This is a genomic window from Streptomyces sp. RKAG337, from assembly GCF_023701715.1.
Taxonomy (GTDB): Bacteria; Actinomycetota; Actinomycetes; order Streptomycetales; family Streptomycetaceae; genus Actinacidiphila.
On the sequence record NZ_JAJOZA010000001.1, the window covers coordinates 1371196 to 1428343 of the forward strand.

At 71.0% G+C, this 57148-nt stretch carries 52 protein-coding genes and 1 pseudogene (1 of these 53 cut by a window edge); 26 read left to right on the forward strand and 27 right to left on the reverse strand.

Translation table 11 applies throughout. From position 1 onward, the window contains the following. Positions 1-1451, forward strand: partial view of a LuxR C-terminal-related transcriptional regulator gene (locus LNW73_RS06035; protein WP_441349473.1) — the 3' portion only. It extends 925 nt beyond the left edge of the window; the window shows 1451 of its 2376 coding nt (coding positions 926-2376); its start codon lies beyond the left edge, outside the window; it ends in the stop codon at positions 1449-1451. A 154-nt stretch (positions 1452-1605) separates the two neighbouring features. Continuing rightward, entirely contained in the window at positions 1606-3786 is a 2181-nt protein-coding gene (locus LNW73_RS06040) for an eCIS core domain-containing protein (RefSeq protein WP_250989222.1), read from the forward strand. Positions 3787-3847: 61 nt separating this feature from the next. On the opposite strand, the gene LNW73_RS06045 is transcribed toward LNW73_RS06040, so the two are convergent. From LNW73_RS06045 to LNW73_RS06075, 7 genes are all read right to left on the reverse strand, one after another. Then, the gene (locus tag LNW73_RS06045) at positions 3848-4393 is read right to left on the reverse strand and encodes a hypothetical protein (protein ID WP_250978345.1); all 546 of its coding nucleotides are present in this window, start codon (positions 4391-4393) and stop codon (positions 3848-3850) included. Further along, positions 4390-5526, reverse strand: a complete 1137-nt coding sequence (locus LNW73_RS06050) for an ROK family glucokinase (RefSeq protein ID WP_250978344.1) — start codon at positions 5524-5526, stop codon at positions 4390-4392. The genes LNW73_RS06045 and LNW73_RS06050 overlap by 4 nt, the downstream gene beginning before the upstream one ends. Before the next feature lie 75 nt (positions 5527-5601). After that, positions 5602-6378: an ATP-binding cassette domain-containing protein gene (locus tag LNW73_RS06055; protein ID WP_250978343.1), complete on the reverse strand. Its 777-nt coding sequence runs from the start codon at positions 6376-6378 to the stop codon at positions 5602-5604. Further along, on the reverse strand, positions 6375-7349 hold the full coding sequence (locus LNW73_RS06060; protein WP_250992818.1) for an ABC transporter permease: 975 nt from the start codon (positions 7347-7349) through the stop codon (positions 6375-6377). The genes LNW73_RS06055 and LNW73_RS06060 overlap by 4 nt, the downstream gene beginning before the upstream one ends. Before the next feature lie 104 nt (positions 7350-7453). Next, entirely contained in the window at positions 7454-8464 is a 1011-nt protein-coding gene (locus LNW73_RS06065; protein ID WP_441349474.1) for a sugar ABC transporter substrate-binding protein, read from the reverse strand. Positions 8465-8559: 95 nt separating this feature from the next. After that, positions 8560-9558: a sugar ABC transporter substrate-binding protein gene (locus tag LNW73_RS06070; protein WP_250978341.1), complete on the reverse strand. Its 999-nt coding sequence runs from the start codon at positions 9556-9558 to the stop codon at positions 8560-8562. Positions 9559-9677: 119 nt separating this feature from the next. Further along, positions 9678-10460, reverse strand: coding sequence for a GntR family transcriptional regulator (locus tag LNW73_RS06075; RefSeq protein WP_374117360.1), 783 nt, complete (start codon positions 10458-10460; stop codon positions 9678-9680). A gap of 159 nt (positions 10461-10619) precedes the next feature. Between LNW73_RS06075 and LNW73_RS06080 the strand changes: the two genes are divergently transcribed. The 8 genes from LNW73_RS06080 to LNW73_RS06115 all read left to right on the forward strand — a co-directional run bounded on the left by LNW73_RS06080 (position 10620) and on the right by LNW73_RS06115 (position 19548). Continuing rightward, positions 10620-11672, forward strand: a complete 1053-nt coding sequence (locus tag LNW73_RS06080) for a Gfo/Idh/MocA family protein (RefSeq protein ID WP_250989224.1) — start codon at positions 10620-10622, stop codon at positions 11670-11672. Further along, positions 11669-12517, forward strand: a complete 849-nt coding sequence (locus LNW73_RS06085; RefSeq protein WP_250989225.1) for a TIM barrel protein — start codon at positions 11669-11671, stop codon at positions 12515-12517. The genes LNW73_RS06080 and LNW73_RS06085 overlap by 4 nt, the downstream gene beginning before the upstream one ends. Next, positions 12514-13527 carry a 5-dehydro-2-deoxygluconokinase gene (iolC, locus tag LNW73_RS06090; protein WP_308407641.1) on the forward strand — a complete coding sequence of 338 codons (1014 nt, stop codon included), beginning with the start codon at positions 12514-12516 and terminating at the stop codon, positions 13525-13527. The genes LNW73_RS06085 and iolC overlap by 4 nt, the downstream gene beginning before the upstream one ends. Next, positions 13524-14510, forward strand: a complete 987-nt coding sequence (locus tag LNW73_RS06095) for a Cgl0159 family (beta/alpha)8-fold protein (protein WP_250989227.1) — start codon at positions 13524-13526, stop codon at positions 14508-14510. The genes iolC and LNW73_RS06095 overlap by 4 nt, the downstream gene beginning before the upstream one ends. Beyond that, positions 14507-15424, forward strand: coding sequence for a 5-deoxy-glucuronate isomerase (gene iolB, locus LNW73_RS06100; RefSeq protein WP_250989228.1), 918 nt, complete (start codon positions 14507-14509; stop codon positions 15422-15424). The genes LNW73_RS06095 and iolB overlap by 4 nt, the downstream gene beginning before the upstream one ends. Continuing rightward, the gene (iolD, locus tag LNW73_RS06105; RefSeq protein ID WP_250989229.1) at positions 15421-17292 is read left to right on the forward strand and encodes a 3D-(3,5/4)-trihydroxycyclohexane-1,2-dione acylhydrolase (decyclizing); all 1872 of its coding nucleotides are present in this window, start codon (positions 15421-15423) and stop codon (positions 17290-17292) included. Before iolB ends, iolD begins: the two co-directional genes overlap by 4 nt. A 55-nt stretch (positions 17293-17347) precedes the next feature. Beyond that, positions 17348-18133: an arylamine N-acetyltransferase family protein gene (locus LNW73_RS06110; RefSeq protein ID WP_250989230.1), complete on the forward strand. Its 786-nt coding sequence runs from the start codon at positions 17348-17350 to the stop codon at positions 18131-18133. Positions 18134-18378: 245 nt separating this feature from the next. After that, positions 18379-19548 carry an amidohydrolase gene (locus tag LNW73_RS06115; RefSeq protein WP_250978332.1) on the forward strand — a complete coding sequence of 390 codons (1170 nt, stop codon included), beginning with the start codon at positions 18379-18381 and terminating at the stop codon, positions 19546-19548. Positions 19549-19598: 50 nt separating this feature from the next. On the opposite strand, the gene aroA is transcribed toward LNW73_RS06115, so the two are convergent. The 6 genes from aroA to LNW73_RS06145 form a co-directional block, all read right to left on the reverse strand. Continuing rightward, the gene (aroA, locus tag LNW73_RS06120; protein WP_250989231.1) at positions 19599-20834 is read right to left on the reverse strand and encodes a 3-phosphoshikimate 1-carboxyvinyltransferase; all 1236 of its coding nucleotides are present in this window, start codon (positions 20832-20834) and stop codon (positions 19599-19601) included. A gap of 133 nt (positions 20835-20967) precedes the next feature. Then, the gene (locus tag LNW73_RS06125) at positions 20968-22146 is read right to left on the reverse strand and encodes a cytochrome P450 family protein (RefSeq protein WP_250989232.1); all 1179 of its coding nucleotides are present in this window, start codon (positions 22144-22146) and stop codon (positions 20968-20970) included. Between the two features lie 151 nt (positions 22147-22297). Next, the gene (locus tag LNW73_RS06130) at positions 22298-22921 is read right to left on the reverse strand and encodes a bifunctional 4-hydroxy-2-oxoglutarate aldolase/2-dehydro-3-deoxy-phosphogluconate aldolase (RefSeq protein ID WP_250978329.1); all 624 of its coding nucleotides are present in this window, start codon (positions 22919-22921) and stop codon (positions 22298-22300) included. A gap of 273 nt (positions 22922-23194) precedes the next feature. After that, complete coding sequence (locus LNW73_RS06135) at positions 23195-23629, reverse strand: ribonuclease domain-containing protein (protein WP_250989233.1); 435 nt, start codon at positions 23627-23629, stop codon at positions 23195-23197. A 135-nt stretch (positions 23630-23764) separates the two neighbouring features. Next, complete coding sequence (locus LNW73_RS06140; protein WP_250978327.1) at positions 23765-24601, reverse strand: AIM24 family protein; 837 nt, start codon at positions 24599-24601, stop codon at positions 23765-23767. Positions 24602-24663: 62 nt separating this feature from the next. Then, positions 24664-25983, reverse strand: a complete 1320-nt coding sequence (locus LNW73_RS06145) for an ROK family transcriptional regulator (RefSeq protein WP_250989234.1) — start codon at positions 25981-25983, stop codon at positions 24664-24666. 241 nt (positions 25984-26224) lie between these two features. On the opposite strand from LNW73_RS06145, the gene LNW73_RS06150 reads away from it, so the two are divergent. The 4 genes and pseudogenes from LNW73_RS06150 (at position 26225) to LNW73_RS06165 (ending at position 30696) form a co-directional block, all read left to right on the forward strand. Further along, entirely contained in the window at positions 26225-27547 is a 1323-nt protein-coding gene (locus LNW73_RS06150; protein WP_250978325.1) for an ABC transporter substrate-binding protein, read from the forward strand. Positions 27548-27552: 5 nt separating this feature from the next. Then, a pseudogene (locus LNW73_RS06155) lies at positions 27553-28461 on the forward strand (carbohydrate ABC transporter permease); the annotation flags it as partial. Then, positions 28454-29320 (forward strand): carbohydrate ABC transporter permease, encoded by an 867-nt coding sequence (locus LNW73_RS06160; RefSeq protein WP_250978324.1) that lies wholly within the window; start codon positions 28454-28456, stop codon positions 29318-29320. The pseudogene LNW73_RS06155 and the gene LNW73_RS06160, both read left to right, overlap by 8 nt. Before the next feature lie 20 nt (positions 29321-29340). Beyond that, positions 29341-30696 carry a GH1 family beta-glucosidase gene (locus LNW73_RS06165; RefSeq protein ID WP_250992819.1) on the forward strand — a complete coding sequence of 452 codons (1356 nt, stop codon included), beginning with the start codon at positions 29341-29343 and terminating at the stop codon, positions 30694-30696. Between the two features lie 60 nt (positions 30697-30756). Here the strand turns inward: LNW73_RS06165 and LNW73_RS06170 are convergent, their stop codons facing one another. Continuing rightward, the gene (locus LNW73_RS06170; protein WP_250989235.1) at positions 30757-31206 is read right to left on the reverse strand and encodes an ATP-binding protein; all 450 of its coding nucleotides are present in this window, start codon (positions 31204-31206) and stop codon (positions 30757-30759) included. Positions 31207-31393: 187 nt separating this feature from the next. On the opposite strand from LNW73_RS06170, the gene LNW73_RS06175 reads away from it, so the two are divergent. Further along, a complete protein-coding gene (locus tag LNW73_RS06175; RefSeq protein ID WP_250989236.1) occupies positions 31394-32260 on the forward strand; it encodes a helix-turn-helix domain-containing protein in 867 nt (288 codons plus the stop codon). Then, positions 32257-32478: a DUF397 domain-containing protein gene (locus LNW73_RS06180; protein ID WP_250989237.1), complete on the forward strand. Its 222-nt coding sequence runs from the start codon at positions 32257-32259 to the stop codon at positions 32476-32478. Before LNW73_RS06175 ends, LNW73_RS06180 begins: the two co-directional genes overlap by 4 nt. A 415-nt stretch (positions 32479-32893) precedes the next feature. Here LNW73_RS06180 and LNW73_RS06185 read toward each other — a convergent pair whose 3' ends face one another. The 4 genes from LNW73_RS06185 to allB all read right to left on the reverse strand — a co-directional run bounded on the left by LNW73_RS06185 (position 32894) and on the right by allB (position 36689). Next, positions 32894-33364: an SMI1/KNR4 family protein gene (locus tag LNW73_RS06185; protein ID WP_250989238.1), complete on the reverse strand. Its 471-nt coding sequence runs from the start codon at positions 33362-33364 to the stop codon at positions 32894-32896. 439 nt (positions 33365-33803) lie between these two features. Next, on the reverse strand, positions 33804-34127 hold the full coding sequence (locus tag LNW73_RS06190) for a hypothetical protein (RefSeq protein WP_250989239.1): 324 nt from the start codon (positions 34125-34127) through the stop codon (positions 33804-33806). A gap of 124 nt (positions 34128-34251) precedes the next feature. Continuing rightward, positions 34252-35358 carry an allantoicase gene (gene alc, locus LNW73_RS06195; protein WP_250989240.1) on the reverse strand — a complete coding sequence of 369 codons (1107 nt, stop codon included), beginning with the start codon at positions 35356-35358 and terminating at the stop codon, positions 34252-34254. Next, a complete protein-coding gene (gene allB / locus LNW73_RS06200; RefSeq protein ID WP_250992820.1) occupies positions 35355-36689 on the reverse strand; it encodes an allantoinase AllB in 1335 nt (444 codons plus the stop codon). Before allB ends, alc begins: the two co-directional genes overlap by 4 nt. Positions 36690-36917: 228 nt before the next feature. Between allB and LNW73_RS06205 the strand changes: the two genes are divergently transcribed. Beyond that, positions 36918-37691, forward strand: coding sequence for an IclR family transcriptional regulator (locus tag LNW73_RS06205; RefSeq protein WP_250978316.1), 774 nt, complete (start codon positions 36918-36920; stop codon positions 37689-37691). Here the strand turns inward: LNW73_RS06205 and LNW73_RS06210 are convergent. Both LNW73_RS06210 and LNW73_RS06215 read right to left on the reverse strand, forming a co-directional pair. After that, entirely contained in the window at positions 37650-38018 is a 369-nt protein-coding gene (locus LNW73_RS06210) for a DUF5955 family protein (RefSeq protein WP_308402056.1), read from the reverse strand. The two genes, LNW73_RS06205 and LNW73_RS06210, sit on opposite strands and share 42 nt — an antisense overlap. A gap of 188 nt (positions 38019-38206) precedes the next feature. Continuing rightward, positions 38207-40087, reverse strand: a complete 1881-nt coding sequence (locus tag LNW73_RS06215) for a serine/threonine-protein kinase (RefSeq protein WP_308407642.1) — start codon at positions 40085-40087, stop codon at positions 38207-38209. Positions 40088-40225: 138 nt separating this feature from the next. On the opposite strand from LNW73_RS06215, the gene LNW73_RS06220 reads away from it, so the two are divergent. The 9 genes from LNW73_RS06220 to LNW73_RS06260 all read left to right on the forward strand — a co-directional run bounded on the left by LNW73_RS06220 (position 40226) and on the right by LNW73_RS06260 (position 50484). Further along, a complete protein-coding gene (locus LNW73_RS06220; RefSeq protein ID WP_250989241.1) occupies positions 40226-40906 on the forward strand; it encodes a nucleotidyltransferase family protein in 681 nt (226 codons plus the stop codon). Between the two features lie 128 nt (positions 40907-41034). Then, a complete protein-coding gene (gene aceB / locus LNW73_RS06225) occupies positions 41035-42654 on the forward strand; it encodes a malate synthase A (protein ID WP_250989242.1) in 1620 nt (539 codons plus the stop codon). A 149-nt stretch (positions 42655-42803) separates the two neighbouring features. Next, a complete protein-coding gene (locus tag LNW73_RS06230; RefSeq protein ID WP_285392493.1) occupies positions 42804-43103 on the forward strand; it encodes an SCO5918 family protein in 300 nt (99 codons plus the stop codon). 160 nt (positions 43104-43263) lie between these two features. Next, on the forward strand, positions 43264-44724 hold the full coding sequence (locus LNW73_RS06235; RefSeq protein WP_250989243.1) for a hypothetical protein: 1461 nt from the start codon (positions 43264-43266) through the stop codon (positions 44722-44724). After that, positions 44721-46712 (forward strand): phosphocholine-specific phospholipase C, encoded by a 1992-nt coding sequence (locus LNW73_RS06240; protein WP_250989244.1) that lies wholly within the window; start codon positions 44721-44723, stop codon positions 46710-46712. Before LNW73_RS06235 ends, LNW73_RS06240 begins: the two co-directional genes overlap by 4 nt. 96 nt (positions 46713-46808) lie before the next feature. Next, a complete protein-coding gene (locus LNW73_RS06245) occupies positions 46809-47297 on the forward strand; it encodes a GNAT family N-acetyltransferase (protein WP_250989245.1) in 489 nt (162 codons plus the stop codon). A gap of 2 nt (positions 47298-47299) precedes the next feature. Then, the gene (locus tag LNW73_RS06250) at positions 47300-48115 is read left to right on the forward strand and encodes a GNAT family N-acetyltransferase (protein WP_250989246.1); all 816 of its coding nucleotides are present in this window, start codon (positions 47300-47302) and stop codon (positions 48113-48115) included. Between the two features lie 106 nt (positions 48116-48221). Next, positions 48222-49718 carry a peptide MFS transporter gene (locus LNW73_RS06255; protein ID WP_250989247.1) on the forward strand — a complete coding sequence of 499 codons (1497 nt, stop codon included), beginning with the start codon at positions 48222-48224 and terminating at the stop codon, positions 49716-49718. 187 nt (positions 49719-49905) lie between these two features. After that, positions 49906-50484: a hypothetical protein gene (locus LNW73_RS06260; RefSeq protein WP_250989248.1), complete on the forward strand. Its 579-nt coding sequence runs from the start codon at positions 49906-49908 to the stop codon at positions 50482-50484. Between the two features lie 83 nt (positions 50485-50567). On the opposite strand, the gene LNW73_RS06265 is transcribed toward LNW73_RS06260, so the two are convergent. The 7 genes from LNW73_RS06265 to uraD all read right to left on the reverse strand — a co-directional run bounded on the left by LNW73_RS06265 (position 50568) and on the right by uraD (position 57053). Continuing rightward, the gene (locus tag LNW73_RS06265) at positions 50568-51122 is read right to left on the reverse strand and encodes a potassium channel family protein (RefSeq protein ID WP_250989249.1); all 555 of its coding nucleotides are present in this window, start codon (positions 51120-51122) and stop codon (positions 50568-50570) included. Between the two features lie 161 nt (positions 51123-51283). Continuing rightward, entirely contained in the window at positions 51284-51916 is a 633-nt protein-coding gene (locus LNW73_RS06270; protein WP_250989250.1) for a TMEM175 family protein, read from the reverse strand. Between the two features lie 90 nt (positions 51917-52006). Further along, positions 52007-53431: a nucleobase:cation symporter-2 family protein gene (locus tag LNW73_RS06275; RefSeq protein WP_250989251.1), complete on the reverse strand. Its 1425-nt coding sequence runs from the start codon at positions 53429-53431 to the stop codon at positions 52007-52009. Positions 53432-53689: 258 nt separating this feature from the next. Then, the gene (locus LNW73_RS06280) at positions 53690-55063 is read right to left on the reverse strand and encodes an 8-oxoguanine deaminase (RefSeq protein WP_250978306.1); all 1374 of its coding nucleotides are present in this window, start codon (positions 55061-55063) and stop codon (positions 53690-53692) included. A gap of 169 nt (positions 55064-55232) precedes the next feature. Next, positions 55233-56156: a factor-independent urate hydroxylase gene (gene pucL, locus LNW73_RS06285; protein ID WP_250978305.1), complete on the reverse strand. Its 924-nt coding sequence runs from the start codon at positions 56154-56156 to the stop codon at positions 55233-55235. 7 nt (positions 56157-56163) lie between these two features. Then, positions 56164-56550: a hydroxyisourate hydrolase gene (gene uraH / locus LNW73_RS06290; RefSeq protein WP_250989252.1), complete on the reverse strand. Its 387-nt coding sequence runs from the start codon at positions 56548-56550 to the stop codon at positions 56164-56166. Beyond that, positions 56547-57053, reverse strand: a complete 507-nt coding sequence (gene uraD / locus LNW73_RS06295) for a 2-oxo-4-hydroxy-4-carboxy-5-ureidoimidazoline decarboxylase (protein ID WP_250978303.1) — start codon at positions 57051-57053, stop codon at positions 56547-56549. Before uraD ends, uraH begins: the two co-directional genes overlap by 4 nt. Between the last annotated feature and the right edge of the window lie 95 nt (positions 57054-57148).

A 57148-nucleotide genomic window follows, 5' to 3' on the forward strand; every position in this document is an offset into this window, starting at 1 on the left:
GCCTCCAGGAGCGGCCCAGGGACCGGGTGCTCGCCGCGGTCAGCCTGGGCAACGCCCTGGCCAACCGGGGCAGGCCGCACGCCGCGCTCGACGTCATGCGCGAGCTGGGCCCGCTGGACGCGGAACCCGTCCTGGCGCGTACGGTCCAGACCGCGTCGGCGTTCTTCTCCGACCACGACCCGGAGATCCGGCGGGCCGTCTACACCCGCCTGCACGAGCGCGCCGAGCACTCCCCGGAAGGGATCAGCCCGGCCCAGCACGCCCTCCTGATCCGGTACAGGGTGACGGCCGGGCTGCTGTCCGCGGAGTCGGCCGTGCGGCAGATCCGGCGGCTGCTGACGGCCCCGGAAGATCCGCTGCTGGTGCCGTACCTGCTGGCGGTGGCCGCCGCCGTGACCCAGTGGGCCGACGTACCGGACGAGGCCGAACGACTGATCAGGACCGGGCTGACCGAGCACCGGCTGACACCGCTGCACCCCGTCCACCGGTCGCTGCTCAACACGTGGGTGGACACCGCCGCCGCACGCGGCCACTACCGGCGGGTGCTGGAGGAGACCGCCGACCGGCTGCGGACGCCGGACGACGCGGCCCGTACCGGTGCGAGCAACTTTCTGGCCCATCGGGTCCTCGCACTCGTCGAGTGCGACCGCTCCGCCGAGGCCGAGCGGCTCATCGCCGGTGTCAACGTCGATGAGACGCATGACAGTTGGGAGCCGAACCGGTTTCTCTACGCGCGTGGCGCCCTGCGTGCGTCCGTCGGCGATCCGGCCGGGGCCCTGGCCGACTTCCGGGAGTGCGGCAGGCGCCAGCTCGGCCGGGACGTGGTCGGCATCGTCGTGACACCGTGGCGCTCGGCTGCCGTCGAATGTCATCTCCTTCTGGGGGAAGCACCGCAGGCCCTCGCGCTGGCCGAGGAGGAGAGCCGGTACGCCGCCGTATGGGGCACGCCCCGGGTCCAGGGCCGCGCGCTGCGCGTCCTGGGCGCGGCCACCGGCGGACGACGCGGTCTCGAACTCACCGCCCAGGCCGTCGACGTCCTGCGCGGCACCTCGCTCGACGCCGAGCTGATCTCCGCGCTCGTCACCCACGGACTCCAGCTCACGGCGTCCGGGCAGCCCCGCCAGGCCCGTCCGCTGCTCAGGGAGGCCGCGGCGGCGGCCGAACGGCTCGGCGCCGTGCGGCTGTCGGGCACCGCGGAACGGGCCCTGCGCGCCAGCGGTACCCGCCGCTGGAACGCCACTCTCACGGGCCCGGGTGCACTGACGGCCGGCGAACGCCGGATCGCCGCACTGGCCGCGGACGGCCGGACGAACGCCGAGATCTCCGAGCTCCTGCACCTGGCACTGCGTACCGTGGAGACCCATCTGACCAGCACCTACCGCAAGCTCGGCATCCGGCGGAGGGGGGACCTTCCGGCCGTGCTGAACAGCGCTGCGGACGAGCCCGCGTGACCGAACCGGTGGACCCGCGCAGAGCGACGGCCACGTTGCCCTCGCGGCCCTTCCACCGACCCGCTCCGGCCGGGATTCTGCCCTCGCGGCCCTCCCGCTGCCGGTGCGGGCCGAGGGACGATGTCCGATCAGGCGTTGAGTGGCGAGGAGTACCGTGCGCGCGTACAAGACCCAGGTCAAGCAGGCCGGTGGCCCGGCGAGCAGCAGCCGCGCCGAGGGACCGCGCACGGTGGCGCAGCGCGTCCTGGCTCTCCAGCGCTCGGCGGGCAACGCGGTGGTGGCCCGCGCCGTCGAGGAGGAACTGCACGAGCACGGCACCGGATGCGGTCACGAGCGGCCCGACGCCGAGCAGCCGGTCACCGACCACTCGTCGGTCCAGGCGTCGTCCGTGCTCAACGCCGTGCGCTCCCCGGGGCGTCCGCTGGACTCACGTCTCCTGGAGCGGGCGGAACAGGGCTACGGCATGTCCTTCCGCCATGTGCGCGTCCACAGCGACCCGGTCGCGCAGCGCTCGGCGGCCGCGCTCGGCGCCCGCGCCTACACCACGGGCAGTGACATCGTCGTCGGCCCGCAGGGCACGGACGACGAGACGATGTTCCACGAGCTCGACCACGTCCGCCAGCAGTCGCTGGGCTCCGTCGCGGGGACCGACAACGGGGCGGGAGTGAAACTCTCCCACCAGGACGACCCCTTCGAGCGCTCTGCCTCGGCGAACGGCCGCAGGATGGCCCAGGGATCCCTGCCCGACCTGTCGGGACCCGGCTCCGGCGGCCCCGCGCAGACCGCCGCGCCCGCGCAGACCGGCGGCGGTATCGCAGTGGCCCGCGCGCCGGGCGGCGAGGGCAGGAAGATGTACCCGGGTGACAGGAACCAGCTGTTCGAGATCCTCGGCGAGGGCGATCCGATCATCGGCAAGTACGTCGGGGCCTCCTCGGACGGCAGGAAGCACATCTTCGACACCACCACGCACGGGCGCATCCGAGTGCGCTCCAGTCAGATCGGTCCCGTCCGGGCCTCTGTGGGCGGCCTGCACCCGCCGGGCCAGGTCCGCCCGCCCGAGGAGAACCTGCGCGGCCGCGACCAGATCCGCTTGTCCGAGGCCGACTTGTCCGGGGTGCGGGCACGGGTACGCCAACGCCCCGAGGACGCGGACCGGTACGCGGCCACCACGTACGAGGACCAACCCCAGTATCAGCAGTACGAAACCAACCGCGAAGATCTGCGGCGCATGGGTGTCCCCGTCATCAACAACGTCGACGTCCGTCAGCCCGAGACGGCCGGTCTCTTCCGCAATGTCGCGCCGAACGCCAACCTGCACCTCCAGATGCCGCGCACGGGACGGGAGAAGGGCTACTCCACCAAGAGGCTCGTCAGGGACACCAACAAGCTGCCCCAGCTCGCCGGGCGTGCGGATGTGACGACCAGTCATACCGTGCCGCATCCGACCATGTACAAGAAGCCGGGGACACACAACGGCTTCTACGGAGTGGAGAACGGAACGGCCGTGCCGGAGGGTGTGCGGCTCGTCGGCGCCTACTCCGACGACGATGCGGACCAGGAGGAGTACGGGTACGGTCACCGGCAGAGCGGGAAGGACGAAGGGGCCGCCGTGTCGGCACGCCGGAAGACCTACCGGTTCGCTTCGGACCGGCGCAGCAACAGCCCCGAGGACGACGCGCCGCGTTCGCACCGCAGCAGGAGCAAGAGCCGGAGCCGCGTCGCCGAGACGCCCGCCCCCACCCGCCGGCGCAGGTCGAGCCGGCCGCCGGTGAGCAGGACCGGGCGCCCGCCCGCCCCGGCCCCGGTCAACTACGCCGCGGTGGACGACGAGGACGACTACCCCGTCACCAGTCAGATGTCCCGCAGCCGCAGCCGGTCGCGCCGCCCCGCCTTCTCGTACGAGACCGGCGGCCCCTCCCAGCCCGCACCCGAGCGGGAGCGCGGGCGCCGTCGCGAGTCGAGCCAGGCACCCTCCCGCAGGTCCAGCAGCCGCCCTGTCGACATGGGGGACGGCTTCTCCTACGGCGCCGGCCCCATCGAAGCCGCACCCGAGCGGGAGCGCGGGCGTCGGCGCCAGTCGAGCCGGGCGCCCTCCCGCGGGCCCGGCAGCCGCCCCGTCGACGTGGGGGACGGCTTCTCCTACGGCGCCGGCCCCATCGAGCCGGAGCGGGAGCGCAGGCGCAGCCGCCGGCCCTCGTCCAGCCAGCTGCCGATCATCACCGACAGCGGCCGGCGCACCTTCGCCCCCAGCAGCTATGCGGAGCCCGAATGGGACGATGATGTCGAATTCGTTCCCGCGCCGCCGCGCAGGCGCAGCCGCAGCCGGCGGAGGTGAGTGGGAGCCCCACAGCGGGAGCTCCCACTCGCGCCCCCGTCAGTGCCCCTGCCCGCCCCCGTCAGAAGTTGATCGTGGAGACGATGTACACGACGGGGTGGTCCGGATCGCTGAGGTCGACGGTGATGTCGTGGTCCGGCTTGTCACCGTGCTGGGTGGTCGACACTCCGGCCCAGTCGTGGGCCGGCCGGAAGAGCCAGCCGGGCACCTTCGCCTGGTCGGGGGTGATCGTGACGTCGCCCGGCTTCAGCGCGGAGCGGCTGGTGCCCAGCTGCGCGAGGAAGGTGTCGAGGCCGCCCGCGGTGGACGTGAACTGGACGTAGAGCACGCTCGTGCTCCAGTCGTTCGTCTCCATGTAGGCGATGTTGCGGGTCCAGTCCAGCGGGACCGGTACCTGGTATATCCGGCGCTGCACCTGGGTGGGCCAGTCCCACGTCAGGTGTTTGGCGGCCGCCGACTCCGCCTTGTCCTGGCCGCTGTTGCGGCTCTGTTCCGCGGAGACGATCACATAGCCGACGGGTACCAGGATCAGCAGCGGGACGACGGTCCACTGGACCCAGCGGGGTACCTGGCGCAGCGGTCTGCTGTGCGGGCGGTCGACGCTCATCGGCCCGCCGCCCGGACGAAGCGCTCGTAGCGCTCGACACGGCGCCGGTTGGCGCGGCGGAACCGCCGGGCGACCAGCCGGGCGAGGTCGGCGGCGCCGACCAGCCCGGCCTCGTTGCCCAGCTCGGCCTGCACGATGCGGGCCTCGGGACGGTAGCCGCGCCCGGTGAGGTTGCGGCGGAAGGCGTCCCGGGCCGGACCGATGAGCAGGTCGTCGGCGGCGCTGACGCCACCGCCGATGACGAAGCAGGACGGGTCGAGCGCGGCGGCGAGGTTGGCGATGCCGACACCGAGCCACTGGCCGATGTCCTGGAGCAGCTCGACACACATGGCGTCGCCCTCCCGGGCCAGCTGCGTGATCAGCGGACCGGTGATGTCGCCGATGTTGCCGCCGACCCGGTCGATGATCCCGTACGCGACGGGCGACTCGGCGGCCGCCATCTCGCGGGCCTCGCGGACCAGGGCGTTGCCCGAGCTGTACTGCTCCCAGCAGCCGCGGTTGCCGCAGGGGCAGCGGTGGCCGCCGGGGACGACCTGCATATGGCCGAACTCGCCGGCCACGCCGTACCGGCCGCGCTTGACGTGGCCGTCCTCCAGGATGGCGCCGCCGATGCCGGTGCCGAGGGTGATCATGACGAGGTCGTCCTGGCCGCGGCCGGCGCCGAAGCGCCATTCGGCCCAGGCCGCGGTGTTGGCGTCGTTGTCGACCATGACCGGGACCAGCAGCCGTTCCTCCAGCCGGTCGCGCAGCGGTTCGTCGCGCCAGGACAGGTGGGGGGCGAAGAGCACCCGGGAGCGGTCGGCGTCGACCCAGCCGGCGGCGCCGATGCCGACCGCGTGCACGTCGTGCCGCTCCGACAGGTCCAGCACCAGCTCGACGATGGTGTCCTCGACGACCTTGGGGCTCTTGCTCCGGTCCGGTGTCTCGGTCCTGAGCTGCTCCAGGATGTTGCCGTCCGGGTCCACGACCCCGGCCGCCACCTTGGTGCCGCCGATGTCGATGCCGACCGTCGGCACCCTCGGTGCCGTCAGATGGGAGCGGCGCTCCCGGCGGCCGACGGTCTGCAGCACCGTCGCACGGGCGGCGCCCTTGCGCTGGAATGCTGATCGGTCGCTGCGTGACGCTGCTGGCAAGGGTCGTCTCCGGATCGGTGGCTGTCGTGCCGATTGTGCCGCACCGGGGACGTCCCCCGTGCAGCACGGGCTGGGTCAGCCCTCGCGGGCGAGCTCGTGGCTGAGCTGCTCCAGCTCGCTGCCGCCCGCCATCTGGCGGGTCAGCTCTTCCAGCGTAATGCCCGTTTTGGGATAGCTCCCGGCCATCGCGCCGCGCTTCAGCAGGACGAACCGGTCGCCGACGAGGAACGCGTGGTGCGGGTTGTGGGTGATCAGGACCACACCGAGTCCGGCATCGCGCGCCGCGGCGACGTACTTGAGGACGACGCCGGACTGCTTGACGCCGAGCGCCGCCGTCGGCTCGTCGAGGACCAGCACCTTCGCGCCGAAGTAGACCGCGCGGGCGATGGCGACACACTGCCGTTCACCGCCGGACAGGGTACCGATGGGCTGGTCCACGTCGCGCAGGTCGATGCCCATCCGCAGCAGCTCGCCGCGGGTGGTCTCGCGCATCGTCCGCACATCGAGCCGGCGGAGCGGTCCGCGGCCCTTGGTGGGCTCGGAGCCGAGGAAGAAGTTCCGCCACACCGGCATCAGCGGCACCACCGCGAGGTCCTGGTAGACGGTCGCGATGCCGTGGTCGAGGGCCTCGCGCGGCGAGCTGTGCCGCACCGGCTCGCCGTCGACCTCGTAGGTGCCCGCGTCGTGCTGGTGCAGACCCGAGATGATCTTGATGAGGGTGGACTTGCCCGCCCCGTTGTCCCCCAGGACGCAGGTGATCTCACCGGCGTGCACTTCGAGGGAGACCCCTTCCAGGGCCTTGATGTTGCCGTAGTACTTGCTCACGTCGGTGAGCTTCACCAGCGCGCTCATGCGGTCGCCTCCGCCCGCTTGCGGACCCATGCGTTCAGCAGCGTGGCCAGCAGCAGCATGGCCCCGAGGAAGAACTTGAACCAGTCAGGATTCCACTGGGCGTACACGATGCCCTTGCTCGTCATGCCGAAGATGAACGCGCCGACCGCGGAGCCGATCGCCGACCCGTAGCCGCCGGTCATCAGACAGCCGCCGATGACGGCCGCGATGATGTAGAGGAACTCGTTGCCGACGCCCTCGCCCGACTGCACCACGTCGAACGAGAAGAGCAGGTGCTGGCCGGAGATCCAGGCGCAGAACGCGACCGCCATGTACAGGCCGATCTTGGTGCGGGCCACCGGGACGCCGACCGCGCGGGCGGCGTCCGCGCCGCCGCCGGCGGCGAAGATCCAGTTGCCGGCCCGGGTGCGCAGCAGCACCCAGGTGGCGACGGCGACCAGGGCCGCCCACCACAGGATGGTGACCTTCAGATCGATGTCACCGATGGTGAGGTGCGAGGCGAAGAGCACCCGCGCCGAGTCGAACCCCTCCATGTCGGCGATGGACTTGGTGCTGACCGTGCCGCTGATGAGCTTGGTGAAGCCCAGGTTCAGCCCGGTGAGCATCAGAAACGTGCCGAGGGTGATGATGAAGCTGGGCAGCTTGGTGCGGGTCAGCAGGAACCCGTTGAAGAAGCCGATGGCCAGCATGACCAGCAGCGACACCGCGACGCCCGCCCAGACGTTCGCCGTCATCTGGTAGCTGAACATCGAGGCGACCAGCGCGGAGCTGGTGACCATCACACCGGCGGACAGGTCGAACTCGCCGCCGATCATCAGCAGGGCGACGGGCACCGCCATGATGCCGATGGTCGAGGCGGCGTACAGCACGGTCCCGAAGCTGGACCACTGCAGGAACGAGTCGGCGGCGACCGAGAAGAAGATGAAGACGGCCACGGCGCCGACGACCGAGCCCAGCTCGGGGCGGCCCATCAGCCGGCGCGCCAGCGAGCGGTGCACCAGCCGGGTGTCCGCGACCTTGCCGCCGGGGTCGGGACCGTCCTGGCCTGCGGGCTTCTCCAGTGTGGTGGCCGGTGTCATCGCGTCCCCCGTTCGGTGTACTTCGCCAGCGCGGCGGCGTCCTTCTGGGTCAGGATCTGCGGGCCGGTGAGCACCGGCTTCCCGCCGCCCAGGACGTCGGCGTTGTAGCGGTAGAGCCAGATCAGGTCCACGGCCTCGTAGCCCTGCAGATAGGGCTGCTGGTCGACGGCGAAGCCAATCGTGCCGGCGGCCAGCGCCGTGGCGACCTGCGCGTTGAGGTCGAAGGTGTCGACCTCGGCGGGGCTCGACGCCTGCTGCTTGGCCTTGACGGCGGTGGCCGCGAACGGCGCGCCGAGGGTGACGACCGCGTCGATGGACTTGTCGGCCTGGAGCTTGGCCTGGATCGTGGACTGCACGTCGGGCATGTTGGTGCCGTCGACGTAGAGGTTGTCCATCGTCCCGGCGAAGGTCTCCTTCGCCCCGGCGCAGCGCTCCTCGTGGCCGACGTTGCCCTGCTCGTGCAGCACGCAGATGGCGTGCTTCTTCCCGCGCTTGTCCAGCTCGTCGCCGACGGCCTGGCCGGCGATCTTCTCGTCCTGGCCGATGTGGCCGATCGCCCCGAAGGCCTTGGACTGGTCGGAGCCGGAGTTGATGGTGATGACGGGGATGCCGGCCTTCACCGCCTTGGCGACGACGTCCTTCATCGCGTCGGGCTTGGCGAGGGTGACCACCAGGCCGTCGACGTGCTGGTCGATGGCGGCCTGGACGAGCTGCGCCTGCTCGTTCGCCTGGTTGCTGCTGGAGTAGACGAACTTGATGTTGTCCTTGCGGGCGGCCTGCTTGGCGCCGTTCTGGACGATGTCCCAGAAGGTGTCGCCGGCGCCCGAGTGGGTGACCATGGCCACCGTCCATTTGGGCGTGTCGACGCCCGAGCCGCCGCCCGCGGACTGCGCGGCACGTTCCTCGGCGCGCTTGCCGCCGGTGCTGCTGCACCCCGCCAGCGAAGCTCCGAGCACCGCCGCCAGCAGTGCGCCGATCGCGCGCGTCCCCGTCTTAGCCATCGCCACGAAGCCTTGCCCTTCCCTGCGGATCCCGGTGCCGCCGGGGGCTCGATGATCAGCCCCGGCGGCCCAAGTATCTGTCAAGGGGAACGTGGCCGCTGTCATCGGGTACCGCGCTGGGTGTACTTCTCCAGCTGCGGCACGTCCTTGTCGGTGACGAGGGCGGGGCCGGTCAGCACCGGTCGGCCGCCGCCGATGACGTCGCCGTTGGTCTTGTAGAGCCACAGCTCGTCCACCGCGAGGTAGCCCTGGAGGTAGGGCTGCTGGTCGACGGCGAAGCCGACCTCCTTGCTCTTGAGCTGCTTGACCACGGCCGCGTTGAGGTCGAAGGTGTCGACCTCGACCTTGGCCTTGGTCTGCTGGACGGCCTGCACGGAGGTGGCGGCGAAGGGCGCGCCCAGGGTCAGGATGGCGTCGATGGACTTGTCCGCCTGGAGCTTGGAGGTGACGGAGGAGAGCACGTCGGGCATGTTCGTGCCGGTGACGTAGAGCTTCTGCATCGAGCCCTTGAAGGTCTTCGCGGCGCCGTCGCAGCGCTGTTCAAGAGAAACGTTTCCCTGCTCGTGGATGACGCAGAGCGCCTTCTTCAGGCCCCGCTTGGTCATCTCGTCGCCGACCGCCTCGCCGGCCACCGCCTCGTCCTGGCCGATGTGGCTCAGCGCGCCGTAGGCGGCGGAGAACTGCGAGCCGGAGTTGATGCTGATGACGGGGATGCCGGCCTGGACGGCCTTCTGCAGCACCGCCTTGAGCGCGTCGGGCTTGGCCAGCGTCACGATGATGCCGTCGACCTTCTGGTCGATCGCGGTCTGGACGAGCTGGGCCTGCTCGTTCCCCTCCTTGTTGTTGGAGTAGAGGAACTTCACGTTGTCCTTCGCCGCGGCCTGCTTCGCGCCCTTCTGGACGATGTCCCAGAACGTGTCGCCCTCACCCGAATGGGTGACCATGGCGATGGTGAGTTGCGGGGTGCCCGCCCCGTTCACCGCGCCCGTGGCGTCCTTCTCCTCGGTCTTCTTGCCCCCGGAGCTGCTGCATCCGGCGGCGGCGAGCGATATCGCCAGGGCGAGTGCCGCCGCGGACAGAGCCGTACGCCTGCGTGCCATCGTGGGTCCGCCTTTTCCTCCGGCCGCCCGGGTCCGGTCCGGTGTACGGCACGGGGTGGTTTCTAATCGGGGCCGGGGTGCAGCGTCAAGACTTTGTACAGACATTCTTACGTTCTCGGCTAGGTACGGACCAGCAGCCGGAACTCGAACGCGTAGCGCGAAGCCCGGTAGATGTGCGATCCGAACTCCACCGCCCGCCCCTTGGCGTCGTACGTGGTGCGTTGCATCGTCAGCAGCGGAGCGCCCTCCGGCTCGGCCAGCAGCCGGCCCTCCTCGGCGGTCGCGGCCCGCGCGCCGACCGTCTGCTGGGCGCTGTGCAGGGTGATGCCCGCGCCGCGCATCAGCCGGTACAGGCCGGTGGCCTCCAGGTCGGCGGTGCTCAGCGGCAGCAGATCGGGCGGCAGGTGGTTGGTCAGGTGTGCCATGGGCTCGCCGTGGGCCAGCCGCAGCCGCTCCACCACCACAACCTCGCTGCCCTCCGGCACCCCGAGCGCGGCCGCGGCCTGCGGGGAGGCGGGCGCGACGGAGTTGCGCAGCACCCGGGTGGCGGGACGCTGGCCCGCGGCGAGCAGGTCGTCGTAGAGGCTGCTCAGCTCCAGCGGGCGCTTGACCTGGCTGTGCACCACCTGGGTGCCGACCCCGCGGCGGCGCACCATCAGTCCCTTGTCGACGAGGGACTGGATCGCCTGGCGCACGGTGGGCCGGGACAGGCCGAGCCGGCCGGCCAGCTCGATCTCGTTCCCCAGCAGGCTGCCGGGGGCCAGCCCACCGGTCTCGATGGCGCTCTCCAGTTGCTGGGCAAGCTGGAAGTACAGCGGGACCGGGCTCGAGCGGTCGACGCTGAGACGGAGCGGAGCGGGGTCGGGACTGGGCACGATGGGAGCGTATCGGCAGGTTGCCATGACGGGAAGTCCGTATGTCCGGACAAACTATTGACAGGCGGTGACGGCTCGCGGGAGGTTGGTCCCGCAGGGCACGCAAGCCGTATCAGCCGGAGGTGCCGAGTCCGTTTCGGCGGCGGCCTCCGGAAGATCACCTTCCTGGAAGGGGCAGGGCCAGGTATGCGAATGGGACTTCTCGGGGCCGGTCGGATCGGGGCCTTCCACGCCGTAGCGCTACGGGCACATCCGGACGTCGGTGAACTGCTCGTCGCGGACGCCGACCCCGGCCGGGCCGCCGAGGTCGCCGCCCGGACCGGCGCCACCGCCGCGGACTCGGTGGACGCCGTCTTCAGTTCCGGGGTCGACGCGGTGGTGATCGCCTCCGCCACCGCGGCGCACGCCACCCTCATCGAACGGGCCGCACGGGCGGGCCTGCCGGTCTTCTGCGAGAAGCCGATCGCCCTGGACCTGGCCGGCACCGTGGCCGCGCTGCGCTCGGTCGAGGCGGCCGGCACGACGCTGCAGATGGGCTTCCAGCGGCGCTTCGACGCCGGATACCTGGCGGCACGCGAGGCCGTACGGTCCGGCCGGCTCGGACGGCTGCACACCGTGCGGGCCGTCACCTCCGACCCGGCCCCGCCGCCCGCCGACTACATCCCGCTCTCCGGCGGCCTGTACCGCGACTGCCTGATCCACGACTTCGACATCCTGCGCTGGGTCACCGGCCGCGAGATCCTGGAGGTGTACGCGGCCGGCGCCAACGGCGGTGCGGACTTCTTCCGCGCCGCGGGCGACGCCGACACCGCGGCGACCCTGCTCACCCTGGAGGGCGGAGTGCTCGCCACCGCCACCGCGACCCGCTACAACGGCGCCGGCTACGACGTACGGATGGAACTGGCCGGCACCGACGACCAGATCGCCGTCGGTGTGGACGCCCGCACCCCCGTCACCTCCGTCGAGCCCGGCGCCGCGAGCAGCGTCCCCGCTCCGTGGCCCGGCTTCCTGGAGCGCTTCGCCCCCGCCTACCGCGCCGAGCTGGACACCTTCGTCCGGGTGGCCCGCGGCGAGAGCGCCAACCCCTGCCCGGGACGCGAGGCGCTGCGCGCCCTGCTCGTCGCCGAGGCGTGCGAGGTGTCGCGGCGCGAGCGGCGGCCGGTCGCGGTCGCCGAGATCGCGGCCCGCGCCGAACTGCTCGCCGGCACCACGGCACGCACCGCGGAGGTCAGCGCATGAGGCTGGACCGGGTGGCCGCGGCGCCGATCTCCTGGGGCGTGTGCGAAGTGCCGGGCTGGGGACACCAGTTGACGCCCGAACGGGTACTGGGCGAGATGGCGGCGCTCGGGCTGACCGCGACCGAGTTCGGACCCGACGGCTTTCTGCCGGGCCCGCTGCTGGCGGCGCGCGGGATGACGGCCGTCGGCGGCTTCGTCCCGGTCGTGCTGCACGATCCGGCGACCGACCCGCTGCCGGCGGTGCGCACCGCGCTGGACGCCTTCACCGCGGCGGGCGCCGGGACCCTGGTGCTCGCCGCCGCGACCGGCCAGGACGGCTACGACGCCCGCCCCGAGCTGGACGCGCTCGGCTGGAAGACCCTGCTGGCCAACCTCGACCGGATCGCGGCCCTCGCCGCGGCCGCCGGGATCACCGCCGCGCTGCATCCGCACGTCGGCACCATGGTCGAGACCCCCGACGACGTGGACCGGGTGCTGGAAGGCAGCTGGACCGGGCTGTGCCTGGACACCGGGCATCTGCTCGTCGGCGGCACCGACCCGGTGGCGCTCGCCCGCCGGGCGGCCGGCCGGGTGGTGCACGTCCACCTCAAGGACGTGGACGAGGGCGCCGCCGCGGCCGTGCGCGAGGGGCGCACGAGCTACACCGAGGCGGTGGACCGCGACCTCTACCAGCCGCTGGGCCAGGGCGACATCGACGTGGCCGCCCTCATCGGCACGCTGGAGGGCGCGGGGTACCAGGGCTGGTACGTCATGGAGCAGGACGCCGTGCTCACCGCGGAACCGCCGCCCGGCGCCGGCCCCGTCGACGACGTACGGGCCTCGCTGGACTGGCTGGCCGCGCTGTGACCGCCCCGGACGCGTCGGGGGCTCCGTACGACGTGATCACCGTCGGCCGGGTGGGCGTTGACCTGTACCCCGAGCAGACCGGCGTCGGCCTCGCCGACGTCCGCACCTTCGCCAAGTACCTCGGCGGCACCGCGACCAACGTCGCGGTGGCCGCGGCGCGTTACGGGCTGCGGACCGCCGTCCTCACCGGCGTCGGGGACGATCCGTTCGGCGGGTACGTCCGCGGCGCGCTGCGCGGCTTCGGGGTGGACGACGCACTGGTGACGACGGTGCCGGGACTGCAGACCCCCGTCGTGTTCTGCGAGATCTTCCCGCCCGACGACTTCCCGCTCTACTTCTACCGGCGGCCCGTCGCCCCGGATCAGTGCCTGGAGCCGGCGCTGCTGGACCGCGCTGCGATCCGCGACGCGCGGGTGCTGTGGATCACCGGCTCGGCGCTCGCCGTCGAACCGACCCGCTCCACCCTCTTCGCGGCGCTCGAGGAACGGGCGGGCCGCGAGGTGTACTTCGACCTCGACTGGCGGCCCGGCTTCTGGGCCGATCCGGCCGAGGCGCCGGAGCTGTACGCACGGGCCCTGCGCTACGCGACGGTCGCGGTCGGCAACCGCGAGGAAGCGCAGGTCGCGGTGGGCACCGGCGATCCGGACCGGGCCGCGGAACTGCTGCTGGACCGCGGGGTGCGCCTCGCCGTCATCAAACAGGGACCGGACGGGGTGCTGGCCCGCACCGCCGCCGAGAGCGTCTCCTTCCCGCCGGTGCCGGTCGAGGTGGTCAACGGCCTCGGCGCCGGTGACGCCTTCGGCGGCGCCCTGTGCGCCGGCCTGCTGGCCGGCCGGCCGCTGTCCCGTGTGATCAGCACCGCCAACGCGGCGGGCGCGCTGGTCGCCTCGCGGCACGCGTGCGCCGACGCCATGCCGACCCTCTCCGAGGTGGAGGAGCTGCTCGCGCGACAGGCGCGGCGAGCGGCCCCCACGGCCATCGATGCCGAAACGAAGAGGTCCCCCGTATGACCGCGAACTCCCGCCCCGTCCGGCCCTGCGCCCCCGTTCCCGGGACCCAGGCGCTCGCGGCCGCCCGGCGCCCCGCGCCGCTCGCGTCCTCGGTCGACGAGATCACCCGGCTGCGGGCCTCCGCGCCGGACGCGATCCGGCTGGCCTGCGCGCAGCGCACGCCCTTCGATTCGGCCCGGCTGGCCAGCCCGCTGTTCGTGCTGGCCGCCGACCACCCGGCGCGCGGCGCGGTCGCGGCGGGCGGCGACCCGACGGCGATGGGCGACCGGCACGAGCTGCTGGCGCGCTGCGTCGAGGCGCTGGCGCGCCCCGGGGTGGACGGCTTCCTCGGCACCGCCGACCTCGTCGAGGACCTGATGCTGCTCGGCGCCCTCGACGGCAAGCTCGTCCTGGGGTCGATGAACCGCGGCGGGCTGCCCGGCGCCTCCTTCGAGCTCGACGACCGTTTCACCGGCTACGACGCGCCCGGTATCGCCGCGGCCGGCCTGGACGGCGGCAAGGTGCTGCTGCGCATCGACCCGGAGGACCCCGGCACGGCCGACACGCTGGCCGGCTGCTCGCACGCCGTGCACACGCTCGCCGCGCGCCGGCTGCTGGCGCTCGTCGAACCGTTCCGCACCCACCGGGTGGCCGGGCGGGTCGTCAACATCCTGGAGCCCGACGCGCAGATCTACGTCAACAACATCGCCCAGGGCCTGGGCAGCACGTCCGCGTACACCTGGCTGAAGGTCCCGGTCGTCGACGAGATGGAACGCATGATGGCCTCGACGACCCTGCCCACCCTGCTGCTCGGCGGCGAGGGCACCGGCGGACCGGACGAGCGGTACGCGGCCTGGCAGAAGGCGCTGCGGATACCGCAGGTGCGCGGTCTGATCCTCGGCCGCACGATGCTGTTCCCGGACGACGGCGACGTGGCGGCGGCCGTCGACACCGCCGTGTCGCTGGTCGACCGCAGCCCGTCCGCGCCGGAGAGCGCCCGATGACGCCGGGCGGCGGCCCCGCGCGGCTGGCCGGGCACGTGCCGGCCGCGAGCGCCGCCCGCGACGGCTACGACCTGTGGGTGGACCCGGCGGGCGCCGGGTGGGGCTACAGCTCGCTGCGGGTGCTGACGCTGGCGCCCGGCGAAGCGCGCACCCTGGACAGCGGTGACAGCGAGTGGATCGTGCTGCCGCTGGCGGGCGGCTGCTCGGTCGCCGTCGACGACGAGGTCTTCGAACTGCGCGGCAGGCGCGATGTGTTCAGCGGCGTCAGCGACTTCGCGTATGTGCCGCGGGACGCGCGCACGGTGCTCACCAGCCGGGCCGGCGGCCGCTTCGCGCTCACCGGGGCCCGCTGCGAGCGGCGGCTCGCGGCCCGTTACGGGCCCGCCTCCGGCGTGCCGGTGGAGCTGCGCGGCGCGGGCGGCGCGAGCCGTCAGGTCAACAACTTCGCGGCGGCCGGGGTCTTCGCGTGCGACCGGCTCATCGCGGTCGAGGTGCTCACGCCCGGCGGCAACTGGTCGTCCTTCCCGCCGCACAAGCACGACGAGGCGAGCGCCACGGAGTCCGAGCTGGAGGAGATCTACTACTTCGAGCTGGCGGGCGGTCCGGAGGCGATGGGCTACCAGCGGGTCTACCCCTCCGGCGCCGGGCGGACCGACGTGCTCGCCGAAGTGCGCGGCGGCGACGCCGTACTGATCCCCGACGGCTGGCACGGCCCGAGCATGGCCGTCCCCGGCTACGACATGTACTACCTGAACGTGATGGCCGGGCCCGGCGCCGACCGGGCCTGGCTGATCTGTGACGACCCCGCGCACGCCTGGGTGCGCGGCAGCTGGGCCGCACAGTCCGTGGACCCGCGACTGCCGCTGTACACCGCGCATGTGGAGACCGCATCACTGGAGGAACCGCGCCCATGACGACCACCGTCAGGCTCACCGTCGCCCAGGCCCTCGTCCGCTTCCTCACCGTCCAGCACACCGAGCGGGACGGCGTACGCCGCCGGCTGATCGCCGGGACCTGGGGCATCTTCGGCCACGGCAACGTCGCCGGGGTCGGCCAGGCCCTGCTGCAGACCGGCCACGACGTCATGCCGTACTACCAGGGCCGCAACGAGCAGGCGATGGTGCACGCCTCGGTCGGCTTCGCCCGGATGAACAACCGGCTGTCCACGATGGCCTGCACCACCTCCATCGGGCCCGGCGCCACCAACCTCGTCACCGGCGCGGCACTGGCCACCATCAACCGCGTGCCGGTGCTGCTGCTGCCGGGCGACGTGTTCGCGACCCGCCCCGCCGATCCGGTGCTGCAGCAGCTGGAGGTGCCGTGGGCGTACGACATGTCCGTCAACGACACGCTGCGGCCGGTCTCCCGCTACTTCGACCGGATCTGGCGCCCGGAGATGCTCGCACCCTCCCTGCTGCAGGCGATGCGGGTCCTGACCGATCCGGTGGACACCGGGGCGGTCACCCTGGCGCTGCCCCAGGACGTCCAGGCCGAGGCGTACGACTGGCCGGCCGAGCTGTTCGAGCAGCGGATCTGGCACGTACGCCGTCCGCAGCCCGACGCGGCGGCGCTGCAGGAGGCCGCGGAGCTGCTGCGCTCCGCCGAACGCCCGCTGATCGTGGCGGGCGGCGGTGTGATCGGCTCCGAGGCCACCGACGCGCTGCGCGAGTTCGCCGCCGCCACCGGGATCCCGGTGGCCGAGACGCAGGCGGGGAAGGGCGCGCTGCGCTTCGACCACCCGCAGGCGCTCGGCGGGATCGGCCACACCGGCACCGCGCCGGCCAACGCGGCCGCCCGGGAAGCCGATGTCGTCCTCGGCATCGGCACCCGCTGGACGGACTTCACCACCGCGTCGAACTCGCTGTTCGCCCACCCGGACGTACGCTTCGTCAACCTCAACATCACCGCGTTCGACGCGCACAAGATGGCGGGCACCGCCCTGGTCGCCGACGCCCGGTCCGGGATCGAGGCGCTCACCGCCGCTCTCGCCGGCCACCGGGCGGACCTGTCCCGGCACGACCGGGGCGTCGCGGAGTGGCAGCGCGCCACCGACGCCGTCTTCCGGCCGGGCGGCGACGCGGGCGACAGCCTCCCCTCGCAGACCCAGGTGCTGGGCGCCCTGGAGGAGGTGCTCCAGGACCGCGACGTGGTCATCAACGCGGCCGGCTCGCTCCCCGGCGACCTGCACAAGTTCTGGCGGTCCCGGGACCCGAAGCAGTACCACGTCGAATACGGCTACTCCTGCATGGGCTACGAGATCCCCGCCGCGATCGGGGTGAAGCTCGCCGCACCCGACCGCGAGGTGTTCGCCCTCGTCGGGGACGGCACGTATCTGATGCTGCCCACCGAGATCGTCACCGCGGTCCAGGAGGGCGTCAACATCAACCTCGTGATCGTGCAGAACCACGGCTACGCCTCCATCGGCGGACTGTCGGACGCGGTCGGCGCCGAGCGCTACGGCACCGCCTACCGGTTCCGGGCCCCGGACGGCACGTTCACCGGCGATCCGCTCCCCGTCGACCTGGCCGCCAACGCCGCCAGCCTCGGCCTGGACGTACTGACCGCCCGCACCGTCAAGGAGCTGCGCGAGGCGCTGGCCACGGCCCGCGCCTCGGACCGCGCGACGGCCGTGTACGTCGAGACCGGGCCGGGCACGGGCGGCGAACCGGCCTCCGGCGCCTGGTGGGACGTGGCCGTCGCCGAGGTCTCCGACCGGCCGCCGGCCCGCCGGGCGCGCGCGGAGTACGAGCGGGCGAAGCGCGGCCAGCGGCACCACCTGTGACCGGCCGTCCGGGTTCCGTTTGGCGCTCGGCGGAGCACTGAGGCATAACTGCGTCATGGACGCTTCACGGGCCGACGCCTACCTCTCGCGCATCGGGGCCGAGCGCCCCGCGGTCCCCGACGCCGCCGCACTGCGCGAACTGCAGTTTCGCCATCTCCTCGCCGTGCCGTTCGAGAACCTCTCGATCCACCTCGGCGAGGAGATCGTGCTGACGCAGGAGGCGCTCCTCGCCAAGGTCGTCGGGGCCCGGCGAGGCGGTTTCTGCTACGAACTCAACGGTCTGTTCGGTGCGCTGCTGACGGAGCTCGGCTACCCGGTGAGCCTGTTCGCCGCCCGGGTCTTCGGCAAGGACGGCGTCCCCGGGCCGCCCTTCGACCATCTGGCGCTGCGCGTCGAGGCCGCCGGCCCCTGGCTGGTGGACGTCGGCTTCGGCCGGTTCACCCAGCACCCGATCCGGCTGGACCGCCGCGAGGACCAGCCGGACCCCAGCGGTGTCTTCCGTGTCGTCGACGCGCCGGGCGGCGACCTCGACATCCTCAAGGACGGCGTACCCGAGTACCGGCTGGAGCAACGCCCCCGCGAACTCGCCGACTTCGAACCGACCTGCTGGTGGCAGCGCACCTCCCCCGCGTCGCACTTCACCCGGTCGCTGGTCTGCTCGCTGCTCACCCCGACCGGCCGGCTCACCCTCAGCGGCACCTCCCTCATCACCACGGAGGGCGAGGAGCGGCAGGAACGGGAGGTGGCGCGGGACGAACTGCTCGCCGTCTACCGCGACTCCTTCGGCGTCGTCCTCGACCGGCTCCCGGTCCAGCCGGCCGCACCGGAAGAATCGAACTGACGGATGGACGGTCACACCTTCGCGGGATATCCGCCGGCCGATTCACCCGGCGCACCGGCCCCCGCACGGCCCCCACAGCCATCCGGCGGCCCAACGGACCTTTCGCACAGGGGAGTTGCCGGGTGGGTGCACCACACCCGGCGGCCCGGCCGGCTCGCATACGATGACGCCGTCGAGCAGCGGCCGTCCGCGCTACGACCCCCGTCACCGCTGGAAGACTCCTTCACCGCTGGAACTGGATAGTCATGAATCCCGACAGGTTCGACCGCCTGGTGCAGATCCGCCGCCACATCCACGCGCACCCGGAAACGGCGCGCAAGGAGTTCGGCACCACCGCCTTCATCGCCGAGCAGCTCACGGCCGCCGGTCTCGCGCCGCAGGTCTTTCCCGGCGGCACCGGCCTGTACTGCGACATCGGTGACGGCCGCGGCCCGCTCGTGGCGCTGCGCGCCGACATCGACGCGCTGCCCGTCGCGGACGAGAAGGAGGTTCCGTACCGGTCCACCCGGCCCGGGACCTGTCACGCCTGCGGGCACGACGTGCACACCACGATCATGCTCGGGGTGGCGCTGGAGCTCGCCCAGGCGCCCGAAACGATCGAGGGGCGGGCCCGGTTCATCTTCCAGCCCGCCGAGGAGGCCGTACCCAGCGGCGCCCACGACGCCATCGCGGCCGGGGTGCTCAAGGACGTCGCGGTCATCTACGCCCTGCACTGCGATCCCGCGGGCGAGGTGGGCCGGGTCGGGATCCGCACCGGGCCGATCACCTCCAGCCTGACCGCCTTCGACATCCAGATCACCCAGCCGCCGGCCGGCACCGCGCCCGGATCCCATCCCGCGGACCTGGTGATGGTGATGGCCAAGCTCATCACCGACCTGCCGACCGCCCTGCAGAACGCGCTGCCCCCCGGCGCCGCCATGGTGGCCTCGGCGGTGTTCGGGACGGTGAACAGCGTGCCGGGACCCGACGGCCGGCCGGAGCGCGTCACGTCCCTGGGGACGGTGCGGTCGCTGAGCCGCGAGGCATGGGCGGCGGTTCCGGAACTGTTCGAGCGACTGGCCACCGCGATCGTCTCCCCGTACGGGGTGACCTTCAACGCCGACTTCAACCAGGTCGCTCCCGCGGTCACCAACGACCCCGACGCGATGCGGGTGTTCGACGCGGCCGTCACGTCGGCGCTCGAACCCGGTGCGCGCTACGAGACCCCGCAGAGCCTCGGCGGCGAGGACTTCGCCTGGTACCTGGAATCCGTGCCCGGCGGCCTGGCCCGGCTCGGGGTCCGGCCCCGCGGCCGGGCGACCGCCTACGACCTGCACAGCGGCCGGTTCGACGTCGACGAGGAGTGCATCGCCGTCGGCGTGAAACTCATGCGCGAGACGCTGCGGCTGGCGCTGACCGAGTACAGCGCGCGTTGAGCCGCGGGTCCTGCGCGGGTCCTGACTGAGCCCTCGTCCCGGACGAGGGCTCAGACGCCCCAGGCGCGGCGCTGCGCCGCGAACGCCTCGTGGAACTCGGGGAAGGTCTTCTTCACGCATCCCGGGTCGTCGAACGTAACGCCCGGGGTGCGCAGGCCGGCGACGGCGAAGCTCATGGCGATGCGGTGGTCGCCGCGGCAGGCGATCTCGGTGGCGACGGGCGTGCCGGGGTGGATCTCGATCCAGTCGCGTCCGGTCTCGACCCGGATGCCCTGCCGGCGGAGGTTCTCCGCGCACGCGTCCAGCCGGTCGCACTCCTTGACGCGGGTGTTGTAGACGTCCTCGATCCGCACCGGGCCGTCGGCGAACGGCGCGATGGCGGCGAGGGTCGGCATGGTGTCGGAGATGTCGCGCATGTTGACAGTGACCCCGGACAGCCGCCCGGTGCCGGTGACGGTGGTGGCGTCCGCTCCGGTCTGCACCTCCGCGCCCATCCGCCGCAGGATGTCGACGAAGCGCAGATCGCCCTGGAGGGCGTCCGCGCCCAGGCCGGGGACGGTGGCGGAGGCGCCGGACAGCGCGGCGGCGGCGAAGAAGTAGCTGGCGGTGGAGGCGTCGGGCTCGATGTCGTAGTCGGTGGCGCGGTAGCCGCCGGGCGGGACGGTGAGGGTGTCGCCCTCCCGGAGCACCTCGACGCCGAAGCTCCGCATCATCGCCAGGGTGATCTCGACGTACGGGGCGGAGACGAGCCCGGTGACGCGGATCCGCAGGCCCTCGGCCGTGAGCGGGGCGACCAGCAGCATCGCGGTGAGGAACTGGGACGACAGGCTCGCGTCGAGTTCGAGGTCACCGCCCTTGATGCCGCGCGCGGTGACGGTGAGCGGCAGATGGCCCTCCGCCTCCTCGTGCCGCAGGTCGACGCCGAGCCGCCGCAGGGCGTCGGTGAGCGGGGCGACCGGGCGGCGGCGCATCTGGGCGGAGGCGTCGAAGCGGTACGTGCCGTGTCCGGCGGCGGCGAGCGCGGGCAGGAAACGGGCGGCGGTGGCCGCGTCACGGCAGTACACGTCCGCCTGCCCGACGGCCGGGCCGGCGGGCCGGCCCTCGATCCGCCACCGGTCCGGTTCCCGCTCGACCGCGTAGCCCAGCTTCGTCAGCCCCTCGGCGAATCCGTCCGTGTCGTCGGAGAGCAGTGGCCGGCGAAGAGTGGTGGTGCCCTCGGCGGCGGCTGCCAGGAACAGCGCTCTGGCGGTGACCGACTTCGAACCCGGCACGGCGACAACGGACACTTCTGGGCCTCCCGATACGGCTCGGACGCGCGTCAGCGGCGCTGCTGATGCCTTGATCGGGACCGATTCTAGGTCCGCGCCCGCCGCGTGGCGGACCGGTGTCCACCAGGCGGCGGCTCGCCGCGGTCAGGCCCTAGTAGCGGACCGGCAGCCGGTGGACACCGCGGATCAGCATGCCGCGGCGCCAGGTCAGGGTGGCGGGGTCCGCGTCGAGCGCGAGGTCCGGGCAGCGTTCCAGCAGGGTGCGGATCGCGGTCCGGCCCTCGATACGGGCCAGCGGGGCGCCGAGGCAGTAGTGGATCCCGTGGCCGAACGCCAGATGGCCCTGGGCGGAGCGGTGGATGTCGAAGGTGTCGGGCTCCTCGAAACGTTCCGGGTCGCGGTCCGCGGAGGCCAGCGCCACCAGGACCGGCTCACCGCTCGGGATGACCGTGCCGCCGATGTCGACGGGCTGGGTGGTGAACCGCCAGGTGGAGGTCTCGACGGGCCCGTCGTAGCGCAGCATCTCCTCGATGGCGCCGTCCAGCAGCGAGGGGTCGGCGCGCAGCTCGGCGAGCTGGCCGGGGTGCCGGAGCAGCGCCAGCACCCCGTTGGAGATCAGGTTGACGGTCGTCTCGTGTCCGGCGACCAGGAGCAGGAAGGCCATTCCGACGAGTTCCTCGGCCGACAGCTGGTCGCCGTCCTCGTGCCGGGTGCGGATCAGGGCGCTCATCAGGTCGTCGGCGGGGGCGCTGCACCGTTTGTCCTCGATGAGCTCCACCAGGTAGGCGCCCATGGCCTCCACCGCGGCGTTCTCCGCCTCGGCGCCGGCCTGCCCGACGATCACGTTGGACCAGTGCCGGAACGCCTCGCGGTCCAGCGACGGGACGCCGAGCAGTTCGCAGATGACGGTCATCGGGAGCGGGAAGGCGAGCGCGTCCACGAGGTCGGCGCGGCCCAGCGGCAGCATCTCGTCCAGCAGTTCATCGGTGATCTGCTGGACCCGGGGCCGCAGTGACTCGACGCGGCGGGCGGTGAACTCCTTGGCCACGAGCTTGCGGAGCCGGGTGTGCTGCGGTGCGTCGGCCTCCAGCATGTTGGCGCTGATGGCGCCCGGTTCGGCGAGCGGGTCCAGGCTGCGCCAGCTCTTGCTGAAGCGGGGGTCGGCGAGCGCCGAACGCACCGCCTCATGGCCGACGACGAGCCACAGGTCGCCGTTGTCGACGGTGCGGACCCGGTGGACCGGGCCCTGTTCCCGCAGCTTGGCGTAGATCGGGTACGGGTCGGCGGTGAACTCCTCGCCGTAGACGGTCAGATCGACGATCTCGGACATGCCCGGAACCTCCCCCTGGTCAGGCCGGTTTGCCTTGCTCCGCACGGTAACCGGCCGTCGGCGGAGCGCGCCTCCCCCTCACGGAGGAGTACGGCGGGCAGGAGGTCAGGGACGAGCGGTTCGGGGGGCGGGGGTCAGCGGGCCAGGGGGGTCAGCGGGCGTCCGCCAGGCGGGCCAGCAGCTCCGTCAGCCGCTTGGCGACGGTGTCGCGGTCTCCTTCGGTGAGCTCAGGTCCCATCCCGCAGGCGACGGCGCCCGCGGCGATCCAGTCCGGCGCGGTGTCGACCGTGATGCCGCCGGCGGGCAGCAGGGCAGCCTGCGGCAGCGCGGCGCGCACGTCCTTGATCCAGCCGGGGGCGTAGCCGGACGCGGGGAAGAGCTTGAGCGCGTCCGCGCCGAGTTCCATGGCGCGGACCATCTCGGTGGGCGTCGCCACGCCGGGGAAGACCGGCACGCCGTAGCGGTGACCGGTCCGGATGACGCCCTCGTCCAGACTCGGCGACACCAGGAAGCGGGCTCCGGCGTCGACGGCCATCCGGGCGGAGGTGGCGTCCAGTACGGTGCCCGCGCCGATGATCGCGTCATCGCCGACCTCACGGACGAGGGTGGTCACCGCCTCGAGCGCGAAGGGCGTGGTGAGCGAGATCTCCAGTGTGGTCAGCCCGGCCGAGAGCAACGTGTCGGCCACCGCGGCGGCCTGGTCGTAGCTCTCGCTGCGGACGATGGCGAAAACCCGCTGGGCCAGCGCGGCCCGGGTGATCTCCCAGCGATACACGGCGGATCGCCGTCCTTCCTCGGTGCTGTGGAACGGGGGCGGATCATCGTCTCCCTGGAACGCTATCGGGTGCCTCTGACACCGGGGCCCGCGGTTCGCGGGGATGTGTCCGGTCCGTAACACGCGAAAGCGCGGGGCGGGCGCCGGAGGAAAGTCCGGCGCACGCCCCGCGCACTGGGGTCGGAAGGCGGTGGGCAGGGGGCTCAGCGGCTGCTCAGCAGGCGCTGGGACCGGTGCCCGGAAAGGTGCTCGGAAAGGTGCTCGGACGGGTGCTCAGCAGCTGAAGTTGACCAGCTTGAACGACGCGTAGTGGTCGGCGGTGTAGTAGTCCTCGTCGACCGCCTGGCCGGTGATGATCCGGCGGGCACCACGGGTCGGCGACCCGGGGGTGACGACGGTGTACTCGTGGTAGTAGCCGCTGGTGTGACTGGGCAGCAGCTGTTCCTGGTTCCGGAACACGACGCCGTCCTGCGAGTACGGGAACGGCCCGCCCTCGTCGATGAGGTCGAGGGTGTGGTGGGCCTGCGACGGCAGCGCCGAGTAGCAGATGCTGCCCACCGCATCGACCGTCACCGTGGCGGACGAGCCGACGGCGGCGGAGGTGGGGGCGAGGGCGGCGGGCGAGGCGGCGACCGCCGGGCCGCCGACGAGGAGGGCGCCCGCGAGGACGGCGAGCGCGCCGATACGAGTGAGACGTGGGGTTCTCATGGCACCACCATGACGCGCGTAGACCTGGCCCCGTCAATCCCAATGACACACTGTTTTCCAGGAGTTAACCGGTCGCGGCGGAGTTGTGAACACACCGGCGCCGCCCCGGCGCGGTCGGCCCGAGTGACCGGCCGCTCAGCCCTGGTGGGTGGAGAACAGCCCGCCCGTCGGACCCTGCTTGTCACCGCCCTGGGCCTTCTTCAGCGCGTTGGCCAGACCCTCGATCGTCATCGACTGCAGGATGACGCGGCCGTCGCCCTCCAGGGTGGCCAGCGACAGCCCCTCACCGCCGAAGACCGCGTTCATCAGCCCCTGCCGGTCGAGGCCGCCGATCCGCTGCACCCCGTACTCGATGCCTTCCTCGAAGGCCACGATGCAGCCGGTGTCGACCTCGATCCGGCCGCCGAAGTCCGCGGGGTTCAGGTCGATGAAGTTCCCCGCGCCCGCGATGATCACCGTGCCGTGCCCGGTGAACTTCTCCAGGATGAAGCCCTCGCCGCCGCTGCGGCCGGTCCGTCCGCCCTGGAAGGCGATACCGAAGTGGACGGTCGACTCGGCGGCCACGAAGGCGTCCTTCTCGGCGAACCAGGCCCGTGACCCGTCCAGCTCCAGGGCCCGCATCTCGCCGGGCAGCACACCGGCGAAGCCGACGGTGCCCTCGCCGCCGGACGCGGAGAAGTACTGGAAGGCGAGGCTCTCGCCCGCGAGCGCCCGCTGTCCCGCCTGCATGGCGGTGCCCATCGCCTGGCGCAGCATGCCGCTCATGCCGCCGGCCGCGCCGCCGCCCGGCTGAGGGGCCCCCGGCAGGCCGCCCGGCTGGACGCCGCCGGGGCCCGACAGCCGGGTCTCCATGGTGACGTTCGACGTCTTGAACAGGAACTTCCCCGCCTCGCAGTACACCGTCTGACCTGGCTGAAGGGTGCATACGGTCATCTGCATGGCAGTGCCGACGATCTGCTGCTGCAGGGTCACAGCGGGGCTCCTTGGCGGGACGAGGTGCGACGAGGCGGGAGCGTCCGATTGCTCCCGCTTCGTCAACGTACCTCCAGGCGGGCCTCCCGGACGGTTGGGTTCCGGTTCCAGGGCGCGCCGCCGGAGTCGAGCAGTCTGGCGAGCGGCAGGGTGGCCGCGCCGACCGTGACCGCGTCGGGTCCGAGCCGTCCCATCTCGATGGAGGTCTGGGCGCACGGGTGGTGCAGCGCGTAGGCCACCGCCGCCTCGCGGACGGCCGGCAGCAGCCGGGGGCCGATCATGAGCCCGGCCCAGCCGCCGATCACGATGCGCTCGGGGTTGAAGAGGTTGATCAGGTCGGCGATGCCCGCGCCCAGGTACTCGGCGGTCTCCGCCAGCAGCGCGGCCGCGGACGGGTCCTCGTCGGCGGCGGCCAGCAGGGCCGTGAGGCCCACTTCCTCGCTCTGCCCCTCCGGGGCCCTGCCCCAGCGCTCCAGCAGCGCCTCGGCGCCGACGTAGGCCTCCAGGCAGCCGCGGGCGCCGCAGCGGCAGAGCCGGCCGCCCACCTGGAGCGTGGTGTGCCCCCACTCCCCCGCGCTGCTGGTGGCCCCCCGGTACGGCTTGCCGTCGGCGACCACGCAGGCGCCGACGCCCGAGCCGAGCAGCGCGATGACGGCGCTGCTCGCGCCGCGTCCTGCACCGAACCACATCTCGGCCTGGCCGAGCGTCTTCGCGCCGTTGTCGATGTAGAGCGGCAGGTCGGTGCCGGCCCGCAGCAGACGGCCGAACGGGACCGCGTTCCAGCCGATGGTCTGGCCGTGCACGACGATGCCCTCACCGCCGCCGAGGTCGACCCCCGAGCCGCCCGAACCGCCGCCGGAGCCGCCCGAACCGGCGGATCCGCCCGGCCCGTTGGCGCCGTCACCCTGCTCGACGATGCCGGGGACCCCGACGCCCACCCCGAGCACATCGCTCTCGGAGATGCCCGCGTCGCGGACGACGGCCGACAGACCGTCGAGAATCAGCCGTACGACGTGGTCGACGTCATGGCCGCTGTCCGACAGCGGCAGGTCCGCGGCGGCGAGTTCGGTGAGGGCGAGGTCGAACAGCTCGACCCGGACGCGGGTCTCGCCGACGTCCACCCCCACGACGCAGCCGTAACCGGCGGCGACCCTCAGCAGGATCCGCGGCCGTCCGCCGTCGGAGTCGACGGAACCTGCCTCCTCGACCAGCCCGTCGGCGATCAGATCGCCGACGACGTTGCTGATCGATCCCGCGCTCAGCCCGGAGTCCCGTCCCAACTCCTGGCGACTGAGTGGTCCTTCGAAATACAGGTGGCGCAACAGCGCCGACCGGTTGCCGCGCCGCAGGTCACGCACGGTTCGTTTGCCTCGATCTGCCATCCGGTCCTCCTCCCCTGGCTCCCCGGCTGAAATCTATCGGTGCGCGAAGTCTTGACGCCACCTTTTCTCACAAGTTAAATCACGCCCTGAAATAAGACACGGCGCCTGTTCACTTCTTGAACTGATCCAGACCTGTTCCCGACCTGTTCCTGACGTCTTCCGGACCCGTTCCTGTCAGGTTCCGCACCAGTCCAGACCCGTTCCCGTTCCGTAGCGATCCCACCCCTGAGAGGGGACCGTCATGCGTACCTACCACCGGGCAGTCGCGGCCACCGCCATCGCCGCAGCGATGGCACTCACCGCTTCCGCCTGCGGCGGCGGCTCCAGCAGCAACGACAGCGGCGGCAACAGCAGCCCCAAGACACTGACGTACTGGGCGAGCAACCAGGGCACCAGCCTGGAGAACGACAAGCAGGTACTGGAGCCGGAGCTCAAGAAGTTCGAGCAGCAGACCGGGATCAAGGTCAAGCTGGAGGTCGTCCCCTGGTCCGACCTGCTCAACAGAATCCTGGCCGCGGCCACGTCGGGCCAGGGGCCCGACGTGCTGAACATCGGCAACACCTGGTCGGCGTCCCTCCAGGCCACCGGCGCGCTGCTCCCGTTCGACGCCGCCACCTTCTCCAAGATCGGCGGCAAGGACCGCTTCGTCAGCGCCGCGCTCGCCGCCGCCGGCGCCCAGGGCAAGGACCCGGCCGCCGTGCCGCTGTACTCGCTGGCCTACGGGCTCTACTACAACAAGAAGATGTTCGCCGACGCGGGCATAGCCGCCCCGCCGACGACCTGGGACGAACTGGTCGCCGACGGCAAGAAGCTCACCAAGGGCGGCAAGTACGGCCTCGCCGTCGAGGGCGGCAACGGCTCGGAGAACATCCACCACGCCTTCGTCCTCGCCAAGCAGCACGGCTCGGACTTCTTCGACGCCTCCGGCAAGGCCACCTTCGACACCCCGGAGAACGTCGCCGCCGTCAAGCAGTACATCGACTTCATCGGCAAGGACAAGATCGCGGCCCCCGGCAACGCCGAGTACTCCGCCAACCAGTCCCTCGCCGACTTCGCGACCGGCAAGGCCGGCATGCTGATGTGGCAGGCCGCCGCCTCCTCGCTGAAGTCCCACGGCATGAAGCCCGAAGACTACGGCGTGGCGCCGGTTCCGTTCCAGACCGCGGGCGCCACGGGTGCGACCGCCATCAACTCGATGGTCGCCGGCATCAACCTCGCCGTCTTCAAGAACACCAAGAACCTCGACGGCTCCCTGAAGTTCGTCAACTTCATGACCAGCCCCGCCGAGCAGAAGACCCTCAACGCCACCTACGGCTCGCTGCCGCCGGTCAAGGACGCGCAGAGCGACCCGGCGTTCTCCACACCCGACCTGAAGACGCTCGCCGAGGTGCTCGCCAAGAGCGCCGCCCCGCTGCCGCAGGTCCCCAACGAGAGCCAGTTCGAGACGCTCGTCGGCACCGCGATGAAGGAGCTCTTCGCGCAGGCCGCCTCAGGCAAGGACGTCACCACCGATTCCGTGAAGAACGCCCTCACCAAGGCCCAGCAGCAGATGCCGGCCTCGTGATCGCGCGACTGCGCCGGATCGGCCTGCCCTACCTGCTCCTGCTTCCCGCGCTGCTGCTCGAACTGCTGATCCACCTCATCCCGATGATCGTCGGCATCGTGATGAGCTTCAAACAGCTCACCCAGTTCTTCATCCGCGACTGGGGCGCCGCGCCCTGGGCCGGCCTGGACAACTACCGCGTGGCGGTGGACTTCGACGCCCCGGTCGGCCAGGCGCTGCTGCACTCGTTCTGGGTCACCCTCTGCTTCACCGTCCTCGCCGTGGGACTGTCCTGGCTCCTCGGCACCGCGGCGGCGATCCTCATGCAGGACGCCTTCCGCGGCCGGGGATTCCTGCGGGCGATCTTCCTGGTCCCGTACGCGCTGCCGGTCTACGCGGCCGTCATCACCTGGTCGTTCATGTTCCAGCGCGACACGGGCCTGATCAACCATGTGATCCACGACCAGCTGCACCTCACCTCCGAGCGGTCGTTCTGGCTGATCGGCGACAACAGCTTCACCGCCCTCGTCACCGTCTCCGTATGGCGCTCGTGGCCGTTCGCCTTCCTGTGCCTGATGGCAGGGCTGCAGAACATCCCGCGTGAGCTGTACGAGGCGGCGTCGATGGACGGCGCGGGCGTCTGGCAGCAGATCCGCCGGATCACGCTGCCGTCGCTGCGGCCGGTCAACCAGGTGCTGGTGCTGGTGCTCTTCCTGTGGACGTTCAACGACTTCAACACGCCCTACGTGCTGTTCGGCAGATCGGCGCCGGAGGCCGCCGACCTGATCTCCATCCACATCTACCAGTCGTCCTTCATCACCTGGAACTTCGGCTCCGGCTCGGCCATGTCCGTCCTCCTGCTGCTGTTCCTGCTGGTCATCACGGCCGTCTATCTACTGGTCACATCACGCAGGAGGGATGCGGCCGATGCGTAAACCCCCTCCCCCGTCCCCGATGGCGCAGCCGAAGTCGTTCATCTGGACCCGGCGGATCTTCCTCACCCTGCTCACGGTCTTCACGCTCGCCCCGGTGTACGTGATGCTCAGCTCCTCGCTGAAACCGCTGCAGGACGTGCAGGGCTCCTTCCGGTGGATCCCGAGCGGCTTCACGTTCCGGCCGTACATCGACATCTGGCACACGGTCCCGCTCGCCAAGTACTTCGTGAACTCGGTGATCGTCTCGGTCAGCGCGACCGTGGCCTCGGTGGCCGTGGCGATCTTCGCCGCCTACGCCGTCAGCCGGTACCGCTTCAAGGGCCGCAAGCTCTTCACGGTGACGGTGCTGTCCACCCAGATGTTCCCGGGCATCCTCTTCCTCCTCCCGCTCTTCCTGATCTTCGTCAACATCGGGAACTCGACGGGGATCGCCCTCTACGGCAGCCGCGGCGGCCTCATCCTCACCTATCTGACGTTCTCGCTCCCCTTCTCCATCTGGATGCTCGTCGGCTACTTCGACTCCATCCCGCGCGATCTCGACGAGGCCGCGATGGTGGACGGCTGCGGCCCGCTCGGCGCGCTGTTCCGCGTCGTCGTCCCGGCCGCCGTCCCCGGCATCGTCGCGGTGTCGGTGTACGCCTTCATGACGGCCTGGGGCGAGGTGCTCTTCGCGTCGGTGATGACGAACGACACCACCCGCACCCTCGCCGTCGGCCTGCAGGGATACGCCACCCAGACCGACGTGTACTGGAACCAGGTCATGGCCGCCTCACTCGTCGTGAGCGTGCCCGTGGTCGCCGGATTCCTGCTGCTCCAGCGCTACTTGGTCGTCGGACTCACCGCCGGCGCCGTCAAGTGACCACCACCGAAAGGCTGCTCGTGAACGACCTCAGCGCTCTCCCCGCCGACTTCATCTGGGGCGCGGCCACCGCCGCCTACCAGATAGAAGGAGCGGTGGACGAGGACGGCCGGTCCCCCTCGATCTGGGACACCTTCTCCCACACCCCGGGCAAGGTGGCGGACGGTGACACCGGCGACGTGGCCTGCGACCACTACCACCGGGTACCCGAGGACATCTCCCTGATGGGCGATCTCGGCCTGGACGCCTACCGGTTCTCCATCGCCTGGCCCCGTGTCATGCCGCAGGGCGGCGGGCCGGTCAACGCGGCCGGACTCGCCTTCTACGACCGGCTCACCGACTCCCTCCTCGAAGCGGGCATCACCCCCTTCCCGACCCTTTACCACTGGGACCTGCCCCAGGCCCAGCAGGACCGGGGCGGCTGGCCGGAGCGGGAGACCGCGGAGCGGTTCGGCGAGTACGCGTCGGTGGTCGCCGAAGCCCTCGGCGACCGCGTCCACGACTGGGCGACGCTCAACGAGCCGCTCTGCTCGTCCTGGATCGGCCACCTCGAAGGCAAGATGGCCCCCGGACTCACCGACATCACCGCCGCGGTCCGCGCCTCGTACCACCTGCACCTGGGCCACGGCCTCGCCGTCCAGGCGATCCGCGCCGCCAACCCGAACGCCCGGATCGGCATCGTCAACAACCTCAGCCCCTGCGAGCCCGCCACCGACCGCGAGGCCGACCAGGCCGCCGCGATCCGCGCCGACGGCCACACCAACCGCTGGTGGCTCGACCCGATCCACGGCCGCGGCTACCCGCAGGACATGGTCGACCTGTACGGCGTCGACCTCCCGATCCGGACCGGCGACCTCGACACCATCGCGGCCCCGCTCGACTGGCTCGGCGTCAACTACTACTTCCGCAACGTCATCGCCGACGACCCCACCGGCCTGCCGCCACGTGCCAAGCAGGTGTACCTGCCGGGCGTCCGGCGCACGGCGATGGACTGGGAGGTCTACGGCGACGGCCTGGAGCAGCTGCTCGTCCGGGTCTCCGAGGAGTACGGGGCCCAGCGGATCTTCGTCACCGAGAACGGCTCCGCCTACCCCGACACCGTCGGCCCCGACGGCCAGGTCGACGACCCGGAGCGGCAGGCCTACCTGGAGGAGCACCTCGCGGCCTGCGCCAGGGCGGTGCGCCGCGGCGCACCGCTGGCCGGCTACTTCGCGTGGTCGCTGCTGGACAACTTCGAGTGGGCCTACGGCTACGACAAGCGCTTCGGCCTGATCCACGTCGACTACCCGACGCAGAAGCGCACCATCAAGGGCAGCGGCCGCCGCTACGCCGACATCATCACCGCCCACCACCGCCGCGCCCGCCGCGCGGCCTGACGGTTCGCTTGCAGCTGTGCCCGGCATCCGTCCCGCACGGGGAGGACGGATGCCGGGCCTTCAATCGAGCGCGGGTCCCAGCCGGCAGCGGACCTGCTTCCCCACCGGCGACCGCGCCACCCGCCACCCCGACGTGAGCAGGTCCACGAGCGCCAGCCCCCGCCCGGACTCGGCGTCGGCGTCATCCATCGCCACCGCCCGCCGGCGCGGCACCCCGGCCGGCTCCGGATCGTGCACCCCCAGCAGCACCGCGCCCCGCGCGACCGAAACCTCCACGACGAGCGGCACCCACTCCCCACAGGCCCGCACGGAGTTCCCGACCAGCTCGGACACGACGAGCTGCGCACTCTCCGCCGTCCCGGCATCGACCCCGGCGGAGGCGAGGGTCTTCCCGGTCAACTCGCGGATGGCACGGAGGTTGTCGCCAGAGGCGACGAGATGGACGACGAAGCCGTGGGGTCTGGTGCGGAGGTAGAAGCCGGGGGTTGGGGGACCGTGCGCTTCCGCCATGTTGCACATGGCACCTCCACTGGCAGTGTCGGACGAGGTCGCGCCGAGCGCCGGGTCACTGACCCTGCGTGACGGCATTTTGATGGTGGCTCTTTTCCGATTGCATCGCAAGTTTTCTACCCAAGATGAGTGACGCTTCCTCATTTACCGTTCTCCGCAACCTGGTTGCTGGTGTAGGACTGCGGTTATGCCCAACTCTCCGCTGATCCCGACCGTCCGGCGCCGTCGCCTCGGCGCAACTCTGCGGCGGCTGCGCAACGACGCCGGACTGACGCTCGACGAAGCCGCTACCGCCATGGGGTGGAAGGGCCCGAAGATGTCGAAGATCGAGAACGCCGCACAGGCCATCCGACCGGCGGAGGTCGGCTCACTGCTTCAGATCTACGGCGTCGGCGATCACGAAGTGCGCGCAGCACTGGAGAACCTGGCGAAGGACGCGAGCAAGAAAGGCTGGTGGCAGACGTACAGCGGCATCGTCGCGCCCGCTTACGCCGATTACATCTCGCTGGAGTCCGACGCCGAGCAGATCTGCGAGTGGGCGCCCCTCGTGGTCCCGGGACTCTTGCAGACGGCGGCCTACGCGCGCGAGAACATCGCGGGCATCACGACATCGCGAACCCCCGACGACATCGCAGCACTGGCCGAGGTCCGACTGGCACGCCAGTCGGTACTCACGCGGCCGGGAAGTCCGCTGGAGTTGTGGGTGATCATCCACGAGGCGGCCCTGCATCAGCGGTTCGTGGTGCGCCCAGCAACCATGCGCGAGCAACTGCGCCGGCTCCTCGACACAGCCGAGATGCCGAACGTGACGATCCAGTTGATGCCGTTGGACTGCACCACCCATCCGGGCGTCGTGGGTGGATTCTCCATCGTCTCGTTCCCCGGCCCCATCCCTGACGTGGTCCTGCTGGAAAACCTGAGCGGAGCGGCATACGTTGAGGGCGATGAAGCTGTGCCCTTCACCAAAGCGTTCGAGCGGATCCGCGCGACAGCGCTGCCGGTGGAAGACTCACTCGCCCGTATCGCGCAGATGGAAGAAGGCCACAGACAGTGAACGGACCCAAGGCGGAGCTGTACGCGCACGACCTCTCCGCCGCCGCCTGGCGTAAGTCCTCCGCCAGCGGAGCCGAGAACAACTGCGTGGAGATCGCCGATCTCCCCAACGGCGCCGTCGCCGTCCGCGACTCCAAGAACCCCGGCCGGGAGCCCCTCCGCTTCGACGCGGCCGAGTGGGCCGCCTTCCGGGAAGGCGTCATCGCCGGGGAGCTCTGACCGTCCGGCCTGCTGCGTGGCTGGGGTTCCGACAGTGCGAAGGGGTGCGTCTGCGGCGCTGCGCACCTTGACCGGGCGGAGGGGAGGCCCCGGCGCTGCGCGCCTGCCAGTGAAGCGGCCCGCTGCGCGGCCCGAGCCAAGCGATCCGGTCCGCTGCGCTCCCCGGGCGGAGTGGGGGTGGCATATGGCCGGTGAGGCGGCGCGGCTTGTCGGGGGCCCGGAAGGCGCACCGCGCGTGCTTCGGATCAGCTTGCGTGGCCGGACTGCCGCTATAGCGGCGTTTGACCGTCCTTAGCTTGTCTTTTGACCTCCGGAGGCCGTGCCCACGTCCGGCGAATGCCCATCTGAGCGATCAAGTACGGAACGCCGTTTGAGGCCGGAAGCCACGAGACAAGCTCACCGGATCGCACCCCACTCAGGGCGACGGCTGGCTACCGAGTAGCTCGTCGACTGTCATCGAACCGGACATGGTCGCGCCCAGCCAGTCCGCCAAGGTCATGCCTTGCCGCCAGTGTTCGCTCTCGTGGTTGCACCACATCGGCCCGGCAGGATCGCGGAAGTCCACCAGAGACCAGACGGTGCAGCCCCAGTCGTAGACCGGGACCAGACCTGCAGGGATCCGGCCCGAAGGGTCCGGCCCATCGCGATAGATCTCCGCCAACTCGCTCCAGTCGCCCTGGGAAGCCCCGCCCCGAACGCCCAGGATGCCCTCACCAGGGCCGAAGCCACCATTCGCCACCTCCAGATAGAGGCGCCTCAGCAGCGGCGGGAGAGGGAAGCCGATGACCGACTCCGCCTCCTCGACCACCACCGACGTAGCAGGCAAAGGCAAGCCGCGAGCACCAGCGAAGCCACGTACAGCAGCGACAACCTCATCATCCGTCACACGGGCATCATCCCAGTTCCGATCTCGGCAACCACCTCACCTACCGCGAGACCCACAACTCAAGGCGCCACCCAACGACTGCGCGGTTAAACTCAAGCGGAGTGATCCGGGCCATCCAAAACACGCCCTCGTAGGACCCGCAGGAGATCCCTCGGCACACCGGCACCACATCCGGCCGAGGACGGTGGACCAAACCGCCACCCGCAGAGCACCACGCGCTCAACCCGCTCCAGCCCCGCCAAGGGAAGCGCAGCGGACCGGGATCGCTTCGCGCCGGGCCGCGCAGCGGGCCGATCCGCTGGCAGGCGCAACGCCGGGGCCTCCCCCTCCGCCCGGTCAAGGCGCGCAGCGCCGCAGAAGAGCCGCTCCGCATGCCCGGACCCCAGCTAGCACCCGCCCGCCGCCACCCCTCACTCCCGAGTCGTCAAAAAGGCTCGTTCTACAGCCAGTTGCCCCAGCCGAAGGTGACCAGATACGTCCGTCGGAGTGCGTTCGCGCCGCGGGCCCCCCGCAGGACCATGACCGCTAGCGTCACAGCGAACAGCGTCGCGAATGACCCTGCGACCAGAACGCCCATGGCGGGCTCTGTCAAAAGCCCCATGATCGCGCTCACGAGCAGCACAGCGCCCAGGCCCACATGCGCGGCGGGGAAGTCGGCGCGTAGCGCCTCGCGTGCCTGCTTGCGAGCCAGCTGCACATCGGTGTCGTAGCGCTCCCGTGCCGCCTGCGGCTCGGCTGCCGGGCCTTCGGGCCACTCCTGCATGCGGTGGTCTCCCTCGTTCCCTCGAAGCGTCCCGCGAGGATACGCGTCAAAGACGTCGACCGCCCTCGGCCGACTACTCGTTACTCGGCCGGGGGCGGTCAACGTGCGCACGGACAGCCAGCTGTCAGCTGATTTCTTCGGTGCGGGTGGTGAGCTGTTCGGCACCCCGCGCGGTGAGGGAGCCGTGCAGGCGCAGGCGGGAGATGCCGCCGTCGGGGAAGATGTCGATCCGCACCCGGGTGGCCGGGACCGGATTGACCAGGAAACGGTGCACCGTGTCCGGCTGGAGCTTGGTCCGCGGCAGCAACTGCGTCCACTCGTCCGAACCGTCGTCCTGCACGAACAACGCCGCCCAGCCCGCCGAGTTCCCCTTCAGATACGCCGTGTCGATCTCCACCGCCCGCACCACACCCTGCGCCACGAGCCGGTACTGCACCCAGTCATTGCCCTTGTCCCGGCGACGACGCGTCTCCCACCCGTCATCCATCTTCCTTGAGCGCCCCGGCAGGATCGTATTGACCGGCGAGGAATAGAAACGATCCGAGGCGTCCTCCACCGTGCCGCCGTTCTCCAGCGCCACCAGGTCGAACGTGCCCAGCTCCGCCAACCACCCCGGATCCGGCGCCACCTCCCCATACACCCGCAGACGAGCCACACCACCGTCCGGGTGCTGGTTCAACCGCAGATGCGTGAACCGCCGATCCACCTCCACCGTGAACCCGTTCGCCGCATGACCACCCACCGCAGTACGCGGCACGATCGTCGTCCACTCCACACCGTCCGCCAGCAGATCCTCCGGCGACGCCGACAACGAGTGCGCCGTCGCCTCGATCGACACCGACTGCGGGTAGTTGCCCCGGAAGTGCGCGGTGTCCACCACGATCCCCCGGATCACCCCCGGCGCACCCAACCGGATCAACGCCCAGTCATGATCCGCATCCACCGGATGCGGGGCATCCGTGCCGGTGCCCCGGCGGCGGCGGGTCTCCCAACCGTCCATGATCTTGCCCTTGTGCCCGAAGTGCTCCGGATCAAAATGCGCCGGCTCCGGGATCAGCAGATTCTCCCGCTCCGCGAAGAACTCATCATTCGCCGCGATCACCTCCGCACCCAACCGCCGATCCGCCAAATCCACCAGATCCGTGAACGGCAACTCCGCACGACGGTAATCCCCATACGGATCACCCCCACCGAACGGCCGCGCATCACCGGTGAAAGAAGTCGAGGTCATGCGTTCTCCCGGGTGATCAGGCGGCCGGTGGGCTCGTTCGTGACGCCGTTCTCGGCGATCAGTTCGCCGCGCAGCCAGGTGCTGCGGACGACGCCGTGCAGGGTTTTGCCGGCGTAGGCGGTGATGCGGTTGCGGTGGTAGAGCTCGGCGGGGTCGACCGTGAAGGTCTCGTCCGGGGCGAGGACCGCGAAGTCGGCGTCGTAGCCGGCGGCGATGGCGCCCTTGGTGGAGAGCCCGACGAGGGCGGCGGGCGCCTGGGACATCCAGCGGGCGACGTCGGCGACGCTGTGGCCGCGGCGGCGGGCCTCGGTCCAGATGGCGGGCAGGCCGAGCTGGAGGGAGGAGATGCCGCCCCAGGCGGCGGCGAAGTCGCCGGTCTCCTTGACCTTGAGCTCGATCGTGGACGGCGAGTGGTCGGAGACGATGCAGTCGATCGTGCCGTCGGCCAGGCCCTCCCAGAGGGCGTCCTGGTTGGCTGCCTCACGGATCGGCGGGCAGCATTTGAACTCGGTGGCGCCGTCCGGGACTTCCTCGGCCGTGAGGGTGAGGAAGTGCGGGCAGGTCTCGACGGTGAGCTTGACGCCCTCCCGCTTCGCCGCGGCGATGAGCGGCAGCGCGTCGCTGGACGACAGGTGCAGAACGTGCACCCGCGCGTTCAGCCGCTTGGCGAGGGTGATGAGCCCCTCGATGGCGGCGTTCTCGGCGGCGCGGGGCCGGGAGGCGAGGAAGTCCGCGTAGTGCGGGCCGCTGCGCTGCGGGGCGCCGTCGATGAGCTGGGGGTCCTCGGCGTGGACGATCAGCAGCCCGTCGAAGCGGGAGAGCTCCGTCAGCGCGTCCGCCAGTTCCTCCGGGGAGAGCTGCGGGAACTCGTCGACGCCGGAGTGCAGCAGGAAGCACTTGAAGCCGAAGACGCCGGCGTCGTGCAGCGGCTGGAGGTCCTTGATGTTGCCGGGGACGGCACCGCCCCAGAAGCCGACGTCGGTGTGCACCTTGCCGCGCGCGGTGTCCTGCTTGACGGCGAGGTTCTCGACGGTCGTGGTCGGCGGGATGCTGTTGAGCGGCATGTCGACGAGCGTCGTGATGCCGCCGGCCGCGGCGGCGCGGGTGGCGGAGGCGAAGCCCTCCCACTCGGTGCGTCCGGGGTCGTTGATGTGCACATGGGTGTCGACCAGGCCAGGGAGCAGCGCGTCGTCACCGAGGTCGACGAGCCGGGCCCCTTCCGGGACGTCGGCGTCGTACGCCCACACGGCGGCGATCGTGCCGCCGCTGACCGCGACCGCGGCCGGGCGCTCCCCTTCGGGTGTGACGACCCGAGTCGAGCGCAGGACCATTTCCACCACGTGCGGCCTCCAAATTTCAACGTTCTGTTGAACGAATGTGCAGGACAGGGCGGTGAACCGTCAAGGGCATGTAAGATTCCACAAAGCGGAATTCACATTTCACCACAGCCTCCGTAGCTAGCTACAGGAGAAGGCCCGCAAGAGATCAATTAGCCGAGGTCGGCCGGTAGGCTTCGCCAATCATCTACCGCTCGCCCAACCGCTCAGAGGAGATCGCACGTGTCGTCAGACCGCGCAGGAGGCGTTCAGTCGCTCGAACGTGCCTTCGACCTGCTGGAGCGGATGGCCGACGCGGGCGGCGAGGTCGGCCTGAGCGAGCTCTCCGCCAGCAGCGGGCTCCCGCTGCCCACCATCCACCGGCTGATGCGCACCCTGGTCGACTGCGGCTACGTACGGCAGCAGCCGAACCGCCGGTACGCGCTCGGCCCGCGGCTGATCCGGCTCGGTGAGAGCTCCGCCAAGCTGCTCGGCACCTGGGCCCGCCCCTTCCTCGCCGAGCTCGTGGAGACGACCGGCGAGACGGCGAACATGGCACTGCTCGACGGGGACGAGATCGTCTACGTCGCCCAGGTGCCGTCCCGCCACTCCATGCGGATGTTCACCGAGGTCGGACGCCGGGTGCTGCCGCACTCCACCGGCGTGGGCAAGGCGCTGCTGGCGCATGTGCCGCCGGACGAGGTCCGCGCGCTGCTGGCCCGTACCGGGATGCCCGCCGCGACCGAGAAGACGATCACCAACGCGGACGATTTCATAAGCGAGCTGGAGAAGATCCGCGAGGCCGGCTACGCGGTGGACGACAACGAGCAGGAGATCGGGGTCCGCTGCCTGGCGGTCACCGTCCCCGACTCCCCCACCGCTGCTGCCATCTCGATCTCCGGGCCGGCGGGCCGGGTCACCGAGGTCGCCACGGAGAAGATCATCCCCATCCTGCAGGACATCGCCCTGCAGCTGTCACACGCCCTCGCCAGCGCCGGGGCCGGCACCAGCGCCTGATCCGAAGAGGTCGACGGCCCTGCGCAACTCGGCCAGGGCCACGGCCAGCGCACTCACCGAACCCAGCGCCGCGGCGACCAGCAGCAGCGAGTGCCGCATCCGGTCGATCTCCAGGATCCCGGCGTCCGCGGCATTGGCCAGCGCGCCCAGTTCGTCCTCGGCTATCACTCGGTCCGGTAACTCCGACCGCAGGCCGGCCAGCTCCCGGCGCACCCGGGCGACGGACAGGCGCAGCGCCGTCACCCGGGGATCGTCCGCGCCGGACGCGGCCGCCGCCCTGACCTCCGCAGCCGTACGTGCGGCCGCACCACAGCTCTCATCGTTCACAGACCCCACCCCCCCACCTCCCACACCTCGGCGAGCGCGCCCCCCAGCGCCCCCGCGCGCGCCCCGGAGCGAGTCCGGGGCGCGCTCAGTTAACGCGAACCGATGCGCGGGACGCCATACGGACGACGAAATCCGCGCCAACTTCCTTGTGCGGCAAGCGACTTGGCGACAATTCCGGGCGGTCAGCCCTATGGCGTGACCGCGTTCCGCCAGACGGTGAGGTCCACGCTGATGAACTCACTCGTCGACCCCTTCGACGAGAAGGCGCGCACGGTGACCAGCCCCATGTGCCCCACCCCCGTCTTCACGCAGATCTGCGACCCCTTGACGAGCTTCTCCTCCAGGATGGACGTGGTGTACCGCGTGTTGGCGCGGCAGCCGGCCAGCGTGGCGGGCTCGCCGGACTGCAGCAGGGCCAGGGTGTTCTTGCCCTGACTGGTGGCAACGGCGGTGCCGTTGACGATGTCGCCCGCGAGGCCGAAGTCCCCCTCGTAGAACACGTCCTTCTTCGCCGGACTCGGCGGCTCGTCGGCGAAGGTGACCGAGTAGCCGACCGGGATGTTGAGGCCTGGGTACGAGGCGGGCTTGGGATCCGCCGGGACCGAGCTCTGCCCGGTCTGGTTCCCGGTCGTGCCGCCGCTGGCGGACGGCGTCCTGGTGCTCTGGTCGCTCGAGGACTTCTTGTCGTCCCCCTTGTTGACGGCCGAGTACACGGCGGAGCCGACCACGAGCGCGACGACGACCCCCGCGATGACCAGGCCCGTCTTCTTCTTTTTCGGCGGCAGCGGCAGAAAGCCGCCCGGCCTGCCGGGGCCGTGGGTGGGCGGATACGCGTAGCCGCCCACCGGCGGCCGGGGCTGCTGCGGGTGCTGCATCGGCTGCGCCTGCTGCGGGAACTGCTGCTGACCGGGCTGCGGGAGGCCGGGCTGCGGGAGGCCGGGCTGCGGCTGGGCCTGCTGCGGGTGCCCGGGCTGCGGGTGGACCGGCTGGTGATGCACCGGCTGGGTCGGCGGGTGGAGCGGGGGCGCGGTCGGCGGCACCGCCTGGGTGGGCTGATAACCCGGCTGCGGGGTCGACGGCGGTGCCTGCGGCGGGGCCGCGGGCTGGACCGGCTGCGGCGTAGGGGCCGCCGCCTGCGTCAGGTCGGCGGCGTAGGACTGCGGCAGCCAGCCGTCCGGGCGGCGCAGCGCCGGGTCCTTGGACGCCTGGCCGCACATCGCGATGATCTGGGCGGTGGACGGCCGGAGGGTCGGGTCCTTGATGAGGCAGCGGGTGACGATCTCGCGCAGTTCGCCCGGCAGCTCGGACAGGTCCGGCTCCTCGTGCACGATCCGGTAGAGGACGGCGTGCGAGGGCCCGTCGCCGAAGGCGGCACCGCCCATCGCGGCGAAGGCCGCGATCTGGCCCAGCGCGAAGATGTCGGTGGCCGGCGTGCAGCTCGTGCCGGCCGCCTGCTCCGGGGCCATGAACGACGGGGTGCCGACGCTGACGCCGGTGCCGGTGAGCGCGGTGGTGTCGGCGGCCCGCGCGATGCCGAAGTCGATGACCCGCGGTCCGTCGACGGCGAGCAGCACGTTGGACGGCTTGAGGTCCCGGTGCACGATGCCCGCGTGGTGGATCACCTGGAGCGCTTCGGCGATGCCGGCGATGAGCAGCAGAACGGTCGGCACCGGCATCGCGCCGTGATCGGCGACCGCCGCGTGCAGCGAGGGCCCCGCCACATAGGCGGTGGCCAGCCACGGGTGCGGGCCCTCGGTGTCGCTGTCGATCACCGGTGCGGTGTAGAGGCCCTGCACGCGCTGCGCGGCCAGCACCTCCTGACGGAACCGGCGGCGGAATTCGGGGTCCTCGGCGAACTCGGGACGGATCACCTTGATCGCCACCGGCCGGCCGCCGGGCGTGTAGGAGAGGTAGACCTTGCCCATCCCGCCGGCGCCGAGGCGGGCGCTGAGCAGGTATCCGGCGACGGTCTTCGGGTCCTCGTCCGTGAGCGGCTGGAAAACCTCAGGATCCGGGGCCGAGGTGTCCGCCACGGTGGCGGGCACCGGGCCCTGCTGATGATTCGTCACGTCTGCCCCTTGGCCTGCGAATACCCGTCCCTTACGGCGCCGAGCCTATCGAAGGCCGTCCTCCGCCCGCCGCCGTGAGGCCAAACGCCCGATGTGCCCCCCTTCGCCTCCGGCCGCCGCGTCCTGTAGGGAGGAGGCATGAAACCCATCGCACCGAGCGATTCCGCCCACCTTCCCTCCATCGCCGGCCTGCTGCTCGCGGCCGGCGGCGGGCGGCGCCTGGGCGGCCGCCCGAAGGCGCTGCTGGAGTACGCCGGCCGCCCGCTGGTCGAGCACGCGCTGCGCGGGCTGCGCGAGGCGGGCTGCGGGCCGGTGCACATCGTGCTCGGTGCGGCGGCCGACGAGGTCCGTGAGCGGGCCGAGCTGGCGGGCTGCGTCCTGGTCGACAACCCGGACTGGGCCGGCGGGATGGGCTCGTCGCTGCGCGCGGGCCTGCGGTCGCTGGCGGACACGGCGGAACAGCGGGCGGGCACCGGGGCGCAGGCGGTCGTCGTGGCATTGGTGGACCAGCCGGGGATCGGCGCGGGGGCGGTCGCCCGGGTGATCAACGCGTACCGGGGCCCGTCGAGCCTGGCGGCGGCCTCGTACGGGGGGCGGCGCGGCCATCCGGTGCTGTTCGGCGCGGACCGCTGGGCGGACATCGCGGAGCGGGCGACCGGCGATCAGGGCGCCCGCGACTACCTGAAACTGCACCAGGAGGCGATCACCCTCGTCGAGTGCGGTGACATCGCCGACCCCGCCGATATCGACACCCCTGATGACCTGCACCTTCTGAAACCCGTGAGCGAGCCCGCTGCACGGCGTGCCACAAAACGTTGATCTTCCGCAATGCGGATACTATGCTCCACCTCGCAGAAGCGCCCGTATTCCGGTACGGCCCGGCACCCCGTGCCATGGCCACGATCCGGCGGCCGCCCGGCACCCTTTGTCCCCTAGAGGAGTCAGCCATGTCCGCAGCAGTGCCGTCCTCGGCGGCCGTCGTCGCAGACGACGCACCCCCCGTCCCCCGCGCGGAGGAGGTGCTGACGCAGCAGGCCCTGACCTTCATCGCCGAGCTGCACCGCCGCTTCGCCCCGCGCCGAGCCGAGCTGCTCGCGCTTCGCAAGGAGCGCCGCACCGAGATCGCCCGTACCGGCACCCTGGACTTCCTCGCGGACACCGCACATGTCCGCGCGGGAGACTGGCAGGTGGCCCCGGCCCCGGCCGCGCTCAACGACCGCCGCGTCGAGATCACCGGTCCCACCGACCGCAAGATGACGATCAACGCGCTGAACTCCGGCGCGAAGGTCTGGCTCGCCGACTTCGAGGACGCCTCGGCTCCCACCTGGGAGAACGTCGTCGGCGGCCAGGTCAACCTGATCGACGCCTATGAGCGCCGGATCGACTTCTCCACCGAGCAGGGCAAGTCGTACGCGCTGAAGGACGAGGCGGAGCTGGCCACCGTCGTCATGCGCCCGCGCGGCTGGCACCTGGCGGAGCGGCACCTGACCGTCGACGGCGAGGCCGTCCCCGGCGCCTTCGTCGACTTCGGGCTGTACTTCTTCCACAACGCGACGCGGCTGATCGCCAAGGGCAAGGGTCCGTACTTCTACCTGCCCAAGACCGAGTCGCACCTCGAAGCGCGGCTGTGGAACGAGATCTTCGTCTTCTCGCAGGACTACGTGGGCATCCCGCAGGGCACCGTCCGCGCGACCGTCCTCATCGAGACGATCACCGCCGCGTTCGAGATGGAGGAGATCCTCTACGAGCTGCGCGACCACGCCGCGGGCCTGAACGCCGGCCGCTGGGACTACCTCTTCTCCATCGTGAAGAACTTCCGCGACGGCGGCGAGAAGTTCGTCCTGCCGGACCGCAACGCGGTGACCATGACCGCGCCCTTCATGCGCGCGTACACCGAGCTGCTGGTGCGCACCTGCCACAAGCGCGGCGCGCACGCGATCGGCGGCATGGCCGCGTTCATCCCCTCGCGCCGCGACGCCGAGGTCAACAAGGTCGCCTTCGAGAAGGTCAAGGCCGACAAGGACCGCGAGGCCGGCGACGGCTTCGACGGCTCCTGGGTCGCCCACCCGGACCTGGTGCCGATCGCCCGCGCCTCCTTCGACGCGGTCCTCGGCGACCGGCCGAACCAGAAGGAGCGGCTGCGCGAGGACGTCCACGTCACCGCCGACCAGCTGCTGGCCATCGACTCGCTGGACGCGAAGCCGACGTATGACGGCCTGGTGAGCGCGGTCCAGGTCGGCACCCGCTACATCGAGGCGTGGCTGCGCGGCCTGGGCGCCGTCGCCATCTTCAACCTGATGGAGGACGCCGCCACCGCGGAGATCTCCCGCTCGCAGATCTGGCAGTGGATCAACGCGGGCGTCGTGTTCGAGAACGGCGAGAAGGCCACCCACGACCTGGTCCAGCGCGTCGCCGCGCAGGAGCTGGCCGCGATCCGTGCCGAGGTCGGCGACGAGGCCTTCGCCGCGGGCAAGTGGACCGAGGCGCACGACCTGCTGCTGCGGACCGCGCTCGACGAGGAGTACGTCGACTTCCTCACCCTCCCGGCCTACGAACTGCTGGGCTGACGCCCGTCCCGCACCTGCTCGGATGCCCGAGCGGGCCCCGGTCCACAGGGCCGGGGCCCGCTTCGTTATCCGGGGGAGCTGTGCCATCGTGCCGGTATGTGACAACGTGGGAGTACCTGTTACGTCCCTTCTGCCCTTGCTGAGGCATGATGATCCGCTGCACCATCGCTGGAGTCTCCTTCTATCTGCAGGCAAGCGAGGTGGAGCAGAAGATGAGCGGGATCAAGCCCGAACCCATCACCGGCGAGTCTGTGAAGATCGGAAATCGCACCTACCCCGTCAAGCAGGTGGGGGCGATTATCACCCGGCAGGACCCGCGTGATTTCAGTGCCGCCCAGATGGTCCGCGCCCTGGAGAAGCTCGAGTTCAAGTGCTTCCCGAAGCCCGCTCCCGCTCCGCCCGCGGAGGTTCCGGACGTCCTGCCGCAATCCCCTCCGTACTGGACCTGACGTCACGGCGTGAGTTCTGCGGGACGTCCTTCCCCGGACATCCGGAGTTCTTGACGCGTGTGCCGCGGGCCGACTGAATAGCTCAAGTTGTTCAGCCAACTTGTGCAGCCCGGTCGGCCCGTGAGGCTGGCGTGCCCCCGGGCGGAGAGGAACCTCCCCCGTGCCACCCAGTACTCTCGCCCTCACTTCCCCCGCCGCCCCCTTCGAGGGCGACCGCCTCACCTTCCACTGGGCCACCGACACGCCGGACGCCAAGAACTGGGTCGGCGTCTACGACGGCGCCCGTCAGCCCGGCACCGGCTCCTCGATCGTGTGGAAGTACACACCCGATGCTTCCGGTGATGTCGTGCTCGACACCTCGACCCTGACCGGCGGCCCCTACACCGCGTATCTGCTGGCCAAGGACGGCTACGGCATCCTGGCGCAGACCCCCGCCTTCTCCTTCCGCCCCAAGCCGGCCGCCCCGCGCCCGCACGCCGTCGTCGACGGGCTCACCACCGGGCCGGTCACCGCGGGCGGCGCCGTCTCCGTCCAGCTCGCAGGACTGTGGACACGGCCGGCGGGCACCCCCGCCGGCAGCGCCGCCTTCAGCCGGACGGGCGGGGACTCCTGGCTGTCCGTCAGCGCCGCCGGTGTCGTCACCGGCACCGCGCCGGCCACCTCGCCCGCGCGGCCCGGCGTGCTGACCGTCGCCGTCAAGGACAGCGCGGGCGGCTCCGACACCCTCACCGTGCAGGTCCCGGTGCGCGCCGCCGCGGCCGCCCAGCGGCTGAAGGTGGCGTCCTGGAACCTGTGGGACGCGGGCACACACATCGACGGAGCGCTGGAGAAGCAGCTGCGCACCGTTCTCACCCAGGGCCTGGACGTCGTGGCCCTGCAGGAGACCGGCGGCACCGCCGCCAAGGCGCTCGCGGACGCGCTGGGCTGGTTCTCGTACCAGTCCCCCGGCAGCCTCGGCGTCGTCAGCCGCTACCCACTGGGCACCGTGACGGCTCCCACCACCGCCCTCCCGGCCGCCGGCATGTCCATACAACTCGCCGCGGGCCGCACCGTACGGCTGTGGGCCGCGCAGCTCGACGAGAACGGCTACGGCCCCTACGCGGCGCAGGACGGCAGGACCGCCGCGCAGATCGAAGCCGCGGAACAGACGAGCGTCCGTTTCCAGCAGGCGCAGGCGCTGGCCGCCGCGATGAAGGCCGATCTGGCCTCCGGAACCCCGGTGGTGCTGGCGGCGGGGCTCGCCTCGCCCTCGCACCTGGACTGGACGGCCGCCACCCGCGCGGCGCACAGCGGAGTGGGGCCGGTCAACTGGCCGGTCACCGTGGCCCTCAAGAAGGCCGGCCTCACCGACGCCTTCCGCTCCGCGCACCCCGATCCGCTGGCGTCGCCCGGCAACACATGGTCGCCGGTGCGCAAGGTGCGCGGCAGCGGCCAGGAGCCGCAGGACCGTATCGACCAGGTCCAGTTCGCCGGCCCGCTGACCCTCGTCGAGGCACACACCCTGGTCACCGGCTGGCCGCAGCCCGCACCCGGCACCGCCGCCAACGGCTGGCCGTCCGACTGCGCCGCCGCCGTCGCCACCTTCACCCTGGCCACCCCGACCCCGGGAGCACACCGATGACCCCGCTGAGCCGCCGCTCCTTCGTCGGAGCCACCGCCGCCGCGGGCGCTGCCGCCGCCACCGTCGGGCTGCCCGGCGCCACCGGGACGGCCGCCGCCGCGGCGCCCGTGACCGGTACCGCCGGAGCCGCGGCCACCGGCACTCCGGCCGATGTGAAACACGTGGTGATCCTCATGCAGGAGAACCGCAGCTTCGACCACTACTTCGGCGCGATGAAGGGAGTGCGCGGCTTCGACGACAAGCAGGGGCTGCTCTTCCCGGGCGGCGACTCCGTCTTCCGCCAGCCGGACCCGGGCCGCACCGACGGCAACGTGATGCTGCCCTTCCGGATGGACAGCACCAAGTACAACGCCCAGAACGCGGGCGGTCTCGCACACGACTGGAGCACCAGCCACCAGGCCATCAACGCCGGCGCCATGAACAAGTGGGTCGCCGCCAAGGGCGAGCGCTCAATGGGGTACTTCACCCGCCAGGACCTCCCCTACCAGTACGCGCTCGCCGACGCGTTCACCCTCTGCGACGCGTACTTCTGTTCCATGGCCGGGCCCACCGACCCCAACCGCCTCTACCTGTGGTCGGGTACGGCGGGCCCGGGCAAGGACGGCACCACCGGCCCGTGGATCGACAACACCCCGCTGCCAGAGAACCCGGTCGCGGACTGGACGACGTACGCCGAGCGGCTCTCCGCGCACGCGGTGAGCTGGCGCGTCTACCACAACCCGAGCCTCGACGAGCGGTACGGCGACTACGACGACAACGCGCTCGCCTACTTCTCGCAGTTCCACAAGTTCGCGGCGGACGACCCCCGTTACATCAACGCCATGACCAAGTGGGACCTGACCGCCTTCGACCAGCACTGCAAGGACGGCTCCCTGCCGACCGTCTCCTGGCTCGTCGCGCCCTACCTGTTCTGCGAACACCCGGACGCCAGCCCCGACTACGGCGCGCACTACGTCAACACGGCGCTGCAGTCGCTGATGTCGAATCCCGCGGTGTGGAAGAACACCGTCTTCCTCGTGATGTACGACGAGAACGACGGCTACTTCGACCACGTCGTCCCGCCGACCCCGGAGCCCGGCACGGCCGAGGAGTTCGCCCAGGGGCGCCCGATCGGCCTCGGCAACCGGGTGCCGCTGTGGGCGGCCTCGCCCTGGTCGCGCGGCGGTTACGTCAACTCGCAGGTCTTCGACCACACGTCCGTGCTGCGGTTCCTCGAGGTCGTCACCGGCGTCCAGGAGCCGAACATCTCCGCCTGGCGGCGCTCGGTCTGCGGCGATCTGACGAGCTGCTTCGACTTCGCCCACCCGGACTACTCGATACCGGCGCTGCCGGACACCGTCGCGCTGATGGCCAAGGCGGACGCCAACAAGTCGCTGCCCGCGGTGAGACTGCCGGCCACCGGCGCGCAGAGCATGCCGTCCCAGGAACCGGGCACCCGCCCGCACCGGCCGCTGCCCTACCGCCCCTGGGCGGACGCCACGGTCGACCGCGCCACCGGCAAGGTCGTCTGCACCCTGTCCAACACCGGCACCACGGGCTTCCACTACACGGTCTACCCCAACATCGAGCTGGCGTTCTCCGGTACCCCGTTCACCGTCGCGCCCGGTGCCACCGCCACGTACACCTGGGACGCGTCGCAGACCGACGGCCGCTACGACTTCACCGTGCACGGCGCCGACGGATTCGTCCGCCGCTTCGCGGGCACCGTCGTCCCGGCCGGCCAGGACGACGTGGCGGTCCCGGCCGTACGCGCCACGCTGCGCGGGACCTCCGTCGCACTGAAACTCTCCAACGCCGGCAAGGCGCCCGTCCTGTTCACCGTCGCCCCGAACGACTTCGGCGGCGCCGCCAGGACCGCCTGGGTGGACCCGGGCCACTGCGGTGAGATCCTCTGGCCCACCAGCGGCGGCCGCTACGACATCACCGCCACGGCAGGCACCGGCACCCGCTTCGCGCAGCGTTACGCGGGGACGGTGCACCCCGTCTGACCTCGGAAGCGACAGCCGGGGCGACATCAGGAGGGGACGACGGGGCGGCCGAAACCGAGTGGCGTTTCGGCCGCCTTCCGTCGCATGATGTCCGTCATGCTCATCCGAGATGTGACTCCTGACGACTGGCCCGCGATCTGGCCGTTCCTGCAGACCATCGTGGCCCGGGGTGACACCTTCACCTATCCCCGCGATCTGGACGAGGCCACCGCCCGCGACATGTGGCTGCTCCAGCCACCCTCGCGCACGGTGGTCGCCGTCAGCGAGGACGGGACGGTGCTCGGGACGGCGAAGATGAACCGCAACCACATGGGCGGCTCCGCCCACATCTCCAGCGCGAGCTTCATGGTCGCCCCCGAACACACCGGGCACGGCACCGGCCGGGCGCTGGCCGAGGAGGCGCTCCGCTGGGCGCGTGCCGCAGGGTACCGCGGGATGCAGTTCAACGCGGTCGTCGCGTCGAACGTCCGGGCCGTGGGGCTGTACGAGTCGCTCGGCTTCGAGGTGCTGGGCACCGTCCCGGAGGGCTTCCTGCATCCGGACGAGGGCTATGTCGGACTCCACATCATGTACCGGGGGTTGTGACCATGACGATCGACGAACGCGCCATCGCGTACCGCGACACCTACAACGAGCAGCTCCGGGCACGCGGAGTGGCGCGCGAGGCGGCGGAACGGTCCGGCCCCGTGGTCCGGCAGCTCCTGGCGGGGCACGGCGGGCTCATCACCTACCGCGACCTCGGCGGGCTGGAGGGCGGCGAGCTCGACACGTTCATCGCCGCGCAGCGCGACCACTTCGCGGCGCTGGGCGAGGAAGTGGAGTGGAAGTACCACGGCCACGACCTGCCCGCCGATCTCCCGGAGCGCCTGACGGCGGCCGGGTTCACCGCCGGGGAACGGGAGACGGTGCTGGTGGGCGAGGCCGCCCAGCTGGCCGCAGAGCCGGTGCCGCCGCAGGGCGTGACGCTGCGCGAGATCACCTCCCGCGCGGATCTGGAGCGGATGCGGGTCATGGAGGAAGCGGTCTGGGGCTACGACCACAGCTGGCTGCCGGACGTCCTGGAGCGGGAGTTGAACGGCGAGGGCGACCCGTGTGTCGTGGTGGTCGCCGAGGCGGCGGACGAGGTCGTCTCCGCCGCCTGGATGCGGCTGCACCCCGGTACGGAGTTCGCGTCGCTGTGGGGCGGCTCCACCCTCGCCGCCTGGCGCGGCCGGGGCATCTACCGCGCCCTCGTCGCCCACCGCGCCCGACTCGCCGTGGCCCGGGGTGTGCGCTACCTCCAGGTCGACGCGACCGACGACAGCCGCCCGATCCTGGCCCGGCTGGGCCTGCTGCCGGTCACCACCACGACGCCGTACGTCTGGAAGCCCGCCGCCGACCAGCGGGAGCGTCCCGCCGGCTGAATCCCGGACGGCCGAAACGTTCTTGAGCCGTCCCCGATCGCGCCCTGGCAACCTCACCGGACACACTGGCCGCGCCCCCGCCCGGCCCTGCCCCGGAGGAGGTCCCATGGCGGCTCCCACCACGACGGCCACTGCGGGAGAGGAGACCGCCGGGCCCCTCGGCGGCACTTTCCTGGGCCGTCCCCGCTGGTTCACCACGCTCTTCGGCCTGGACATGTGGGAGCGCTTCAGCTTCTACGGGATGGCCGCGATCCTCTTCCTCTACGCCTCGGCCACCAAGGCCGAAGGCGGCCTCGGCCTGTCCGAGGACACCGCCACCGCGCTGTTCGGCGTCTATCTGGCGTCGGTCTTCCTCGCCTCGGTCCCCGGCGGCTGGCTCGGCGACCGGATCCTCGGCGCGCGCCGGGCCACGCTCTACGGCGGCGTCCTCATCGCCCTCGGCCACTGCTCGATGGCGCTGCCGGCGGTGCCGTCCGTCTACGTCGGCCTGGCTCTCATCGCCGCCGGCACCGGGCTGCTCAAGCCGAACCTGGCGACGGTGCTGGCCGCCTGCTACGCCCGGGACTCGCGGGCCGAACGGGATGCCGGATTCGCGATCTTCTACATGAGCATCCAGGTCAGCGCGGTCGCCGCGCCCATCGTGTGCGGCGCCCTCGGTGAGTCCGTCGACTGGCACCTGGGCTTCGGCGCCGCCGCCGTCGGGATGATCCTCGGGCTGGCCCAGTTCCTGCGCGGCACCAAGTACTTCGGGGAGATCGGACAGCGACCGGAAAGGCCCGCGAGTGCGGAGGAGTGGCGCCGGGTGAAGCGGCGCACCGCCGCCGCCGTGACGGTGCTGACCGTGCTGTACGGCGCGGACGCCGCCGCCGGCACCTTCGATCTGCGCCATGTGCTGGCGCTGGGCGGGCTGTTGTCCATCGTCCTGCCGGTGGTCTGCTTCCGCCGGCTGCTGCGCGATCCGGTGGTGACCGCGGCCGAGCGGGAGCGGATCCGGTCCTACATCTGGCTGTTCCTGTCGGCCGCGTTCTTCTGGATGCTCTACATCCAGGGCGGCACCGTGCTCAGCCTGTTCGCGAAGGTCGGCACGGACCGGACGATCGGCGGCTTCACCGTGCCGGCCAGCTGGTTCCAGGCGGTGGTGCCGCTGTTCATCCTCGCCGCCGCACCGGTCTCCGCCTGGCTGTGGGTCCGGCTGGGCGACCGGCTCGGCGCGCCCGCCAAGTTCGGCATCGGGCTGGGGCTGATGGGCCTGAGCCTGCTGCTGATGGCGCTGGCGACGGTGGTCGGCTCCGACGGCCATCTGGTGTCGCCGCTGTGGCTGATCGCGGCGTACGCCCTCCAGGCGTGCGGCGAGGTGGCGCTCGCCCCGGTGGGCATGAGCGTCACCACCGAAGTGGCGCCCAGGACCTTCGTCAGCCAGATGATCGGCCTCTTCTGGCTCGCGGCGGCCCTCGGCGCGGGCGTCGGCGGGCACGCCGTGCAGCTGTCCAAGACCAGTACTCCGGGCGCCGGTTACTACCTGGCGCTGGGCATCCCGGCGCTGCTCGCCGGCGCCGCGCTCATCCTCGGCAGCCGCCGGCTGCGCGCCCGCCTGGGGGTGTGACGGCCGGCCGGGACCGGCTCACCCGCTGGTCCCCGCCGGAGCCGCCTTCGACGTGGTTGCCGCACTTTGGGGCTGCACCATCGCTCGATACATGTTGCTATGGAGAGGTAGGCACCCATCCGATCAGGCCTGGTCGTGCCCGGTGGTCAGGTCTTGATCCGGCCGCTCAGCCGGGAGGGATACGCACATGACGTCCGTTCCGGACCCGGACCCGGTCGCGGAACCCGCGCAGGAATCGGTGGTCATAGCCAGTTTCGACGACCGCCGCAGCGCGGAACGCATGCTGGCATCGCTCGGGCGGGAATTTCGTCGGAAGGCCCGCAAGGGCGGGACGACTGCTGTCGTGGTCACGAGTAACGCCGATGGGTCGCTGAAGCTGGCACAGTCCCGGGTGCTGACCGCCAGTGGTTTGGCGAGCGCGGTGATCGGGGTCTCCCTCGCGTGGACAGTCGGGCTCATGGGGCTGCGCTCGATGCTGCAAGGAGCGAAGGGCGAGGTGCACGCCGCTCACGTGCGTCAAGGGCACATCGCGTCAGCCGAGCAACGGGCCCAGGAGATCCTCGCGGAAGTCGGCCCGCGTGCCGCTGTCGCACTGGTTCGCTGCACGGATCCGGACACGCGGCAGATGGTCGTCGCAGCAGCAGCCGACCGCGCAAGGCGCAGCTGGGACGGCTCGCTCACAGATTTCCTCGCCGCCCTCGATCCCGGTAGCGCCCACGACTGGGTGCGCGCCGCTCTGGGTGAGTCTTCCGGCGCGGACCGATAGCCTGCCGCGTCGCACAGACCGGTCGAGCTGTTCGAGACCGCGTTCTTCGTGGTGCCGGCGGGTCGGGGAATGCCGGTGGTGGGTCACGGTGCGGTAGGCGGCCTGCCGTTCTCGCTGTTGGTCGGCGCGTGGGATTGCCGCCGCAAGCCCTCCTGCACCGCGCCCGCCAGCACCTTGGCCGCCAGGCCGATCAGCAGGAGATCGATCGTCATCTGTCCCGTGGTCAGCAGCCGGGCCAGTTGGCTGTGCGGGCTGATGTCTCCGAAACCGACCGTGCTGAACACGGTCATCGTGAAGTACAAGGTGTCGGTCCGCGACAGCGGCTGGTCAAAACTCTCCGGCGCGCTGCGCTGCAGCAAGTAGTAGGCGACGGCACACAGCAGCAGGAAGAGCGGGAGAGTGGTGGCCAGTGCCTGGACCGCCCGCAGCGTGGGCTGCGTGGAGCGCGTGATCGCGCGAGCCTGCCAGAGCAGGAGGAGTGCCACCGCAACCGTGCCGCCGATGAGCGCGATGATCGTGGCGGGGGTGAAGGCCGAGGCCAACGGCAGCAGGTAGTAGGCGGTGACCAGGACGCCGGCGGTGGCCAGACACCGCAGGACGGCCAGCAGCACACGGCGGCGGTCGCCCTTCCCTACCAAGGATTCCCCTCCCACGGCAGGGAACGATGCCGATGGCTGCCCTGCGGTACGTGCCTGACCACGGACTCGCTCTCCTGGTCGGCCGGCGTCTCGTCCGGCAGGACACGAGGCTTCCAGGCCGGATCGGCCCGGCCCGGCCGCCCCCGGGCGAAACGCCGGAGCTAGGCCCCGGAAGGCTCAATCGGCAGGTCCGTCGCCTTGGTCGGCACGGGCACCTGGTTGAACGCGTAGTACACCGCGACCAACCCGTGTACCGCCAGCGTCAGCGGGGCCGACACGAAGGCCAGACCGACCGTGATGGGGTACACGACCGAGCCGAGGGCGAACCGACCCCGGGTGGCACGGGCCGCCTCGACGTCCACCCGGTCGTCGAAGAGGTGACCCGTGCGGGTGAGGTGCCACCACATGGCCTGGAACACCAGGGCGTGGAAGACCAGGAAGAAGCCGTAGACGGCGAGGGCGACATGCGCCGCGTCGCCCTCCCGAAGGTATTCGGCCACCACCGCGGCGGGCCACGGCAGCGCAGCGACACCCATCAGCAATATCAGGTTGAGGAACAGCAGCGTGCGGTCCACCCGGGCTATGCACTGAAAGATCGTGTGATGGTTGACCCACATGATGCCGATGACCAGGAACGTCACCGCGTAGGCGGCGTACGACGGCCACATCTCGCCGAGTGCGGACCACAGGTGGTCCCCCGCGTGCGGCGGGACCTTGATCTCCAGGACCAGGAGCGTGATCGCGATGGCGAACACGCCGTCGCTGAACGCCTCGACCCGACCCGACTCGTTCATTGCCGTCCCCCTCCGAGTGCCGTGACCGGCACATCCTGACACGCGGAGGGGCGGCCCGTGATCGAGCTGCCCCTCCGTTCGCGCAGAGCGTCAGTGGACGGGCAACGCCCGTGCTGTGGAGGCCTGTTGATCTCCGGGGACCGAGTCGGCGCCGTCGCCGCCGCCCTCGCCAGGGGCCTCCGCTCCGGGCTTTCGGCCCAGGTGGTTGAAGGCGAGGTTGAGGACGACCGCGACCAGGCATCCGGTGCTGATGCCGGAGTCGAGGATGATCTTCAGGTGGTCGTTGAAGTGCTCGTAGAAGGTGTTCGAGACGACCGGGATGACGCCGACGCCGACCGAGGTGGCGACGATGAGCAGGTTGTTGCCGTCGGAGAGGTCGGCCTCGGTGAGGGTCTTGATGCCGCTGGCCGCGACCGAGCCGAACAGCACGATGCCGGCGCCGCCCAGCACCGGCTGCGGTACGAGGGCGATCACGGAGGCCAGTGCGGGACACAGGCCGAGCAGGATGAGGATGCCGCCCGCCGCCGCGACCACGAAGCGGCTGCGGACCTTGGTGATCGCGACGAGGCCGATGTTCTGCGCGAAGGCGCTGGCCATGAAGCCGTTGAAGACCGGGCTGAGGGCGGAGCCGAGCGCGTCGGCGCGGATGCCGGCGGCCAGCATCTTCTCGTCGGCCGGCTTGTCCACGATCTTGCCGAGCGCCAGGATGTCGGCGGTCGACTCCGTCATGCAGACCAGCATGACCACGCACATCGAGATGATCGCCGCGATCTGGAACTCGGGCGCTCCGAAGTGGAACGGGTCGGGGAAGCCGATCAGGCCCGCGTCCTTGATGGGGCTGAAGTCCGACTTGCCCAGCGGGATGGCGAGCAGGGTGCCCAGCACCAGGCCGATGAGGATGACGATCTGCTGCAGGAAGCCGGTGAGCACCCGGCGCAGCACCAGGACGATCGCGAGCGTCGCGCCGGCCAGCGCGATGTTCGACACCGACGCGTAGCCGGGTGCGCCGGGCACGCCGCCCTGCGACCAGTTGATGGCGACCGGCAGCAGGGAGAGCCCGATGAGGGTGATCACCGAGCCGGTGACGACCGGCGGGAAGAAGCGGACGAGTTTGCAGAAGTAGGGGGCGAGGACGAACCCCAGCACCCCGGCGACGATCACCGCGCCGTAGATGACGGGCAGCGCGTGGCCGGGCGCCGCCGACTTGCCGATGGCGAGCATCGGGGCCACTCCGGCGAACGAGACACCGTTGACGAAGGGCAGCCGGGCGCCGATCTTCCAGATGCCGAGGGTCTGCAGCAGGGTGGCGAGGCCCGCCGTGAAGAGGCTGGCCCCCATGAGGAAGGTGATGTCCGCGGTGGACAGTCCTATCCCCGCGCCGACGACAAGGGGCGGCGCCACCACCCCCGCGTACATCGCGGCCACGTGCTGCAGGCCGCTGGTGATGAGCTTGCCCGGGGGCAGGGTCTGGTCCACGGGATGTACCGAATCCGATGCCACGGATTGAGCGACCACGGTTCCTCCTGTCGGTTACGCGAAGCGCACTGCGGATTTCAGGGAGGTGCATGTACGGGTCAAACATCAAGCAGAGGGGTGGGGGCGGCTGTTCTTCGTCAAGGTGCGGATATGTGCGGGTACACAAAACGCCGCCCCCGGGGATCCGGGACCGACCGTGGTCCACGGGCCGGGGGCGGCGCTGCCGGATCCGCGCGAACGCGGGACCGGCGGCCGGTCAGGGGCCGTCCCTCCCTGACCGGTTGCTCTGGGTGGGGTCTAGACCAGGCCGGCGATCTTGGCCAGGCGCTGGGCCTGGACGCGGGTGAGACGCGCGATGGCGTCCTCGTCGACCGTGGTGAGGTGGTTGTTCTCCACCACCGGCTTGCCGTTGATGAGCGACAGGGTGACCGGGGCGGCCGCTCCCATCACCAGTGCGGCGACCGGGTCGGCGATGGACGAGTGGCCGATGCCGTCGAGCTTCCACAGCACGAGGTCGGCGAGCTTGCCGGCCTCGATGGAGCCGATCTGGTCGGCGCGGCCGAGCACCTGCGCACCGCCGTAGGTGCCCAGGCGCAGCGCCTGGCGGGCGTTGAGCGCCTTCTCACCGCCGCCGAGGCGGTTGATGAGGAGCGCGTTGCGCAGTTCGGTGTGCAGTTCGCCGGACTCGTTGGAGGCGGTGCCGTCCACGCCGAGGCCGACCGGCACGCCCGAGGCGAGCATGTCCGGGACGCGGGCGATACCGGCCGCGAGGCGGGCGTTGGAGGAGGGGCAGTGCGCGACGCCGGTCTTCGTGCGGGCGAATGCGGCGATGTCGGAGTCGTTCATGTGGACGCAGTGCGCCATCCACACGTCGTCGCCGAGCCAGCCGGTGGACTCGAAGTAGTCCGTCGGGCCCATGCCGAAGAGTTCGTGGCAGAACTTCTCCTCCTCGACGGTCTCCGAGCCGTGCGTGTGCAGGCGGACGCCCTTGCGGCGGGCGAGCAGCGCGCCCTCGCGCATCAGGTCGGTGGAGACGGAGAAGGGGGAGCACGGTGCGACGGCGATGTGCAGCATCGAGTCGAACGAGGCGTCGTGGTGGGTGTCGATGGCCTCTTCGGTCGCGGCCAGCGCGCCTTCGAGGGTCTCGACCGCGAAGTCCGGCGGCAGGCCGCCGTCCTTCTTGCCGCGGTCCATGGAGCCGCGGGCGGCGGTGAAGCGGACGCCCATCTCCTTGGCGGCACGGATCTCGGCGCCCAGCAGGTCGCCCGAGCCCTGGGGGAAGACGTAGTGGTGGTCCATCGCGGTGGTCACACCGCCGCGGGCCATCATCGCCAGGGAGCCCTGGGCGGCCGCGTAGACCATCTCCTCGTCGATCCGCGCCCAGGTCGGGTACAGCTCGACGAGCCAGTTGAAGAGGTTGCTGTCCTGGGCGAGACCCCGGGTGAGCCACTGGTAGAAGTGGTGGTGGGTGTTGACCAGGCCCGGGGTGACCAGATGGCCGGTGCCGTCGACACGGCGGACGACGTTCTCCAGTCCCTGGGGGGCAGCGCCGGCGCCTACCGACTCGATGCGGTTGCCCGCGATGACGACGTAACCCGAGGCGTACTCGGTGTCGTTCGCGTCCACGGTGGCGATAGCGCAGTTCTCGATGACGATGCGCGGTGCTGCCATGGCAGTTCCTCGTGCTTCCTTCTCGATGGACGAACCCGGGGGTCGAGCGGGGTGACGACCGGGTCCGCAGTGCTTCCTTGCGCAGATGCCCCCGCTCTCCCCCTGGTACCCGCACCGGAGTGCGGGGACCGTGACGCCGGCGCGCGCGTCGGGGGACAAGGCAGAAGTACTACAGGTTGGTGAGATCCACCGGGATGCGGGCCTCGACACCGTCGCGGAGGACGGTGCCCTCGATCAGGCCGTAGGGCCGGTCGGCGGCGAAGTACACCTCGTTGTCGTTCTTCAGGCCGAACGGTTCGAGGTCCACCAGGAAGTGGTGGCTGTTCGGGAGCGAGAAGCGGATCTCGTCGATCTCCGAACGGCTGTTGATGATGCGCGCGCCCATCTGGTAGAGCGTCTGCTGCAGCGAGAGGCTGTAGGTCTCGGCGAACGCCTGGAGCATGTGCTTGCGCGCCTGCTCGTAGGACTTCTCCCAGTTGGGCATGCGCTCGTCGTCGCTGGTCCAGTTGTAGCGCCACTTCGCCGACACCTCGGTGCACAGGATGCGGTCGTACGCTTCCTTGAGGGTCGTGTACTTGTCCTTGACGAACCCCCAGAACTCCGAGTTGGTGGAGTTCATGACCTTGAGGTCCTTCAGGCCGGAGATGACCTCCCACTTCTCACCGTCGTAGGTGATCTGGGTGGTGCGGAGCTCCTGGTTGGTGCGCGCGAAGGAGTGGTTGACCTCGTCGGCACCGATGAAGCGGGAGTTGCCGTCGGAGGACGCGATGCGCTCCCAGCTGTACTCCTCGATCCGGATCCGGGCGATCTGGATCGGCTCCTGGCTGGTCACGAAGTGCCGGGCCAGGTGGATGCCGAACTGCTCGGCCGACTCGATCCCGTACTCCTTCGCGAAGGCGTACACGGTGTTCTTGGTCGTGTCGGTCGGCAGCACGTTGGCGTTGCTGCCGGAGTAGTGCACATCGTCCATGTCGCCGGAGAGGGCGACCGAGACGTTGAGGTCCTTGATGTGGTGGGTGTCGCCGTCCCGCGTGATCTTGACGACGCGGTTTTCCGCTTTGCCGTACTGGTTCTGGCCGAGAATCGTGGGCATGACGGTGCTAGCTCCCTCGGTATACGGAGTAGCCGAACGGGTTGAGCAGCAGCGGTACGTGGTAGTGCTCACCCGGCTGGACGGCGAAAGTGATCGCCACCTCCGGGAAGAAAGCGCCGCTGTCCCTTACGCGGGGGGCGTCCTGCTGTGCCTCGGCTGAGATCTTTTGGGTGGTGAAGTACTGCTCGACCGCGAAGTCGAGCCGTACGTGTGTGGTGCCTTCCGGCAGGGCCGGCAGATCCTTGCAGCGGCCGTCGGCGTCCGTCTTGGACACGCCGTGCGGCGCCCAGAGGGCGTCGATGCCGTTGCGCACCGACAGTTCCACGGGGACGCCCTCGGCGGGGCGGCCGATGCTGGTGTCCAGGATGTGCGTGGACACGGAGGTCTCCGTCATGACGGGTCTCCTTCTGCTGCGAGTCGGGTCAGCCGGATACGGTTGATCTTTCCCAGTTCGGCGCGGACGATCTCACGTTCGGTGTCCGTGTCGTTGCCGATCCGCTCCTTGAGGGCGGCCAGCATCTGGTCACCGGTGCGTCCGGTGGCGCAGATCAGGAAGACATGTCCGTGGGCGTCCTGGTACGCGAGGTTCAGCTCCAGGAGCTCTTCGCGCACCGATTCCTGGACGCCGGCCTGCTCCCGCTCGGAGGTCGGGTCGCCCGGCTTGGGGCGGCCGATCGGCGGGTGTCCGGCCATCGCCTCAGCGAGGTCGTCGGCGGTCAGTCCGGCCATGGCCGCGTCGCTCGCCACGAAGAGTGCGTCGAGGTCCTGGTACGGCCGGCCGGCGATCACCGCCGCGCCCCACGACCGGCTGGCGCACACCTCGTGCAGCAGTCCGGCCGCGTCGGACGCGGTGGCTGAGTTGAGCCGGGCGAGGCCCGGCGAAGCGCTGGAAGTCACAGCCGCAAGCTACGAGCCGGGATCCGGCCACGTCAACACTTTGTTGAAAACTTCCCGTAACAAAGGTGGCCGGGAAGTTACGGCAGCGGTCGCTC

Coding starts and splice junctions, on each gene's coding strand:
- LNW73_RS06045 (WP_250978345.1), bottom strand. CDS start 4,393: ATGAGCGTCGACCGCCCGCACAGCAGACCGCTGCGCCAGGTACCCCGC.
- LNW73_RS06055 (WP_250978343.1), bottom strand. CDS start 6,378: ATGAGCGCGCTGGTGAAGCTCACCGACGTGAGCAAGTACTACGGCAAC.
- LNW73_RS06060 (WP_250992818.1), bottom strand. CDS start 7,349: ATGGGCCGCCCCGAGCTGGGCTCGGTCGTCGGCGCCGTGGCCGTCTTC.
- LNW73_RS06070 (WP_250978341.1), bottom strand. CDS start 9,558: ATGGCACGCAGGCGTACGGCTCTGTCCGCGGCGGCACTCGCCCTGGCG.
- LNW73_RS06075 (WP_374117360.1), bottom strand. CDS start 10,460: ATGGCAACCTGCCGATACGCTCCCATCGTGCCCAGTCCCGACCCCGCT.
- LNW73_RS06080 (WP_250989224.1), top strand. CDS start 10,620: ATGCGAATGGGACTTCTCGGGGCCGGTCGGATCGGGGCCTTCCACGCC.
- LNW73_RS06085 (WP_250989225.1), top strand. CDS start 11,669: ATGAGGCTGGACCGGGTGGCCGCGGCGCCGATCTCCTGGGGCGTGTGC.
- LNW73_RS06095 (WP_250989227.1), top strand. CDS start 13,524: ATGACCGCGAACTCCCGCCCCGTCCGGCCCTGCGCCCCCGTTCCCGGG.
- iolB (WP_250989228.1), top strand. CDS start 14,507: ATGACGCCGGGCGGCGGCCCCGCGCGGCTGGCCGGGCACGTGCCGGCC.
- iolD (WP_250989229.1), top strand. CDS start 15,421: ATGACGACCACCGTCAGGCTCACCGTCGCCCAGGCCCTCGTCCGCTTC.
- LNW73_RS06110 (WP_250989230.1), top strand. CDS start 17,348: ATGGACGCTTCACGGGCCGACGCCTACCTCTCGCGCATCGGGGCCGAG.
- LNW73_RS06115 (WP_250978332.1), top strand. CDS start 18,379: ATGAATCCCGACAGGTTCGACCGCCTGGTGCAGATCCGCCGCCACATC.
- LNW73_RS06125 (WP_250989232.1), bottom strand. CDS start 22,146: ATGTCCGAGATCGTCGATCTGACCGTCTACGGCGAGGAGTTCACCGCC.
- LNW73_RS06135 (WP_250989233.1), bottom strand. CDS start 23,629: ATGAGAACCCCACGTCTCACTCGTATCGGCGCGCTCGCCGTCCTCGCG.
- LNW73_RS06145 (WP_250989234.1), bottom strand. CDS start 25,983: ATGGCAGATCGAGGCAAACGAACCGTGCGTGACCTGCGGCGCGGCAAC.
- LNW73_RS06150 (WP_250978325.1), top strand. CDS start 26,225: ATGCGTACCTACCACCGGGCAGTCGCGGCCACCGCCATCGCCGCAGCG.
- LNW73_RS06160 (WP_250978324.1), top strand. CDS start 28,454: ATGCGTAAACCCCCTCCCCCGTCCCCGATGGCGCAGCCGAAGTCGTTC.
- LNW73_RS06170 (WP_250989235.1), bottom strand. CDS start 31,206: ATGGCGGAAGCGCACGGTCCCCCAACCCCCGGCTTCTACCTCCGCACC.
- LNW73_RS06175 (WP_250989236.1), top strand. CDS start 31,394: ATGCCCAACTCTCCGCTGATCCCGACCGTCCGGCGCCGTCGCCTCGGC.
- LNW73_RS06190 (WP_250989239.1), bottom strand. CDS start 34,127: ATGCAGGAGTGGCCCGAAGGCCCGGCAGCCGAGCCGCAGGCGGCACGG.
- alc (WP_250989240.1), bottom strand. CDS start 35,358: ATGACCTCGACTTCTTTCACCGGTGATGCGCGGCCGTTCGGTGGGGGT.
- allB (WP_250992820.1), bottom strand. CDS start 36,689: ATGGTCCTGCGCTCGACTCGGGTCGTCACACCCGAAGGGGAGCGCCCG.
- LNW73_RS06220 (WP_250989241.1), top strand. CDS start 40,226: ATGAAACCCATCGCACCGAGCGATTCCGCCCACCTTCCCTCCATCGCC.
- aceB (WP_250989242.1), top strand. CDS start 41,035: ATGTCCGCAGCAGTGCCGTCCTCGGCGGCCGTCGTCGCAGACGACGCA.
- LNW73_RS06230 (WP_285392493.1), top strand. CDS start 42,804: ATGATCCGCTGCACCATCGCTGGAGTCTCCTTCTATCTGCAGGCAAGC.
- LNW73_RS06240 (WP_250989244.1), top strand. CDS start 44,721: ATGACCCCGCTGAGCCGCCGCTCCTTCGTCGGAGCCACCGCCGCCGCG.
- LNW73_RS06245 (WP_250989245.1), top strand. CDS start 46,809: ATGCTCATCCGAGATGTGACTCCTGACGACTGGCCCGCGATCTGGCCG.
- LNW73_RS06250 (WP_250989246.1), top strand. CDS start 47,300: ATGACGATCGACGAACGCGCCATCGCGTACCGCGACACCTACAACGAG.
- LNW73_RS06255 (WP_250989247.1), top strand. CDS start 48,222: ATGGCGGCTCCCACCACGACGGCCACTGCGGGAGAGGAGACCGCCGGG.
- LNW73_RS06260 (WP_250989248.1), top strand. CDS start 49,906: ATGACGTCCGTTCCGGACCCGGACCCGGTCGCGGAACCCGCGCAGGAA.
- LNW73_RS06270 (WP_250989250.1), bottom strand. CDS start 51,916: ATGAACGAGTCGGGTCGGGTCGAGGCGTTCAGCGACGGCGTGTTCGCC.
- LNW73_RS06280 (WP_250978306.1), bottom strand. CDS start 55,063: ATGGCAGCACCGCGCATCGTCATCGAGAACTGCGCTATCGCCACCGTG.
- pucL (WP_250978305.1), bottom strand. CDS start 56,156: ATGCCCACGATTCTCGGCCAGAACCAGTACGGCAAAGCGGAAAACCGC.
- uraH (WP_250989252.1), bottom strand. CDS start 56,550: ATGACGGAGACCTCCGTGTCCACGCACATCCTGGACACCAGCATCGGC.